The 42,584-nt window shown below is 61.5% G+C and carries 34 protein-coding genes; 25 read left to right on the top strand and 9 right to left on the bottom strand.

Annotated features, from left to right (window positions below; translation table 11 throughout):
- The first annotated feature begins 26 nt into the window (after window positions 1-26).
- From AB5Y91_RS13055 to AB5Y91_RS13010, 10 genes are all read left to right on the top strand, one after another.
- Window positions 27-2,651 carry a molybdopterin-dependent oxidoreductase gene (locus tag AB5Y91_RS13055; RefSeq protein ID WP_368169971.1) on the top strand — a complete coding sequence of 875 codons (2,625 nt, stop codon included), beginning with the start codon at window positions 27-29 and terminating at the stop codon, window positions 2,649-2,651.
- 29 nt (window positions 2,652-2,680) lie between these two features.
- Complete coding sequence (cobA, locus tag AB5Y91_RS13050; protein ID WP_081934461.1) at window positions 2,681-3,439, top strand: uroporphyrinogen-III C-methyltransferase; 759 nt, start codon at window positions 2,681-2,683, stop codon at window positions 3,437-3,439.
- A gap of 125 nt (window positions 3,440-3,564) precedes the next feature.
- The gene (locus tag AB5Y91_RS13045; RefSeq protein ID WP_226171693.1) at window positions 3,565-4,146 is read left to right on the top strand and encodes an ANTAR domain-containing response regulator; all 582 of its coding nucleotides are present in this window, start codon (window positions 3,565-3,567) and stop codon (window positions 4,144-4,146) included.
- Window positions 4,147-4,434: 288 nt separating this feature from the next.
- Complete coding sequence (locus AB5Y91_RS13040; protein ID WP_368169970.1) at window positions 4,435-5,793, top strand: CmpA/NrtA family ABC transporter substrate-binding protein; 1,359 nt, start codon at window positions 4,435-4,437, stop codon at window positions 5,791-5,793.
- 14 nt (window positions 5,794-5,807) lie between these two features.
- A complete protein-coding gene (locus AB5Y91_RS13035) occupies window positions 5,808-6,767 on the top strand; it encodes an ABC transporter permease (RefSeq protein ID WP_368169969.1) in 960 nt (319 codons plus the stop codon).
- Window positions 6,768-6,798: 31 nt separating this feature from the next.
- Complete coding sequence (locus AB5Y91_RS13030) at window positions 6,799-7,620, top strand: ABC transporter ATP-binding protein (protein WP_043129991.1); 822 nt, start codon at window positions 6,799-6,801, stop codon at window positions 7,618-7,620.
- A gap of 26 nt (window positions 7,621-7,646) precedes the next feature.
- Entirely contained in the window at window positions 7,647-10,220 is a 2,574-nt protein-coding gene (nirB, locus tag AB5Y91_RS13025; RefSeq protein ID WP_368169968.1) for a nitrite reductase large subunit NirB, read from the top strand.
- A gap of 47 nt (window positions 10,221-10,267) precedes the next feature.
- Window positions 10,268-10,627 (top strand): nitrite reductase small subunit NirD, encoded by a 360-nt coding sequence (nirD, locus tag AB5Y91_RS13020; RefSeq protein ID WP_171275575.1) that lies wholly within the window; start codon window positions 10,268-10,270, stop codon window positions 10,625-10,627.
- A gap of 143 nt (window positions 10,628-10,770) precedes the next feature.
- Entirely contained in the window at window positions 10,771-11,862 is a 1,092-nt protein-coding gene (locus AB5Y91_RS13015) for a PfkB family carbohydrate kinase (RefSeq protein WP_368169967.1), read from the top strand.
- On the top strand, window positions 11,856-12,764 hold the full coding sequence (locus tag AB5Y91_RS13010) for a pseudouridine-5'-phosphate glycosidase (RefSeq protein ID WP_368169966.1): 909 nt from the start codon (window positions 11,856-11,858) through the stop codon (window positions 12,762-12,764). The genes AB5Y91_RS13015 and AB5Y91_RS13010 overlap by 7 nt, the downstream gene beginning before the upstream one ends.
- Before the next feature lie 72 nt (window positions 12,765-12,836).
- Here AB5Y91_RS13010 and AB5Y91_RS13005 read toward each other — a convergent pair whose 3' ends face one another.
- The gene (locus tag AB5Y91_RS13005) at window positions 12,837-13,562 is read right to left on the bottom strand and encodes a carbonic anhydrase (RefSeq protein ID WP_368169965.1); all 726 of its coding nucleotides are present in this window, start codon (window positions 13,560-13,562) and stop codon (window positions 12,837-12,839) included.
- Between the two features lie 449 nt (window positions 13,563-14,011).
- Between AB5Y91_RS13005 and AB5Y91_RS13000 the strand changes: the two genes are divergently transcribed.
- The 3 genes from AB5Y91_RS13000 (at window position 14,012) to AB5Y91_RS12990 (ending at window position 16,576) form a co-directional block, all read left to right on the top strand.
- Window positions 14,012-14,989, top strand: a complete 978-nt coding sequence (locus tag AB5Y91_RS13000; protein WP_163137387.1) for a cytochrome-c peroxidase — start codon at window positions 14,012-14,014, stop codon at window positions 14,987-14,989.
- Between the two features lie 243 nt (window positions 14,990-15,232).
- Window positions 15,233-15,988: a DNA/RNA non-specific endonuclease gene (locus AB5Y91_RS12995; RefSeq protein WP_368169964.1), complete on the top strand. Its 756-nt coding sequence runs from the start codon at window positions 15,233-15,235 to the stop codon at window positions 15,986-15,988.
- A 240-nt stretch (window positions 15,989-16,228) separates the two neighbouring features.
- Window positions 16,229-16,576 carry a DUF2541 domain-containing protein gene (locus AB5Y91_RS12990; RefSeq protein ID WP_368169974.1) on the top strand — a complete coding sequence of 116 codons (348 nt, stop codon included), beginning with the start codon at window positions 16,229-16,231 and terminating at the stop codon, window positions 16,574-16,576.
- Window positions 16,577-16,613: 37 nt separating this feature from the next.
- Here the strand turns inward: AB5Y91_RS12990 and mog are convergent, their stop codons facing one another.
- Window positions 16,614-17,144 (bottom strand): molybdopterin adenylyltransferase, encoded by a 531-nt coding sequence (gene mog / locus AB5Y91_RS12985; protein ID WP_368169963.1) that lies wholly within the window; start codon window positions 17,142-17,144, stop codon window positions 16,614-16,616.
- A 403-nt stretch (window positions 17,145-17,547) separates the two neighbouring features.
- Between mog and AB5Y91_RS12980 the strand changes: the two genes are divergently transcribed.
- From AB5Y91_RS12980 to proX, 7 genes are all read left to right on the top strand, one after another.
- A complete protein-coding gene (locus AB5Y91_RS12980; protein ID WP_171275580.1) occupies window positions 17,548-17,886 on the top strand; it encodes a DUF3135 domain-containing protein in 339 nt (112 codons plus the stop codon).
- Window positions 17,887-18,107: 221 nt separating this feature from the next.
- Window positions 18,108-18,905, top strand: a complete 798-nt coding sequence (locus tag AB5Y91_RS12975; protein WP_262108469.1) for a threonine/serine exporter family protein — start codon at window positions 18,108-18,110, stop codon at window positions 18,903-18,905.
- Window positions 18,902-19,369 carry a threonine/serine exporter family protein gene (locus AB5Y91_RS12970; RefSeq protein ID WP_041205157.1) on the top strand — a complete coding sequence of 156 codons (468 nt, stop codon included), beginning with the start codon at window positions 18,902-18,904 and terminating at the stop codon, window positions 19,367-19,369. The genes AB5Y91_RS12975 and AB5Y91_RS12970 overlap by 4 nt, the downstream gene beginning before the upstream one ends.
- A gap of 24 nt (window positions 19,370-19,393) precedes the next feature.
- A complete protein-coding gene (gene folA, locus AB5Y91_RS12965; RefSeq protein ID WP_234690598.1) occupies window positions 19,394-19,888 on the top strand; it encodes a type 3 dihydrofolate reductase in 495 nt (164 codons plus the stop codon).
- A gap of 461 nt (window positions 19,889-20,349) precedes the next feature.
- Window positions 20,350-21,546 (top strand): glycine betaine/L-proline ABC transporter ATP-binding protein ProV, encoded by a 1,197-nt coding sequence (gene proV, locus AB5Y91_RS12960; RefSeq protein ID WP_368169962.1) that lies wholly within the window; start codon window positions 20,350-20,352, stop codon window positions 21,544-21,546.
- Complete coding sequence (proW, locus tag AB5Y91_RS12955) at window positions 21,543-22,691, top strand: glycine betaine/L-proline ABC transporter permease ProW (protein ID WP_368169961.1); 1,149 nt, start codon at window positions 21,543-21,545, stop codon at window positions 22,689-22,691. The genes proV and proW overlap by 4 nt, the downstream gene beginning before the upstream one ends.
- Complete coding sequence (proX, locus tag AB5Y91_RS12950; RefSeq protein WP_368169960.1) at window positions 22,688-23,689, top strand: glycine betaine/L-proline ABC transporter substrate-binding protein ProX; 1,002 nt, start codon at window positions 22,688-22,690, stop codon at window positions 23,687-23,689. Before proW ends, proX begins: the two co-directional genes overlap by 4 nt.
- Window positions 23,690-23,783: 94 nt before the next feature.
- Here the strand turns inward: proX and AB5Y91_RS12945 are convergent, their stop codons facing one another.
- Genes AB5Y91_RS12945 through AB5Y91_RS12935 form a run of 3 tightly spaced genes read right to left on the bottom strand, consistent with a single transcriptional unit; the run spans window position 23,784 to window position 28,094 of the window.
- Entirely contained in the window at window positions 23,784-24,590 is an 807-nt protein-coding gene (locus tag AB5Y91_RS12945; protein ID WP_368169959.1) for a phosphoadenylyl-sulfate reductase, read from the bottom strand.
- Entirely contained in the window at window positions 24,580-26,304 is a 1,725-nt protein-coding gene (gene cysI / locus AB5Y91_RS12940) for an assimilatory sulfite reductase (NADPH) hemoprotein subunit (RefSeq protein ID WP_368169958.1), read from the bottom strand. The genes AB5Y91_RS12945 and cysI overlap by 11 nt, the downstream gene beginning before the upstream one ends.
- Window positions 26,304-28,094: an assimilatory sulfite reductase (NADPH) flavoprotein subunit gene (locus tag AB5Y91_RS12935; protein ID WP_368169973.1), complete on the bottom strand. Its 1,791-nt coding sequence runs from the start codon at window positions 28,092-28,094 to the stop codon at window positions 26,304-26,306. The genes cysI and AB5Y91_RS12935 overlap by 1 nt, the downstream gene beginning before the upstream one ends.
- 179 nt (window positions 28,095-28,273) lie before the next feature.
- Here AB5Y91_RS12935 and AB5Y91_RS12930 point away from each other — a divergent pair, with 179 nt between their 5' ends.
- Window positions 28,274-29,080 carry a PhzF family phenazine biosynthesis protein gene (locus AB5Y91_RS12930; RefSeq protein WP_368169972.1) on the top strand — a complete coding sequence of 269 codons (807 nt, stop codon included), beginning with the start codon at window positions 28,274-28,276 and terminating at the stop codon, window positions 29,078-29,080.
- A gap of 114 nt (window positions 29,081-29,194) precedes the next feature.
- Here AB5Y91_RS12930 and lysS read toward each other — a convergent pair whose 3' ends face one another.
- Both lysS and prfB read right to left on the bottom strand, forming a co-directional pair.
- Window positions 29,195-30,733, bottom strand: a complete 1,539-nt coding sequence (gene lysS / locus AB5Y91_RS12925) for a lysine--tRNA ligase (RefSeq protein ID WP_163137376.1) — start codon at window positions 30,731-30,733, stop codon at window positions 29,195-29,197.
- A 20-nt stretch (window positions 30,734-30,753) separates the two neighbouring features.
- Window positions 30,754-31,852, bottom strand: a protein-coding gene (gene prfB, locus AB5Y91_RS12920) for a peptide chain release factor 2 (protein WP_106887661.1) whose coding sequence is annotated in 2 segments (ribosomal slippage) — window positions 30,754-31,776 and window positions 31,778-31,852 — 1,098 coding nt in all. Because the reading frame shifts where the segments join, the coding sequence is not laid out codon by codon here.
- 255 nt (window positions 31,853-32,107) lie between these two features.
- Between prfB and AB5Y91_RS12915 the strand changes: the two genes are divergently transcribed.
- Window positions 32,108-33,979 carry a methyl-accepting chemotaxis protein gene (locus tag AB5Y91_RS12915; RefSeq protein WP_289984987.1) on the top strand — a complete coding sequence of 624 codons (1,872 nt, stop codon included), beginning with the start codon at window positions 32,108-32,110 and terminating at the stop codon, window positions 33,977-33,979.
- 234 nt (window positions 33,980-34,213) lie between these two features.
- Here the strand turns inward: AB5Y91_RS12915 and gltS are convergent, their stop codons facing one another.
- Window positions 34,214-35,413 carry a sodium/glutamate symporter gene (gene gltS / locus AB5Y91_RS12910; protein WP_290069916.1) on the bottom strand — a complete coding sequence of 400 codons (1,200 nt, stop codon included), beginning with the start codon at window positions 35,411-35,413 and terminating at the stop codon, window positions 34,214-34,216.
- A 433-nt stretch (window positions 35,414-35,846) separates the two neighbouring features.
- On the opposite strand from gltS, the gene ansA reads away from it, so the two are divergent.
- The 3 genes from ansA (at window position 35,847) to AB5Y91_RS12895 (ending at window position 40,862) form a co-directional block, all read left to right on the top strand.
- Entirely contained in the window at window positions 35,847-36,854 is a 1,008-nt protein-coding gene (gene ansA, locus AB5Y91_RS12905; protein ID WP_042648756.1) for an asparaginase, read from the top strand.
- A gap of 265 nt (window positions 36,855-37,119) precedes the next feature.
- Window positions 37,120-39,195, top strand: a complete 2,076-nt coding sequence (locus AB5Y91_RS12900) for an AAA family ATPase (protein WP_368169957.1) — start codon at window positions 37,120-37,122, stop codon at window positions 39,193-39,195.
- A gap of 8 nt (window positions 39,196-39,203) precedes the next feature.
- Entirely contained in the window at window positions 39,204-40,862 is a 1,659-nt protein-coding gene (locus AB5Y91_RS12895) for a VWA domain-containing protein (RefSeq protein ID WP_368169956.1), read from the top strand.
- A 19-nt stretch (window positions 40,863-40,881) separates the two neighbouring features.
- Here AB5Y91_RS12895 and AB5Y91_RS12890 read toward each other — a convergent pair whose 3' ends face one another.
- Window positions 40,882-42,495, bottom strand: coding sequence for an IS1634-like element ISAs25 family transposase (locus AB5Y91_RS12890; RefSeq protein WP_010674210.1), 1,614 nt, complete (start codon window positions 42,493-42,495; stop codon window positions 40,882-40,884).
- Window positions 42,496-42,584: the final 89 nt, after the last annotated feature.

Genomic DNA, 42,584 nt, shown 5'->3' with positions numbered 1-42,584 from the left:
GGCCGCCGGCGACAAGGAGCGAGGGAATGAAGACCACCTGTGCCTATTGTGGAGTGGGGTGTGGCATCCGGTTGAGCCGGGAGGGCGACAACTGGCAGTTGCAGGGGGATGAACAGCATCCGGCCAATGGCGGCGCCCTGTGCGTCAAGGGGGCCAGCCTGCTGGAGAGCCTGGCGTTCCCCGATCGCCTGCTCTACCCGCGCTGGATGGGGCAGCGCATCGGCTGGGATGAGGCGCTGGACACCCTGGCGCAGCGCCTTGCCGCCATCCTGGCCGAGTCCGGGCCCGAGGCCATCGGCATCTATCTGTCGGGCCAGCTCACCACTGAGGACTACTACGTCGCCAACAAGCTGATGAAGGGGTATCTGGGCAGTGCCAACGTGGACACCAACTCCCGGCTCTGCATGTCGTCGGCGGTGGTGGCCCACCAGCGCGCCTTCGGGGAGGATCTGGTGCCCGCCTGCTACGAGGATCTGGAGCTCGCGGATCTGGTGGTGCTCACCGGTGCCAACACCGCCTGGACCCATCCCGTGCTGTTTCGCCGCCTGCAGCAGGCGCGGGCACGGCGCCCCGAGCTCAAGCTGGTGGTGCTGGATCCCCGTCGTACCATGACGGCGGAGCAGGGGGATCTGCACCTGGCCCTCAAGCCCGGCAGCGACGTGGCGCTGTGGAACGGCCTGTGCCGCTACCTGCTCGACAGCGACGGCTGGGACAAGGCCTATGTGGCGCAACACGTGAGCGGCTTCGAGGCGCTGGCGGCGGCGCTGGACGATCCCGCCTGGCAACTGGACGAAGTGGCCCGCTGCTGCGGCCTCTCCCGTAGCGATCTGCTCGGCTTCTACCAGTTGTTTGCCCGCACTCCCAAGACGGTCACCCTGTTCTGCCAGGGGATCAACCAGTCCAACCAGGGGGTGGACAAGGCCAACGCCATCATCAACGCCCACCTGATGTGCGGCCGCATCGGCAAGCCGGGGGCGGCCCCCTTCTCCATGACGGGGCAACCGAACGCCATGGGGGGGCGCGAAGTGGGGGGGCTCGCGACCCAGCTCGCCGCCCACATGAGCTTTGGCGAGGAAGAGTGCGATCGGGTGCGGCGCTTCTGGCAGAGTCCGACCATGGTGCGCGGGCCCGGGCGCAAGGCAGTCGAGCTGTTCGAGGCGGTGCACCGTGGGGAGATCCGCGCCCTCTGGGTGCTCGGCACCAACCCGGCGGTCTCCCTGCCGGACGGCAACCGGGTGCGCGAAGCCCTGAGCCGCTGTGAGCTGCTGGTGGTCTCGGAGGTGACGGCCAACACCGACACGGCGCGCCTCGCCCATCTGCTGCTGCCCGCCGCCGCCTGGGGGGAGAAGAGCGGCACCGTCACCAACTCCGAGCGCACCATCAGTCGACAACGCGCCTTTCTGCCCCTGCCGGGGGAGGCCAGGCCAGACTGGTGGGCGCTGACCCAGCTCGCCCGCCGGCTCGGTTTTGGCGAGGGGTTCGCCTATGAGCACGAGCACGAGATCTTCTGCGAGCACGCCGCCCTCTCCGGCTTCGAGAACCAGGGGCGCCGCCAGTTTGACATCTCGGGGCTGGCGGGTCTGAGCCGCGCCGAGTTCGAGGCGCTGGAACCCTTGAGCTGGCCCGTCAACGCTGACTGGCCCCAGGGGAGGGCCCGATTGTTCGAGGATGGGCGCTTTGCCACCCCGGATGGCCGGGCCCGCCTGCTGCCCCTGGCCCAGCACTTCCCCCCCCAGCATGATGCCGCCCCCCGAGGGGAGGATCTCCCCCTGCTCCTCAACAGCGGCCGGCTGCGTGATCAGTGGCACACCATGACCCGCACCGGTCACGTGCCCAGGTTGCAGGAGGCCGAGCCCTGGCCCAGGGTGCGGGTGGGGGCCGCCAGCCTGCTGGCGCTCGGTGCCAGGGAGGGGGACTTGGTGCGCCTTCACAACGAGCTAGGGGAGGCCCTGCTGCTGGTGGGGCTGGACGAGGGGCTCAGGGAAGGGGAAGCCTTCCTGCCCATGCACTGGACCGACAGCCAGTGCAGCCAGGGGGCGGTCAACCGCCTCATCGCCGCCGTGGTGGATCCCCTCTCCGGCCAGCCCATGTTCAAGCAGGGGCGGGTGCAGGCCAGGGCGCAAGCCACCCGTTGGCAGGGGCTCTGGTGCGGCCGCCGGGACTGGCGCGAGCCGGTGGACTGGTGGGCCAGACGCCCTCTGCCCGAGGGCAACTGCACCCTGCTGGCCTCCTGGTCAGAGGCCCCCGAACTCCTGTGGCAGCGGCTGGCAACCCAGGGGCGCTGGCTGCGGCTCCCCCTGAAGGAGGGCTGGCTCGCCCTGGCCCTGGCCGGGGAACGCATCGAGGGCCTGTTGCTGGTGGGGGAGCGGCGACCGGACATCAAGGTCGATCTGCTGGCCAGCCTGCTCGGCACGCCGCTGCAGACGGGGGCCCTGAGCCAGACCCTGGGCCAGGCCCTGGCCGGTGAGAGCCGACTGGTCTGCTCCTGCCTGCGGGTGTCGGAGCAGCGCATCGTCGATGCCATCACCCGGCAGGGGGTGAGCGAGCTGGCGGGGCTGCAGGCCCTGCTCGGCTGCGGCAGCAACTGTGGCACCTGCCTGCCAGAGATCGACAAGTTGTTGATCAAGCATGTCTATATCGCCCAGGCCTGAGGCCTGGGCAGCAACACAAGGAGTGTGCGATGAGCCAAATCAGTCTGGTAGGAGCGGGCCCCGGGCCCCTCGAATTGTTGACCCTGCGCGCCCTGCACCGCATCGAGGCGGCAGAAGTGGTGGTCTATGACCGCCTGGTGGGGAGCGAGATCCTGGCCCGGATCCCCCAGGGGGCGGCCCGCTTCGACGTGGGCAAGCGCTGCGGCGAGCCGAGCCCGACCCAGGAGGAGATCAATGCCCTGCTGCTGGCGCTGGCCCGCACCGGCAAGCGGGTGGTGCGGCTCAAGGGGGGGGATCCCCTGGTGTTCGGCCGGGGCGGGGAGGAGGCGCTGCACCTGGCCCGCCACGGCATCGAGGCCGAGCTGGTGCCTGGTATCACGGCGGCCCTGGGCTGCGCCGCCAGCACTCTTATTCCCTTGACCCACAGAGGGCTGGCCCGCTCCCTGACCCTGGTGACGGGTCATTTGATGGACGAGGGGGACTATCGGGGCTGGCAGGGGTTGACCCGGGCCGGCCATACCCTGGTGTTCTACATGGGGCTGGAGCGGGCGGCCCAGATCCGGCAGGGGTTGCTGGCGGCGGGGGCCTCGGGCGATCTGCCGGTGGCGCTGGTGGTGGCCGGGTGCAGTGCGCGCCAGCAGGTCCATCACGCCCGGCTGGAGGGACTGGAGCAGGCCGCCCGTGCCCTGCTCGGCCAGAGCCCCGTGCTGATGATCATGGGGGAGGTGGTGAACCTTGGCGCCGAGCTGCAGGCCCTGCTGAACCAGACCATGGAGCGGGTAGCCTGAGCCGGGTTTCCCCCTCTACCCCTACTACCTCCTGATGGATAAAAAGGAGGTAGATTCAAATAGTTGGCCTTCATGTTGCGGCATTGGCAGCAGACACGTTGCGATAGCCGTTGGCAAGGAGCGCCATGACTACTCTTCCCCGGGGCCAGGATGGCCCCTCCTCCCGCCTGCTGATCCACGCCGATGATCCGGGCCAGGCCAATCGCCTGGCCCTGCTGGTCAGCCACTACGGTCATCAGCCCAGGATCCTCGACACCCGCCAGTTGCTGACCCCGATGGAGCAGGGGGAGGCCCTGCTGGTCAGCTGCCGCCAGTTCGGCGCCGAGGTGCGCCTCGGCCTCTCCCTCTGGCCCGACATGCCGCGCCTCTTGTTCTGCGAGCGGCTCGGGGGCGATACCCAGCTCGCCCTGCTGCAGCAGGGGGTGTTGCTGGTGCCCCACCCCTGCGGCGAGCGGGAGCCGGTGGAGCAGTGGTTGCGGCTCGCCCGCAGCCAGCTCGCCATGGTGCAGACCCTGATGCAGACCGAGAGCGAGCTGCGCCAGAAGCTGGTGGAGCGGCGGCTCATCGAGCAGGCCAAGGGGCGCCTGATGCGTCATCAGGGGCTGGATGAGGAGCAGGCCTATCGCCTGATGCGCAGCACCGCCATGAGCCGCCACCTGAGCCTGGGGGAGCTGGCGCGGCAACTGCTGCAGGCATTGCCCGCCTGAGCGCCCCGCTGGCAAACCGTTTTGGTGCAATTGCGCCTAATTGAGGCAAACAGGGGGGAAAAGGAGGGAAGAAAAAGCCGGGAAAGGCCGTCCGATGCGGCTTGGCCAATCTGGCACGAAAAGTGAATTACCCAACATACAAGGAGTGATGGCGCCCAGGGCCCGTCACTCGCAACAGGGCAAAGAGGCCTCACCGATCCCGGATCGGTGGGGCTTTTTTTTGGTCGCCATCCTGCAACGAGGCAGGAGGGTGACAGCCCGGAACAAGGAACCGAGCGAGGGACTGGAATGAAAAGACGACAAGGATGTGCGGGGATGCTGCTGGCGGTGCTGTCGCTGCCGGTGCTGGCCGTGGTGGGTGCCCCCGAGCAGGAGGAGCTCAGACTCGGCTTCATCAAGCTGACCGACATGGCGCCGCTGGCGGTGGCCTACGAGCGGGGCTATTTCGAGGACGAGGGGCTCTACGTGACCCTGGAGGCCCAGGCGAACTGGAAGATCCTGCTGGATCGGGTGATCGACGGCGAGCTGGATGGCGCCCAGATGCTGGCGGGCCAACCCCTGGCCGCCCACATCGGCATCGGCACCCAGGCCGAGCTGGTGACGGCGTTCGCCATGGATCTCAACGGTAACGCCATCACGGTGGCCAACAGCGTCTGGGCGGCCATGGCCACCCAACTGCCCAAGCCGGTCGCAGGAGAGGTGCCACCGCCGGTGAGCGCCGCCGCCCTCAAGCCCGTGGTGGCGGAGTACCGCCAGGGGGGCAAGCCCTTCAACATGGGGATGGTGTTCCCCGTCTCCCCCCACAACTACGAGCTGAGGTACTGGCTGGCGGCGGGCGGCCTGCATCCCGGCTTCTACGCACCCAAGCTCGGCGACAACTCGGGCCAGCGCCAGGCGGACGTGCTGCTGTCGGTGACGCCGCCGCCACAGATGCCCGCCACCCTGGAGGCGGGCACCATCGCCGGCTACAGCGTGGGGGAGCCCTGGAACCAGCAGGCGGTCGCGAAGGGTATAGGGGTGCCCGTCATCACGGATCAGGAGATCTGGCGCAACAACCCGGAGAAGGTGTTCGGCGTCACCCGGCAATGGGCAGAGCGCCACCCCAACACCCATGTCCGGCTGGTGAAGGCGCTGCTGCGGGCGGCCTGGTGGCTGGATGCCGAACACAACGGCAACCGGCGCGAGGCGGCCAGGATGCTGGCCAAACCCGAGTACGTGGGTGCCGACGAGCAGGTGATCGCCAGCTCCATGACCGGCACCTTCGAGTATGCCAAGGGGGACAAGCGGCAGCTGCCTGACTTCAACGTCTTCTTCCGCCACCACGCCACCTATCCCTACTACTCCGACGCCATCTGGTATCTGACCCAGATGCGGCGCTGGGGCCAGATCCCCGAGGCCAGGCCGGACGCCTGGTTCGAGCAGGTGGCCAAGGCGGTGTATCAACCCGAGGTCTATCGCCAGGCCGCCGAGGCGCTGATCGCCGAGGGCAAGCTCAAGGCGCAAGACTTCCCCGACTTTGCCAGCGAGCAGGGTTATCGCGGCCCCCAGGATGGCTTCATCGACGGCCTCATCTATGACGGCCGCCACCCCAACGCCTATCTGCAGCAGTTCGCCATCGGCCTCAAGGGCGATGAGCGGGTGCAATGAGCGAGGAGAACGCAATGAAACGACACAAGTGGCCATTCATCAATTGGAAAGCCATCAATTTGAAAACCCTGGTGCAGCCCCTGCTCGGCGTGCTGCTGTTCCTCGGCCTCTGGCAGTGGGGGGCGAGTCAGGTGCAGACCAGCCTGGGCACCCTGCCGGGGCCGCTCGCCACCGCCAGCCAGTTCTGGTCCCTCGGCCAGGATCACCTGGCGGAGCGGGAGAAGGCGAGCGCCTTCCTCGAGCGCCAGCAGGTTCGCAACGCCGAGCGGCTGGCGGCGGATCCGGCGGCCGAGGTGAAGCTGCGCCCCTACACCGGGCGCCCCACCTTCTTCGATCAGATAGCCACCAGCCTGTTCACCGTGCTGTGCGGATTCGGGCTCGCGACCCTGATCGCCATCCCGTGCGGGGTGCTGCTTGGCATGAACCAGGGGCTCTATCGCGCCGCCAACCCGGTGATCCAGCTGCTCAAGCCGGTCTCCCCCCTGGCCTGGCTGCCGCTCATCACGCTGGTGGTGAGTGCCCTCTACGCAAACCCGAGTCCCTGGCTCGCCAAGTCCTTCCTCACCTCGGCGCTGACGGTGACCCTCTGCTCCCTCTGGCCGACCCTGATCAACACCGCAGTCGGGGTGGCGGGGTTGGACAGCGACCTGCACAACGTCAGCCGGGTGCTGCGCCTCTCCTTTGTGACCCACGTGCGCCGTATCGTGCTGCCCGGCGCCCTGCCCATGATCTTCACCGGGCTGCGGCTCTCCCTGGGGGTGGCCTGGATGGTGCTGATCGCGGCCGAGATGCTGGCACAGAACCCGGGGCTCGGCAAGTTCGTGTGGGACGAGTTCCAGAGCGGTGGCTCGGCCTCCCTGGCCCGCATCATGGTGGCGGTGATCACCATAGGCCTCATCGGCTGCGCCCTGGACAGGGGCATGCTGGCCCTGCAGCAGTGGTTGTCCTGGGACAAGCGCCAGGTGCTGCGTTAATCACATTTCTATTCAGGCAGGAGAAGAGCCAATGAAGAGTTATCTGGAGATAAGCGACGTCGGCATCTCGTTCGAGACGGAGCAGGGCAGCTTCGAGGCCCTCAGCCGGGTCAACCTGCGCATCGAGAAGGGGGAGTTCGTCTCCCTCATCGGTCACTCGGGTTGCGGCAAGAGCACGGTGCTCAACCTGGTGGCCGGGCTGCTGGAGCCGACCCTGGGCGGCATCATCCTCGATGGCCGCGAGGTGGCGGGGCCGGGGCCCGAGCGGGCCATGGTGTTCCAGAACCACGCCCTGCTGCCCTGGCTCAGCGTCCAGCAGAACGTGGCGCTGGCGGTGGGCCAGGTGGAGCCTGACAAGCGGGCGGTGGCGGAGCGGGTGGACTACTACCTCTCCCTGGTGCAGATGGATCACGCCAGCCGGAAGATGCCCCACGAGCTGTCGGGGGGCATGAAACAGCGGGTCGGCATCGCGCGGGCCCTGTCGCTCTCCCCCAAGGTACTGCTGATGGACGAGCCGTTCGGTGCCCTCGACGCCCTGACCCGGGCCCATTTGCAGGATGCGTTGATGGCGATCCAGGCGGAGCTTGGCAACACCGTCATCATGATCACCCACGACGTGGACGAGGCGGTGCTGCTCTCCGATCGCATCGTCATGATGACCAACGGCCCCAGTGCCACCGTCGGGGAGATCCTGACCGTGGATCTGCCGAGGCCCAGAGACAGGGTCGCCCTGGCGGATGACCCCCACTATCACAAGCTGCGCCAGCAGGTGCTGCGCTTCCTCTACGAGAAGCAGCGCAAGGTGACCCCCCTCAAGGCAGCCGGGCAAGTGCGCAGCAAGCTGCGCGCCTGAGCCCACCGGATTCAAGGAAGAGAGATATGACTGACAAAGAGCAACAGTGGGTGATCGGCGACGGCGTGGACCTGATCGATCGCCAGAGCGCCGGATCCGCCGAAAAGCAACGCCTGCTGGTGGTGGGCAACGGCATGGTGGGTCACCACTTCGTCGAACAGCTGGTGGCGGCCGGTGGTCTCGACCGGTTCGAGGTGACGGTGTTCGGGGCCGAGCCGGACTCCGCCTACGACAGGGTGCACCTCTCCGAGGTATTCGGCGGCAAGGCTCCGGAGGCGCTGCGCATGGCGGATCCTGCCTGGTATGAAGAGAGCGGCATTGCGCTGCGGCTGGGGGCCGAGGTGGAGGTGCTCGACCGGGCCGCCCGCACCCTGACGCTCGCCAACGGCGAGCAGTTCCCTTACGACCGTCTGGTGCTGGCGACCGGCTCTGTGCCCTTCGTGCCCCCCATCCCCGGCCATCAGCGGGAGGGCTGCTTCGTCTACCGCACCCTGGGGGATCTCGCCGCCATCCGCGATGCCTGCGCCCAGGCCCGCAGCGGCGTGGTCATCGGCGGCGGCCTGCTGGGGCTGGAGGCGGCCAACGCCCTGCGCCTGCTCGGGCTCAAGACCCAGGTGGTGGAGTTTGCCCCCAGGCTGATGCCGGTGCAGCTCGACGAGAGCGGCGGCGCCGTGCTGCGAGACAAGATTCAGGCGCTCGGGGTCGAGGTGCTGGTGGAGAAGGCCACCGAGTGCATCGAGCAGGGGGAGCAGGCTCGCCACCGCCTGCGCTTCAAGGACGGCTCTCATCTTGAGACCGATGTCCTGCTGTTCTCGGCAGGCATCCGCCCCGCCGACGCCCTGGCCCGCCAATCCGGGCTGAACGTCGGGGAGCGCGGCGGCATCTGCATCGACGACGGCTGCCACAGCTCGGATCCCGCCATCCTCGCCATCGGCGAGTGTGCGCTCTGGCAGGGGCGCATCTTCGGCCTGGTGGCACCCGGCTACCAGATGGCGCGGGCCGCCGTGGCCAGCCTGTGCGGTGGCGAGACCCGCTTCGTCGGGGCCGACATGTCCACCAAGCTCAAGCTGATGGGGGTGGACGTGGGCTCCATCGGCGACGCCCACGCCAGCACTGCCGGGGCCCAGGAGCTGCTGCTGCTGGACAGGGTCAACGGCATCTACAAGAAGCTGGTGACAGACGGCGAGGGCAATCGCCTGCTCGGCGCCATCCTGGTGGGGGACGGAGCCGATTATGAGCGGTTGCTGCAGTACTACCAGAACGGGGTGGCGCTGCCCCAGCCGCCGCTCTCCCTGCTGGTGGGAGAGGCGGGCACGGCCCCCGCACCCCTGGTGCTGCCGGACAGCGCCATCCTCTGCTCCTGCCACAACGTGAGCAAGGGGGACGTGGTGGCCGCCGTTCGGGCGGGCAATCACGAGCTGTCGGCGGTGAAGAGCTGCACCAAGGCAGGCACCGGCTGCGGCGGCTGCAGCAACCTGCTCAAGCAGGTGGTGGATCAAACCCTGGCGGATCTTGGGGTCGAGGCGGACAAGGGGTTGTGCGAGCACTTCGCCTACGGGCGCCAGGAGCTCTATCACCTGGCCCGTGTCGGCGAGCTGAAGAGCTTCGAGGCGCTGCGAGACAAGCATGGCCAGGGTCTGGGCTGTGACATCTGCCGGCCGACGGTCGCCTCCATTCTGGCGTCGCTCTGGAACGAGCACGTGCTGGAGAAGCCCCACCGCGCCCTGCAGGATACCAACGACGCCTTCCTCGCCAACCTGCAAAAGGACGGCACCTACTCTGTGGTGCCGCGCATCCCCGGTGGGGAGATCACCCCGGAGGGCCTCATCACCATCGGGGAGGTGGCGCGCAAGTACGGCCTCTACACCAAGATCACCGGCGGTCAGCGCATCGATCTGTTCGGCGCCAGGGTCGATCAGCTGCCCGCCATCTGGGGCGAGCTGGTGGCGGCGGGCTTCGAGACAGGTCAGGCCTACGGCAAGTCGGTGCGCACCGTGAAGTCTTGCGTGGGTTCGACCTGGTGCCGCTACGGGGTGCAGGACTCCATGACCCTGACCCAGACCCTGGAGAACCGCTACAAGGGACTGCGAGCTCCCCACAAGCTGAAGTTTGCGGTCTCAGGCTGTACCCGGGAGTGTGCCGAGGCTCAGAGCAAGGACATCGGCGTCATCGCCACCGAGCGGGGTTGGAACCTCTATGTGTGCGGCAACGGCGGCATGCGGCCGCGCCACGCCGACCTGTTCGCCACCGATCTGGACGAGCAGACCCTGATACGCTACATCGACCGGCTGCTGATGTTCTATGTACGCACCGGGGACAGGCTGCAGCGCACCTCGGTCTGGATGGAGAACATGGAAGGGGGGCTCGACTACCTCAAGTCGGTGATCATCGAAGACAGGCTCGGCATCGGGGACGAGCTGGAGGCCATGATGGGGGAGATAGTCGGCAGCTGGCAGTGCGAATGGAAGAGTACCCTGGCGGACCCGGACAAGCTGAAGCTGTTCGAGGCCTTCGTCAACCGGATCGAAGACGAGACACCGCCGCGCCGTGAGGAGCGGGGTCAGTGGGTGCCGGATATCTCTATCAAGGAGGTGGTATGAGCGGGGCCAGCGGGTTGCACGCCCGCCATCAGCATCAAGGAGGTGATATGAAGGATTTCAAGGAGGGCACAGTGCACCCTGAGCATGGGCAGTGGCATCGGGTATGCGAGCTGGCGGCGCTGCCGGAGCAAGCCGGGCGCAGCGCCTGGCTGGAGGGGCGGGTGCTGGCGTTGTTTCGCCTTGGGGAACGGGTCTATGCCCTGGACGGGGTGGATCCCCAGGCCGGGGTGGCGGTGCTCGGGCGCGGCCTGGTGGGGGATGCCGGGGGCGAACCCGTGGTCGCCTCACCGCTCTACAAGCAGCGCTACGCCCTGATGGACGGCCGCTGCCTGGATGATCCGGCCCTGAGTGTCGCCTGCTGGCCGGTGCGACTGGAAGGCGGCGCTGTCTGGGTGCAACTGGGCTGATGGGGCTGTGTAGATTGTCATCAAGGATCACCGGGCTTGCCCGGTGATTTTTTGTGCGCAAGTCGACAATTTTTGCACGAGACGATGGCGGGTAAACGTTTTTCGGAAATAATGGACAAACGTTTGTAACTGGATGTTTGTCTATGACGGAACGTGAGCAAGAGATCCTCGCCCTGCTGCGCCAGGATCCCATGATTGCCCAGCAGGAGCTGGCGGACAGGCTTGGCATCAGCCGCTCGGCGCTGGCGAGCCATATCTCCAGCCTGATGCGCCAGGGCTATGTGCAAGGCCGCGGCTATGTGCTGCGTGAAGGCCCCTACGCCGTGGTGATCGGCGGCGCCAACATGGATATCTGTGGCTGCAGCCACGACAACCTGCGCATCGGGGATTCCAACCCGGGCCGGGTGCGCACCTCCGCCGGCGGGGTGGGGCGCAACATCGCCGAGAACCTGGCGCGCCTCGGCACCGACACCCGGCTGCTGACCGCCGTGGGCAATGATCAGTACGGCCATCACCTGCTGGAGGTGAGCCAGCGCGCCGGCGTCGACGTGCGCCAGGTGCTGGTACTGGAGGGTCAGTCGACCTCCTGCTATCTCAGCCTGCACGATGGCAGCGGCGAGATGAGCTGCGCCGTCAACGACATGGGGATCATCGACCAGCTGACCCCAGCCCGGCTCGCCCCCTTGAGCGGTTTTCTCGGCGCGGCCAGGCTCTGGGTGCTCGACACCAACCTCGCCACCCACACCCTGGACTGGCTGTTCGAGCGCCAGGGGGAGCACATCATCTTCGTGGACACCGTGTCGGTGGCCAAGGTGGAGAAGATCCGCCCCTGGCTGCACCGCATCCACACCCTCAAACCCAATCGCACCGAGGCGGAGCAGCTGTGCGGCTTCACCATCGGGGGGCCCGACACCTGGCCCATGGCGGCGGCCTGGTTCCACCGCGCCGGGGTGCAGCGGCTGTTCCTGAGCCTCGGCGATCAGGGGATTTTCTACAGCGACGGGGAGTGCCAGGGCCATCTGCCCGTGCTCGGCAGCCCTGTCGTCAACGTGACCGGCGGCGGCGATGCCTTCATGGCAGGGCTGGCCCATGCCTGGTTGCAGGAGCAGGGCATCATGGAGACGACCCGTTTCGCCCTTGGCTGCGCCGCCCTCACCGTCAATTGTTCCGATACCGTCTTTTCCGGCCTATCCAAGGCCGCCGTTGAACGCATGCTGGAGGAGTACCCATGTTGAACGCTTATCTCGATATCCAACCAGAAGTCGCTGCTGCCCTGGCCGCCGGCAAACCCGTCGTTGCCCTGGAGTCCACCATCATCTCCCACGGCATGCCCTATCCGCAGAACGTGGAGACGGCGCGCCAGGTGGAGCAGGTGGTGCGCGACAACGGCGCCGTGCCGGCCACCATCGCCATTCTGGATGGCCGCCTCAAGGTGGGTCTGGATGCGGGGGCGCTGGAGGCGCTGGGCAAGGCCGGTCACGCCGCCACCAAGTGCAGCCGCCGCGACATCCCCTTCGTGCTGGCGAACAAGGGGCTGGGGGCAACCACGGTCGCCTCCACCATGATCATCGCCGCCATGGCAGGGATCCGGGTGTTCGCCACCGGCGGCATCGGCGGCGTGCACCGCGGCGCCCAGGAGACCTTCGACATCTCGGCGGATCTGCAGGAGTTCGCCCAGACCCCGGTGGCCGTGGTCTGCGCCGGTGCCAAGTCCATACTCGACATCGGCCTGACCCTGGAGTACCTGGAGACCCAGGGGGTGCCCGTCATCGGCTACCAGACCGATGAGCTGCCAGCCTTCTACACCCGCGAGAGTGGCTTCAAGGTGGATTACCGCCTCGACACCCCGGCGGCCATTGCCGAGGCGCTGCGCCTCAAGTGGGAGCTGGGGCTGGCCGGTGGCGCCGTGGTCACCAACCCGATCCCGACCCAGTTTGCCATGCCCAAGGCCGACATAGATGCGGCCATTGCCCAGGCGCTGCAGGAAGCGGACGAGCAGGACGTCAAGGGCAAGGCATCCACCCCCTTCCTGCTGGCGCGGGTGTGCGAGCTGACCGGCGGCAACTCCCTGGCGGCCAACATCCAGCTGGTACTCAACAACGCCGCCCTGGGGGCAAAGATTGCCGCCAGCCTGTAAACATCTTTGTGATAGATGCAAAAGAGGGCCAATAGGCCCTCTTTTTATTGCGAAAATCGCTTACATAAAACCCTATTGCAGCACCTGGCGTCCGTTGAGAGGCTGGACGGGTCTGTTGTTGGGGTGGTGCATCACCGCCTTGAAGGCGTCGATCTGGGCCTGACTCACCTGCACCGGCTGCTTCATCACCAGCCAGCGCACTCCTTCCGAGCAGGGCGGTGTGGTCAGCGAGCCGCTGAAGCGGTAGTAGTCGCGCTGGGTGGGCAGCAGTTGCTCTGCCGAGAGCGGCACCTCGAGGGCGCGAGTTTCCCCGGCCTTGGCTGGCAGCGCCTGCCAGGCCTGGCTCAGGGCCGGGTTGGCGCGGCCCGCCTCGAACATCACCGCTACCACCGCCAGCTCCCCCTTGTCGTTGGCGTGCACCAGGTGCCCCTCCAGGGGGTAGGACCTGCCCTCGATGAGGTTTTCGCTGGGGGCGTGGAAGTGGAACTGCCTGAGTTCGAACGCCATACCGTCGAGTTGCAAGGTGCTGCCGGGGGCATAGTTGACCTGTACCGTGTGGCCATTGTTGACCAGCGTCTTGCCGCCTGGCAGGTAGTGGAACTGCAGCGGCGCCAGCTCGGCCTCCACCAGAGCCGTGAGGTTGACCGGCGACTGGTTGCTGCCGGCGCACTGGCCAAACTCCGGGGTCAGCCTTGCCCATTTCGCCGGGCCGGCCTCACCACTGTATTCCCAGTGCACAGTAGCGGCGAAGGCCGTGGGGCAGAGCAGCAGGGCGCCGGCCAGCAGGGACTTTCTCATCATATATCCTTATCTTGATTGAAAAGCACAACCATTCGCCTCCTTGATTTAGTGAAGGAATAACAAATGGCATCGTCTGAAATAAGGGGAACAGCGGTTCAGACCGGCTTCTTTATTATTGGTGGCGACAACGGCTCATATTTATGATGCATATTAAATGGATCTAATTAACGGGCGGTCGCCACTGCATATTGAATAATCGCTTTATTCAATGACAGCAATCTAATTAATAGGCTGTCGTTGCTGATGAATTAGCTCATAATTCACGCATCGAAATTCAGCTTGTTTTTACCTCGCAAGTCCCCGCCGTTACTCCGCCTGAAATAAATCAATGCATTGTTTTTATTGTGGTTTTTTGTAACCTATATTGATCTTGGGCAAATAAAAGAGAACCTTTCCCGGGCAGGCTGAGGCTGCGATTGTTCGCAGACTCAAGGGAGAGAAAAAAGATGAATAAATATTGTCTGCTGCTGGCACTGGCCTTGCCCGGGATGGGGTGGGCGAGTGAGCCGATACAAGCGGTCGAGGCCGCCAAGGTGAAAGACCCGGCGAAAGTCGAGCTGGGCAAGATGCTGTTCTTCGAGCCCAGACTGTCAAAATCCAATGCCATCTCCTGCAACTCCTGCCACAACCTGGCAACCGGCGGGGTGGATAATCAGGTTAGCTCCCTCGGCCACAAGTGGAAGGAGGGGCCGATCAACTCCCCGACCGTGCTCAACTCCAGCCTCAACTTCGTGCAGTTCTGGGATGGTCGCGCCAAGGATCTGAAGGAGCAGGCGGCCGGGCCCATCGAGAACCCGCTTGAGATGGCCTTCACCCACAAGCTGGCGGTGGGCACCCTGCATACCCTGCCCGAGTACCGCGCCCGCTTCGATGCTGTCTATGGCAAGGCGGACTTCGGCATAGATGAAGTCACCGATGCCATCGCCGCCTTCGAGGAGACCCTGATCACCCCCAATGCCCCCTTCGATCGCTGGCTGAAGGGGGACGGCAAGGCGCTGACGGCGCAGCAACTGAAGGGCTATCAGCTGTTCAAGGAGAAGGGCTGCACCGCCTGCCACAACGGGGTCGCCATAGGTGGCAACACCTTCCAGAAGATGGGGCTGGTCAAGCACTACCAGACCGACAACCCGGCCCAGGGGCGCGGCGCCGTGACCGGCGAGCCGCAGCTCATCGGCTGGTTCAAGGTGCCCACCCTGCGCAACATAGAACTGACCTACCCCTACTTCCACGACGGTGCCGTCTGGGATCTCAAGGAGGCGGTGCAGATCATGGCGGACATCCAGCTCGGCCAGCGCCTGAGCGAGCAGGAGGCCGACGACATGACCGCCTACCTCGAGAGCCTGACCGGGGAGCAGCCGCAGATAGTGCTGCCCATACTGCCGCCGTCCCGGCCCGATACCCCCAGGCCTGAGGTGAAGAGCTGAGCGGAATGAGGAGAGTGGCGGAGCCGGTGGCTCCGCTTTTTGTCTGCCTATCTATCTGATAACCAAGTCAAAGTGTCGTTCCTGTCACAGCGAGAACGGGATGGCAATCCCCCAGCTGGCGACAGGGATTTCACCGATCTGCCGCCCCCCTCACATTTCCGCACTGCTCGCTATTTGTGCGATTGCCTTGCTCATCCGACCTGGTGTCAAATCACTCCGCCTAACACAAGGAGTGGCATAATAATGAATAATATCAATAAATTAGTTCTGGCTATCGGATTTACTCTCACCACTTTTCCGACCCTGGCGGTGGGCTTCCAGTGCAAGGATCACGTCACCCTGGGGGTGCCAGGTCAATCCAGTCAGCTGCTGTGCCGGGAGGGCTATGCCGCCGGTTACAACTACGACACCAAGGTCTCTGACTGGGTCTCTTACCGGATGACGGCGGCCAGCGCCCAGGGGCAGGTGCCGCGCAAGGATGCCTTCGCCGAAGACAAGGAGGTGCCGGTGCAGTACCGCGCCACCCTGGCGGACTACAAGGGCTCGGGCTTTGATCGCGGCCATCAGGCGCCCGCGGCGGACATGCGTACCAGCGCCACCACCATGAAGCAGAGCTTCCTGCTGACCAACATGACGCCGCAGTTGCCGGCCCTCAATCAGGGGGCCTGGCGTATTCTGGAGGAGAAGACCCGGCAGTGGGCCATCGCCTATGAGAATGTCCAGGTGATCACGGGCCCCATCTTCACCAACTCCGATGGCGCCATCGGCAATGGCGTGACTGTGCCCCATGCCTATTACAGGGTGGTGATGGACGTGGCCAACCAGGAAGCCATCGCCTTCATCCTGCCCCAGGAGAATGTGTCGGCCAGCCGGCTTGCGGACTACATAGTGACTGTGGATGCGGTGGAGGAGCAGACCGGGCTCGATTTCTTCGCCGCGCTGCCGGATGAGGCGGAAGAGGCCATGGAATCCCAGCTGATGACCATGTGGGGCAACTAGTCTCCCCAGAGGTGATGACGGGGGCCTGAGTCCCTGTCATCACAGGTCCCGGGTGTGAGGTGCCATCATCGGAATGAGCCTCGCCTGGCTATTTCCTTGCCCCCTGGTACAGCTCCAGTACAGCTTGGGTTTGGCTACGGGCCCTTATCATGCCCCCTTTTTTCAGGAGGCATAATGTCAGCTCTGTTTTCTCTTCATCTCTCATCCCCCTTCACTCGCGCCTTGCGCATCCTGGTGCCGATGGCGCTGCTCGGCGGGGTTGTGGCCCCGGCCATGGCCGATGATGAATTTCGGCTGGGCAAGACCATGCTGCTGGGGGTGGGCGACCATGCTGCCATCATTCCCGTCATCATCTGTCGTCCGGCCAAGTCCATCATGGTCAAGGCGGGGCGGGAGCTGACCCTCGACAGGGTCAAGGTGATCTACGGCAATGACCGCAGCAAGACACTGCATTTTGACAAGAACCTGAAAGAGGATCAGGAGTCCGGCTGGAAGTCCCTCGGCAGCCGGGTCTGCATCAAGCGGATCGAGGTTTATGGCAATTCGGAAGGGAGCAAGGCGGGGGTCAAGGTGTACGGCCGTAAATAAGAGAGGAGCGGGGGCTTAACATCCCCCGTCCATTTAGCTATTTCTTGGGGCGGAATGGCTTGATGACGGCGTCGTCGCACTCGAGATAGGGCCCGTCCATCAGATCGATGCAGTAGGGAATGGCAGGGAAGACCGCATCCAGGCACTCGCGGATGGACTTGGGCTTGCCCGGCAGGTTGACGATGAGGGAGCTGCCGCGCAGGCCGGCGGTCTGGCGTGACAAAATGGCGGTGGGCACGAACTTGAGTGACTCGGCCCGCATCAGCTCGCCAAAGCCCGGCATCATGCGATCGCACACGGCTTCGGTGGCTTCCGGCGTCACATCCCGCTTGGCCGGCCCTGTGCCGCCCGTGGTGACGATGAGGCAGCATGACTCCACATCCGCCAGCCGAACCAGGGTCGCCTCAATCTGATCCTGCTCATCCGGGATCACCTGATAGACGGGTTCCCACTCCGAGGTCAGATAAGCGTCAAGGGTGTCGATGATGGCCTTGCCGGAGAGATCTTCATAGATGCCCGCGCTGGCGCGATCGCTGACGGTGACTATACCGATTCTTGCCTTGCTCATGCTCAACCCTTGGTCATTGGAAAAAGTGGTAAATAAAATAACATAATCAGTGAGATATGTTAAACCATCGGCTTGGGTGCGACATGGCAAGGTCTAAATTGAGAGTCGAACGAAAAGCAGATCTATTCGCTATCGATGAATAGGGAATAAGAAGAGCCATAAAAGCCTTTAAAATTTATAAAAAAAGTGACGCATGGGGCATCACTATAATTTCATGAATCCTAAAGAATTAATCTTTCCTCTCGCCCAATATCCGCCCACTGGATGAAAAAGCGGACTCCTGTGACTCGGAGCCGGCAGACCCAAAATCCCCACCATCTTATATAACCTTCCTATGGACAGCGAAATGATGTGCCGGGCGTGGTCGCACTTGGATGTGGGAGGAGTCTGGCCAGGAGGGGATATGGAGCTGCCAGATTTTGATACGCTCAAACACTGGGCCCTGGCCGAGCCGGAGCGGCTCGATGCCTTGCTGCACCAGCAGATAGAGGCCCTGATAGCGCAGGTGGGGCCGGATCGGCAGCGGCGGTTGCGGGGCCTGCAGTTTCGCATCGATTGCCAGCGCCGTCTGGCCAGGAACAATCTCGACAGCTGCATCCGGATTGCCAACATGATGCACGACTCCGTGTATGCCATGCGCCGCCACATCATTCAGCTGCAGGAGGAGTCTCTGGTGCAAGCCGAAGAGAGGCTGCCGCCAGACAATGTGATAGTGCTGGCGGATCATCCGAGGAATAAATAATTTATTGGTCGCCACCCTGCTCCGTTATTTTCAATATTTTCTTCAGCGAAAACCACTCAATGTTAATAAACAGGGTGGTTTGTTTTTTATTTGCTGCAAATTCACATTGCACACTCATTTAATAACATGGCGGCCCGCTAAATCCGCAGATATGGATGAAGGAATATAACGCTTGAGGTAATATCTCGGCACATTTCATCTTGCTACGACTCTAAGGGATTATGAGAAGTATCACACCAAGAAGGGTGCTGTCGCGGGAGCAACAGACAGAGATCACCCGGATCATCGTCAAGGTGGGTCAGTTGCTGGCCCAGCATGGTGCCGAGGGGCGCATCATAGAGCAGACCACGGTCCGGCTCGGGTTGGCGCTGGGGCTGGAGAGTGTCGAGATGGCCATCTCCGCCAGCGCCATAGTGCTCACCAGCCTCTATCAGGGGAGTTGCGTCACCACCACCCGCCGGGTGCGGGATCAGGGGATCAACATGCAGGTGGTGTGCGAGGTCCAGCGCATCTGCATCCTGGCGGAGAAGGAGCTGATCGGTGTGCGGGAGGTGCGCCAGCGGCTCGACGGCATAGTGCCGTTCCATTATCACCCCTGGCTAGTAGTGCCCATGGTGGGGCTCTCCTGCGGCGCCTTCAGTCTGCTGTTCGGCGGCGACTGGCCCATCTTCCTGGTGACCTTCATCGCCGCTGCGGTGGCGATGCGAGTGCGCCAGCTGATGGCTCGCCATCACCACAGTCCGCTCATCAACTTCGCCGCGACCGGCTTCGTCGCCACCCTGATCGCCTCCTGCGCCACCTACTTCCAGTGGGGAGACCAACCCTATCTCGCCATGGCGGCCAGCGTCTTGCTGCTGGTGCCGGGTTTTCCGCTCATCAATGCGGTCTCCGACATGGTGAAGGGCTACTTCAACCTGGGGCTGGCCCGCTGGGGCATGGCGACCCTGCTCACCATCAGCGCGGCGATAGGCATTATTCTCGCCATGTCGGTCACCGGGATCTGGGGGTGGAGGGTATGATGGATTTGATCTGGCTGCTGGCCAAGGATGCCTTCTGGTCGGCCATTCCGGCAGTGGGCTTTGCCATGCTGTTCAACGTGCCGCCGAGGATGTTGAAGTATTGTGCCATGGGCGGCGCCCTGGCCCACAGCCTGCGCACCCTGCTCATCCACTATGGCATGCCTATCGAGTGGGCCACCCTGGCGGCGGCGACCACTGTCGGTTTTGTCTGCGTCTACTGGTCGCGCCGGTTGCTGGCGCCGCGTCCGGTGTTCAGCGTCGCCTCCATCATCCCCATGATCCCCGGCAGCTATGCCTTCAAGGCGATGATAGCCATAGTGGAGCTCAACATCTCCGGGGTGACCATGGAGCTTATCCAGAGCGCGGTGGAGAACGGTTTGAAGGCTATCTTTATAGTAGGCGCATTGAGCTTCGGGCTGGCGATACCCTCCCTGGTCGTGTACCGTAATCGGCCCATAATATGAATGGTTGTGTGAGAGGCTGACACCATGAAAATCTCCATGATTGCCGCCATGGCCCACGATCGGGTGATCGGCCTGGACAACCAGATGCCCTGGCACCTGCCGGCGGATCTGGCCCACTTCAAACGGGTGACCCTGGGCAAGCCGGTGTTGATGGGGCGCAAGACCTTCGAGTCCATAGGTCGCCCGCTGCCCGGGCGTCGAAACCTGGTCATTAGCCGTAATCCAGGGTTCAAAGCGCCAGGCGTAGAGGTTTTTTCATCCGTCGACGAAGTGTTGGCCACCTTATCTGAGGCCGAGGCGCCAGAGGAGCTGATGGTGATTGGCGGTGGTCATCTCTATGGCCAGCTGCTGCCCCGGGCCGACAGTCTCTATCTGACACGCATCGATCTGGCGGTGGCAGGGGATACCCGCTTCCCCGCCTTCGATGAGGGGGACTGGGTGCGCACCGAGAGCGATCCCCATCAGCCCGACGAGAAGAACCCTCATCCTTACTGCTTCGAAACCTGGCAGCGACGCTAATCCCTCCCGTCAGCAAGGCCCCTCCACTGCGAGGGGCTTTTTTTTGCGACTTTGCCGCCCTGCATAGGCTCCTTTCCTGCTCAATCCTCCCCTAAATCACCCCCCCTTCACAGGGATTAAATATGATTAATGTTGTAATAGTTTTATGGGTCTTGATGAAAGGGGGCCTCAGTCCGGGGGTTACCCTCATTTATGCCCCTCACCCCCTTGATTCTACTCATGATATGGATAATAAACGGACTATTTATGCAGCTGCCTCATGCTTTCCCGATCAATTTCGGTCATCTGTTGAATTTTTGTTGCCTTAAATAAGTTATAAAAATCAGTTGTTTATGTCGTGACTTATTTTTGTGGACTCTTATGGTTCTTTTGTTGCCTGGCTTAATTGTTTAGTGTTGAAAGTAATTGGTGCGCGTTCGGCAGCAGGAACAGCAATATGCCGACCATAGAAAAAGGACAGTATGACAGTCAAACTCGAAGTGAAATCGCTCTATAAAATCTTCGGAGAACATCCGGAAAAGGCGTTCAAATTGCTGGCGAAAGGGCACGACCGCGCCAGCATTCTGCAAAAGACCGGGCAGACCCTGGGGGTCCAGGATGTCAATCTGGCCATCAACGAGGGGGAGATCTTCGTGGTGATGGGTCTCTCCGGCTCGGGCAAATCTACCCTGGTGCGTCTCTTCAACCGGCTGATCGAGCCGACCCGTGGCCAGGTGCTGATCGATGGCGAGGACATAGCCGCCATCTCGGAGCGCGAACTGCGCCAGGTGCGCCGCAAGAAGATCAGCATGGTGTTCCAGTCCTTCGCCCTGATGCCCCACCTGAGCGTGCTGGAAAACACCGCCTTCGGCCTGGAGCTGGCCGGGGTGCCGCTGGCGGAGCGCCAGCAGAGTGCCCGTCAGGCGCTCCACCAGGTGGGGCTGGGGCAGTGGATCGACGCCTTCCCCGACGCCCTCTCCGGCGGCATGAAGCAGCGGGTCGGCCTGGCCCGGGCGCTGGCCAATGATCCCGACATACTGCTGATGGACGAGGCCTTCTCCGCGCTGGATCCCCTGATCCGTACCGAGATGCAGGACGAGCTGCTCAAGCTGCAGGCGAGTCAGCAGCGCACCATCATCTTCATCTCCCACGATCTGGACGAGGCGATGCGCATCGGCGATCGCATCGCCATCATGCAGGACGGCCAGCTGGTGCAGGTGGGCACCCCGGACGAGATCCTGAACCAGCCCGCCAACGACTATGTGCGCGCCTTCTTTCGCGGGGTGGATCTCGCCAACGTCTTCAGCGCCCGGGATGTGGCCAGCCGCAAGCAGATGCCGCTTATCAAGAAACACACCACGGACGGGCCGGGCAACGCCCTGCGCCAGCTCAAGGAGCTGGAGCGGGAATACGGCTACGTGGTGGATCGCAGCCGCCGCTTCCTCGGGGTCGTCTCGGTCGAGTCGCTCGGTCAGGCGGTCCGTGACAAGGGGAGCCTGGAGCAGGCGCTGCTGGCGGACATCCAGCCCATTCTGGCCGACACCTCCCTCAACGAACTCATCAGCCAGGTGGCCGCCGCACCCTGTCAGGTGCCCGTGGTCGAGGAGGATGGCACCTATCTGGGACTCATCTCCAAGGCCAATCTGCTCAATACCCTGGACAGGAGTACCCCGGTATGAATCTCAACCTCTTGAACCGTCTGTTGACCGGTTTGCTGGCGCTGTTGTTATTGACGAGCGCTCCCGCCTGGGCCGACGAGGCACAGGCCGATCCCTGGGGCGCTGCGACCACCACCACAGCCGAGGATCCCTGGGGCAGTACGGCCACAGAGGCGGCAGACTGGCAGAGCCAGATCGCAACGGTCGATAGCAGTGCCGCCGTCGACTGGCTGGATCCCTTCCAGCAGGCCCTGGTGCCGCTGGATACCTGGGTCGAGGGGGGCATCGGCTGGCTGGTGGAGAACCTGCGACCTGTGTTCCAGCTGATCCGCGCCCCTGTGGAGCTGGCCCTGGGGGCCATGACCCAGCTGCTGCAGACTGTGCCCTCCACCCTGATGATGGGGCTCTTGACCCTGATCGCCTGGCAGCTGGTGGGCGGCCGCATGGCGCTCGGCACGCTCGCGTCTCTTGTTGGGATCGGCCTTATCGGTGCCTGGTCCGATGCCATGGTGACCCTGTCCCTGGTGCTGACCTCCCTCTTCTTCTGCGTGCTGATAGGCTTGCCGGTCGGCATTTTGCTGGCTCGTAGCGAGCGGCTCTCCACCTGGACCCGGCCGCTGCTGGATGCCATGCAGACCACCCCGGCCTTCGTCTACCTCATCCCCATCGTCATGCTGTTTGGCATAGGCAACGTGCCCGGGGTGGTGGTGACCGTCATCTTCGCCCTGCCGCCGATGATCCGCCTCACCATGCTGGGCATCCGCCAGGTGCCCGCCGATCTGGTGGAGGCGGCCCACTCGTTCGGTGCCAGCCCCTCCCAGCTGCTGTTCAAGGTACAGCTGCCGCTCGCCATGCCCACCATCATGGCCGGGGTCAACCAGACCCTGATGCTGGCGCTCTCCATGGTGGTGATCGCCTCCATGATAGCGGTCGGCGGCCTGGGGCAGATGGTGCTGCGCGGCATAGGCCGCCTCGACATGGGGCTCGCCTCCATCGGCGGCCTCGGCATAGTGCTGCTGGCCATAGTCCTCGACCGCCTGACCCAGGCGATGGGGCAGCCGGATCGCAGCCGGGCCGGCCGCTGGTATCAGCGCGGCCCCGTCGCCCTGCTGCTGCGCCTGTGCGGCCGCGGTAAATCCCTCGATTACAAAGGAGTAAATGCATGAAACAGATCACCAAAGGATTGACCCTGAGCGCCCTGCTGCTGAGTTCCCTCGCCATGGCCAGCACAGCGTTGCCGGGGGAGGGGGTCAAGGTGCAGCCCCTGCAGAGCTCCTTGCCGGAGGAGGCCTTCCAGAGCCTGCTGGTCAGCAAGCTGATGGGTCGTCTCGGCTATGATGTCCAGCCCGCCCAGGAGGTGGACTACAACGTGGCCTACGCCTCGGTGGCGCAGGGGGATGGGACCTTCCTCGCCTTCAACTGGATACCGCTGCAGGACAACAAGTACGAGCAGGCAGGGGGAGACAAGGTGTTCTTCCGTCAGGGCACCTATGTGGCCGGCGCCGCCCAGGGCTACCTCATCGACAAGAAGACAGCTGCCCGGTACGGCATCACCAACCTGGGTCAGCTCAAGGATCCCAAGCTGGCGGCGCTGTTTGACGGCGATGGCGACGGCAAGGCCGATCTGGTGGGCTGCAACCCGGGCTGGGGCTGCGAAGGGGCCATCAACCATCATCTGGACGAGTTCGGCCTGACCCCGACAGTCACCCACAAGCAGGGCAACTACGCGGCCCTGATCGCCGATACCCTGGCCCGTTACCAGGCCGGCAAGCCGGTGCTCTACTACACCTGGACCCCTTACTGGCTCAGCAGCGAGCTGGTGCCGGGCAAGGACGTGGTGTGGCTGGAGGTGCCCGCCGATGCCCCTGATGGGGACAAGACCCGGCTGCCGAGCGGCAAGAACTACGGTTTTGCCGTCAACACCATGCACATAGTCGCCAACAAGGCCTTCACCGATGCCAACCCGGCGGCGGCCAAGCTGTTCAGCATCGTCAAGCTGCCGTTGAACGACATCAACATCCAGAACGGCCTGATGAACAAGGGACAGAACAAGCCGGCGGATGTGGAGCGCCACGCCGATGCCTGGCTCAAGGGGCATGAAGCCCTGGTCGATGACTGGCTGACTCAGGCGCGCGCTGCAGCGCAAGACAACTCTGCGGGCTAAACCCCCCTCGGCGCGGCCCAGTCCATGGATGTCAGCAAGCAAAACGCCCGGCCATTGCCGGGCGTTTTTTATGGTCAGCCGCTTGCACCCGGACTCAGATGCCGGATCCGTCGTGCTCACCGCTCTCTTCGTGCAGGCCGCACTCGCGCTTGAGGCCGAAGAAGCGGGTCTGCTCCTCGCTCATGCCCGGCTCCCACTTGGTGGTGGTGTGCACATCGCCCACCGAGAGGTAGCCTTGCTCCCACAGGGGGTGGTAGGGCAGATCGTGCTCCTTGAAGTAGTAGAAGACGTCCTTGTTGCTCCAGTCGATCACCGGCAGGAACTTGAAGCGGCCGCGCTGTATGGCCAGCACCGGCAGCTTGCCGCGGCTGCCCGCCTGCTCCCGGCGCAGGCCGGAGAACCAGGTGCGGGCGCCGAGCTCGCTCAGGGCGCGGTCCATGGGCTCCACCTTGTTGAGCTGGTTGTAGCTGGTGATCCCCTCCACCCCCTGCTCCCACAGGAGGCCGAAGCGGGCCTCCTGCCAGGCCGGGCTGAGCTCGGCCCGGTAGATCTTCAGGTTGAGGCTGAGGCGCTCGGTCAGCTGGTCGATGAAGTGGTAGGTCTCGGGAAAGAGATAGCCGGTATCGGTCAGCACCACGGGCACATCGGCCCGCTCGCGGCTCACCAGGTGCAGCATCAGTGCCGCCTGGATGCCGAAGCTCGACGACAGCACATGTTCCCCCGGCAGATTCGCCAGCGCCCAGCGCACCCGCTCGGAGGCGCTCATGGCGTCCAGCTCCCGGTTGAGGGGGGCCAGCGCCTCGCTCTGCTCCTCCCGGCCGAGGGAGAGCAGGGCGTCGAGGTCGAGCCTGCCATCGGCGGTCAGTGTCAGCCGCCCGCTATCCGTCAGTTCAGGCTGCATAGAAGTCCCTCGCGGAGTCGATGACGGGGGCCACCACCCCTGCGCGGATCACGAAGTCGCCGAAGCACTCGTTCCCGTCGCGTTCCTTGGCCCAGCGACCGATCAGGGCATCGAGCTCGGCCAGGATCTGCGGCTCCGTGATGTTCTCCTGATAGAGGCGCGGGATCCGGGTCCCCTCCAGGTTGCCGCCCAGGTGCAGGTTGTAGCGGCCGGGGGCCTTGCCCACCAGACCCACTTCCGCCAGCATGGCGCGGCCGCAGCCGTTGGGGCAGCCGGTGACCCGGAAGATGATGGCGTCATCCGCCAGGGCGTGCTTGGCCAGCAGACCTTCGATGTCTGTGACGAAGGCCGGCAGCATGCGCTCGGCCTCGGCCATCGCCAGCGGGCAGGTGGGCAGGGCCACGCAGGCCATGGACTGCTTGCGTTGCTCGCTCACGCCGTCGTCCAGCAGACCGTACTGGCGCGCCAGGGCTTCGATGCGCGCCTTCTCACCGGCGGGCACCCCGGCGATGATGAGGTTCTGGTTGGCGGTGAGACGGAAATCCCCCTGGTGGATCTTGGCGATCTCCAGCATGCCGGTCTTGAGGGGCTTGCCCGGGAAGTCCAGCAGGCGGCCGTTCTCGATGAAGAGGGTGAGGTGGTGCTTGCCATCTATCCCCTCCACCCAACCGAAGCGATCCCCACGGCTGGTGAACTCATAGGGGCGCACCTCGCCAAATTTGATGCCGGCGCGGCTCTCCACCTCGGCCTTGAAGGCCGGGACGCCGACCCGCTCGAGGGTGTACTTGGTCTTGGCGTTCTTGCGGTTGACCCTGTTGCCCCAGTCACGCTGGGTACTGACCACGGCGGCCGCCACTTCCAGCACGTGGGAGAGCGGGATGAAACCGAAATCGCTCGCCTTGCGCGGGTAGGTGCTGGTGTCGCCGTGGGTCATGGCCAGACCCCCGCCCACCAGTACATTGAAGCCCACCAGCTTGCCGCCATCTGCGATGGCCACGAAGTTGAGATCGTTGGCGTGGATGTCCACGTCGTTGTGGGGCGGGATCACCACGGTCGTCTTGAATTTGCGCGGCAGGTAGTTGGAGCCCAGGATCGGCTCCTCGTCACCCCCCAGCTTCTCGCCATCCAGCCAGATCTCCACGTAGGCGCGGGTCTTGGGCAGCAGGTGCTCGGAGATCTTCTTGGCCCACTCGTAGGCCTCCTGGTGCAGCTCGGACTCCACCGGGTTGCTGGTGCAGAGCACGTTGCGGTTCACGTCGCCGGCGGTGGCTATGCTGTCGATGCCGGTGCTGTTGAGGGTCTGGTGCATCAGCTTGATGTCGCGCTTGAGCACGCCGTGGAACTGGAAGGTCTGGCGGGTGGTCAGGCGGATGCTGCCGTAGAGGCTGTGCTCCTCGGCGAACTTGTCGATCACCTGCCACTGGGCCGGGGTGATGATGCCGCCCGGCAGGCGGGCGCGCAGCATGACGTTGTGCAGGGGCTCCAGCTTCTGGGCGGTGCGCTCGGGGCGGATGTCTCTGTCATCCTGCTGATACATGCCGTGGAAGCGGATCAGCTGGAAGTTGTCGCCGTTGAAGCCACCGGTGAGGGGATCCTGCAGATCCTGCTCTATGGTGCCGCGCAGGAAATTACTCTCGCGCTTGAGGCGCTCGTTGTCGGACAGTGGCCCTTCAACCGGTCCTGCTGCTTGTTTCGAGATTGGTTGCTTGCTCATCAGTAGACATCCCTTTGATAACGTTTGGCACGACGCAATTCGCTCAAATACTCTTCTGCTTCTTCACGGCTCTTGTGGCCATGATCGCTGATCACATCCAGCAGGGCCTCCTGCACATCCTTCGCCATGTGGTTGGCGTCGCCGCACACATAGAAGTGAGCACCTGCTTCCAGCCACTGGTAGAGCTCAAGGCCTGCCTCGCGCAGGCGGTCCTGCACATAGATCTTGTTGGCCTGATCCCGGCTGAAGGCCAGGGAAATCTTCGACAGCAGGCCGGATTTCACATAACGCTGCCACTCCACCTGATAGAGGAAGTCCTGGGTGAAGTGAGGGTTGCCGAAGATGAGCCAGTTCTTGCCCTCGGCCCCTTGTGCCTCACGCTCCTGCATAAAGGCGCGGAAGGGGGCTATGCCGGTGCCCGGACCCACCATGATGACGGGGGTATCGGGATTGGCCGGCAGGCGGAAGTTGTCGTTGTGCTCCACGAACACCCTGACCTCGGCGTCCTCGGCCAGGCGGTCCGCCAGATAGGAGGAGGCGCCGCCAGATCGCACTGTGCCATCTTCCTGGGGATAGCGCACCACGCCGACTGTCAGGTGTACCTCTTCCTCCACCTCGCTCTGGGCGGAGGCGATGGAGTAGAGGCGCGGGGTCAGCGGGCGCAGCAGTTTGACAAGCTGATCCGCGCTCAGGGAGGAGGGGAAGCGCTTGAGCACATCCACCACCTGGGCGCTGGCCACCAGGGCGTTGACCTGGGCCTTGTCGCCGGCCAGATCCTTGAGCGCCGCATTGCCCGATAGGTCAGCGAGTCCTGTGATAAAGCCGCCGTGCAAGCGGGTCAGCTCGAAGTGGCGGGTCAGGGCCGCGCGCAAGGGGCCCTGTGCGGTGGTTTCATCGCCGGAGAGGCCGGTCAGGGCCAGCACTTCGCCCACCAGATCGGCGTCATTGTCGAACCAGATGCCCAAGGCATCACCCGGCTGATAAGTGATGCCGGACTCTTCCAGGTTGATCTCGATGTGGCGGATGTCCTTGGTGGAGTCGCGGCCGGTGATCTTCTGATTGACCGAGAGCTTGGCCGGGAAGGGGTTCTCCTTGTGATACTGGCTGTGGCCGACGGCTTGCTGCACCGAACCCGCTACGCTGGCGGTCGCGGCCCCTGCGGACAGGGTGGCGGCGACGGCATTGACTGCCTGCTCGCCCCAGGCCTTGGCCGCGTCCTGATAGTCCACGTCCAGGCTCGCGAGTTCATGAATGCGCTCGGCACCCGCTTTTGACAGGAAGTCGTCGAAGTCCTTGCCGGTCTGGCAGAAGAATTCGTAGGAGCTGTCACCCAGCCCCAGCACGGCGAACTTGAGTCCTTCGAGTTTGCCAATCTTGCCCTTCTTGAGCTGCTCGAACAGATCCACCGCGCTCTCCGGCGGCTCCCCCTCCCCGTAAGTGCTAACGATCACCAGCAGATGGCTCTCTTTCTTGAGCTGCTTGGGTTTGTAGTCTGCCATCGAGGTGAGGGTCACCGGCAGGCCGCGGGCCTTCGCCTGAGCCTGGATGGCGCTGGCGACACCCTTGGCGTTGCCGGTCTGGGAGCCGTAGAGAATGGTCAGGCTGCCACCGGGGGCGGCCACGGCTGCGCTGGTGGCGACGCTCTGGACGCCTGACTGGGAGAGGCCGTAGAGATAACCGCTCACCCAGGCGAGTTGCTGGGTGTTGAGGGTCGACAAGACCTGATTCAGCTGGCGCTGCTGCTCGTCAGAGAGCGGGCTTATGGTGGGTATTGGGGCTGTCAATTGCATCACACACGTCTTCCATGGTCTGATTTTTGGTCAGGTTAAGGGGTGCAATGAATAACAACAAAGAATAAAAATATCTTCTTTATGCGATTTATGAATTTATAAAGCCGAAATCCGCCTCAGCGGCTCCCCGGCTGTGGTATAAAAATCGCAATATTGAGTCCTCTTCCGCCTCTCAGGATCTGCCGATGTCCAGACTGTTCCATGTCAATGCCTTCAGCCAGCACCCCTTCGGGGGCAACCCCGCCATCGTCGTATTGGGCCCCGAGCGCAGCGATGCCGAGCTGCAGGCCATGGCGGCGGAGTTCAACCTGTCGGAGACCGCCTTCCTCACTCCCCTGGGGGAGGCGCACTATCGGTTGCGCTGGTTTACCCCGACGGTCGAGGTGGATCTCTGCGGTCACGGCACCCTGGCGGCCGCCCATGTGCTGTGGCAGACCGGGGCTGTGGCCCGCTCCCAGGTGCTGCGCTTCGAGACCCGCAGCGGCCTGCTGGAGGCCAGCGCCGAGGGGGAGTGGATCCGGCTCGACTTTCCGTGCATCCCCCTTGCTCCGCTGACATTGGATCCCGCCTATGCCGAGGCCCTCGGCTGCACGCCGTTGCAGACCCTGGCCGCCGGCGCCAAGTTTCTGCTGGTGCTGGGCAGCGAGCAGGAGGTGCAGGGGCTCAGACCGGACTTCCACGCCCTGCGGGCCCTGCCCGGTCGCGGCCTGATGGTGACTGCGCCGTCGAGGGGTCCGGGCCATGACTTTGTCTCCCGCTATTTCGCCCCCTGGGTCGGGGTGGAGGAGGATCCGGTCACCGGCTCCAACCACTGCGCCCTGGTGCCCTTCTGGGCCGAGCGACTCGGCAAGACGCAGTTGCGGGCGCGCCAGATCTCCGCGCGGGGCGGGGAGCTGGTGCTGGAGTTGCAGGGGGATAGGGTGTGGATGTCGGGTCAGGCGCTGACCCTGTGGCAGGGGGAGTGGCTGCTGCCGCCCGCCCCATAAGCCGCCAGCCGGGTGTGCCGGTTCGCCAGCTTTGGTTTTCGCCATAAAAAACGCCCCGCAGTTGCGGGGCGTTTTCAGTGCCATCGGGCATCAGGCCAGGCCTGAGGCGATCGCTTATTTCTGTTGCGGACGCAGGGCCGGGAACAGGATGACGTCGCGGATGGTGTGGCTGTTGGTGAACAGCATCACCAGACGGTCGATGCCAATACCCTGACCGGCAGTGGGCGGCAGGCCGTGTTCCAGCGCGGTGACGAAGTCGGCGTCGTAGAACATGGCTTCGTCGTCGCCCGCTTCTTTCTGGTTCACCTGATCCTGGAAGCGCTTGGCCTGATCTTCCGCATCGTTCAGCTCGGAGAAGCCGTTGGCCAGCTCGCGGCCGCCGATGAAGAACTCGAAGCGATCGGTCACGTCCGGGTTCTTGTCGTTGCGGCGGGCCAGCGGGGAGACGGCAGCCGGGTACTCGGTGATGAAGGTCGGTTGCAGCAGCATGTGCTCAACTGTCTCTTCGAAGATGGCGGTGATCACGTGGCCCAGCTCCCAACCCTTCATCAGCTCGATGTGCAGACCCTTGGCGACGGCCTTGGCGCTCTCCAGGGTGGCCAGATCGTCCTGGGTCACATCCGGGTTGAACTTCAGGATGGACTCGACCATGGTGAGGCGCTGGAACGGCTGACCGAAGTCGATGGTCAGACCCTCTTCGCCCTCTTTGGCGTAACGGATCTTGGTGTCACCCAGGATGTCCTGGGCCAGGGTGCGCAGCAGCTCCTCGGTCAGGTCCATCAGATCGATGTAGTCGGCATAGGCCATGTAGAACTCGATCATGGTGAACTCGGGGTTGTGACGCACCGAGATCCCTTCGTTACGGAAGTTGCGGTTGATCTCGTAAACGCGCTCGAAACCACCGACCACCAGACGCTTCAGATAGAGCTCGGGGGCGATACGCAGGTACATGTCGATGTCCAGCGCATTGTGGTGGGTGACGAAGGGACGCGCGGAGGCACCGCCCGGGATGACCTGCATCATGGGGGTTTCCACTTCCATGAAGCGCTTCTCGTTGAAGAACTTGCGGATGCCGGCAACCACCTGGGTGCGGATCATGAAGGTCTTGCGGGACTCTTCGTTGGCGATCAGATCCAGGTAGCGCTGACGGCAGCGGGCTTCCTGGTCGGTCAGGCCTTTGTGCTTCTCGGGCAGCGGACGCAGTGCCTTGGTCAGCAGGCGGATTTCGCCCACATGGACGGAGAGCTCGCCGGTGTTGGTGCGGAACAGGGTCCCTTCCACGCCGACTATGTCCCCCAGATCCCACTTCTTGAACTGCTCGTTGTAGAAGCCTTCCGGCAGGTCGTCACGGGTCACGTAGATCTGGATCTTGCCAGCCATGTCCTGCAGGGTCGCGAAGGAAGCCTTGCCCATGATCCGGCGGGTCATGATACGACCGGCAATCTTCACCCGTTTATTCAAGGCCACCAGCTCGTCGGCGCTCTTGTCGCCAAACTCGGCGTGCAGATCGCCGGACAGGCTGTCACGACGGAAGTCGTTGGGGAAAGGGTTGCCCTGGGCGCGCAAGGCGGCCAGCTTGGAGCGACGCTCAGTCATCTCGTTGTTCAGTTCGAGAGTCTGGTCGACTTCCGGAGTAGTGGTTTGTTCAGACATGGTGATTCCTGCTGCTCTGTTTACAGGCCTGATTTCAGGCTGGCTTCGATAAACTTGTCCAAGTCGCCGTCGAGTACCGATTGGGTATTGCGGGTCTCGACGCCGGTGCGCAGATCCTTGATACGGGAGTCATCCAGTACGTAGGAGCGGATCTGGCTGCCCCAGCCGATGTCGGACTTGGTCTCTTCGAGGGCTTGCTTCTCAGCGTTCTGCTTCTGAATTTCCAGCTCGTAGAGCTTGGCCTTCAGCTGCTTCATACACTGATCTTTGTTCTTGTGCTGGGAACGGTCGTTCTGGCACTGCACCACCACCCCGGTGGGGACGTGGGTGATACGCACCGCGGACTCGGTCCGGTTGACGTGCTGACCACCGGCACCGGAGGCGCGGTAGACGTCGATGCGCAGATCCGCCGGGTTGATGTCGATCTCGATGTCGTCATCGATCTCGGGGTAGACGAACACCGAGCAGAACGAGGTATGACGACGGCCACCCGAGTCGAACGGTGACTTGCGGACCAGGCGGTGCACGCCGGTCTCGGTGCGCAGCCAGCCGAAGGCATACTCGCCGGTGAACTTGACGGTGGCGGACTTGATGCCGGCCACGTCGCCGTCAGACAGCTCGATCAGCTCCGGCTTGTAGCCGTGGGCATCGCCCCAGCGCAGGTACATGCGCAGCACCATGTTGGCCCAGTCCTGGGCCTCGGTGCCGCCGGAACCGGACTGGATGTCGATGTAGCAGTCGGAGCCGTCGTGCTGACCGGAGAACATGCGACGGAATTCGAGATCCACCAGCTTGGCTTCCAGCTGATCGGCTTCGGCCACGGCCTCGTTGAAGGTCTCCTCGTCTTCGCCTTCGACCGCCAGACTGACCAGCATCTCGACGTCCTCAGCACCTTGTGTCAAGACGTCTATGGTGTTGACCACGTTGTCCAGCGACACGCGCTCTTTACCCAGCGCCTGTGCGCGCTCCGGCTCATTCCAGACATCCGGCTGTTCCAGCTCGGCATTGACCTCTTCTAGACGCTCTTTCTTGGCGTCATAGTCAAAGGTACCCCCTAAGCAGCTCGGTCCTCTCAGACAGCTCCTTAAGCTTGTTTAATACAGGATTGACTTCAAACATCGTGAAAACTCTCGGGGTCGATGTGATTTAAAAACGGGATATTCTAGCCAATTGCGGAAGGAATAAACAGGGTTGGCTGGCCCTGGCCGCCTTCTGTCACCGATTTCGGAGGCTATTTTGTGCTTTCTTGCAGAAAATATCGCCAGCCTCACCATTCTCCGCTTCAGTTTTGTGCGCTTTGGCCGCTAACAACAACATGGAGTGCCGCGCACTTTTCGAGTAATCCTGTTCCTGACCCCACAAGAAGAAAGCACGATGAAAAACCTATCACTCAAGCAGAAGATACTGTTGTCTGTGGTGATCGCCCTCTCCCTGGTGATCCTGCTGCTCTCCTGGCAGAGCTACAGCAGCCAGAAGTCCCTGTTGCTGCAAGGCAGTCAGGAACAGGTGCAGCGCCTCGGCAGCCAGCAGGCCGCCAGCGTCAGTGACTGGCTCGCCGCCCGTCGCGATGTCATCCAGGCCCTTGGCAACAAGGCCGGCCCCGAACCCCTCAACGCCCTGCAACAGGCGCAAGTTTCCGGCCGTTTCCAGCTCACCTATTTCGGTGAGGGCAGTGGCAAGATGAACGACTCTGATCCTTCCATCAACCGTGACGGCTATGATCCCCGTTCCCGTGGCTGGTATCAGGAAGCCATGGCCAAGGGCGGCATGATAGTGACCAAACCCTACCTGGACGTGGCCTACAACGTCATGGTGGTGACCCTGGCCCAACCGGCCCAGGGCGGCGTGGTCGGCGGCGATCTCTCCATCGCCTCCCTGGTGGAGGATGTCACCAAGATGGCCCTGCCGGCGGACGGTGTCGCCATCCTGATGCACAAGGACGGCACCGTCATCGCCTATAAAGATGCGGCCAAGGCGATGAAGCCCGCGAGCGAGATCGACAACGATCTCTCCAATGCCCTGATCGAGCAGAGCAAGAGCAACAACAGCCTGCTCCCCGCCTATTTTGACAACGAAGGCCGCGACAAGCTGCTGTGGGCGACGGACATCCCGAACACCGACTGGGAGCTGGTGCTGGTGCTGGACAAGGCCACCCTGGAGGCGCCGCTCTCCTCCCTGCTGATGACCCAGCTCGGCCTGGCCCTGCTGGTGCTGGTGGGCAGCATCATCGCCATCTCCTGGCTGGTCAGCCTGCTGCTGGGCCCGCTTGGCAAGGTGTCCCAGGCCCTGGCCCGCATCGCCGACGGTAACGGCGATCTGACCCAGCGCATCAAGATCGATGCCAATGACGAGGTGGGCCAGCTGGCCAACAGCTTCAACCGTTTCGTCGGCAGCCAGCACCAGCTGATCGGCAATATCCGCCAGCTGGCCAACGAGCTGAATGCCGATGCGGAGCGCAGCCTGGTGACCAACCAGGCCGCGGTGGAAGAGCTGCAGCGTCAACAGCAGGAGGTGACCATGGTCGCCACCGCGGTCACCGAGATGGCGAGCGCCACCATGGAGATCGCCGGCAACGCCGAGAACACCGCCGCCGCCGCCCAGCAATCTGCCCAGAGCAGCGAGCAGGGCAAGATGCTGGTGAACCAGACTCGCCAGTCCATCAACAACCTGGCCGAGGAAGTGGGTCAGGCTACCGGCGTCATCGGCGAGCTGAGCCGCCACGCCCAGGCCATCTCCGGCATCCTCTCCACCATTCAGGGCATCGCCGAGCAGACCAACCTGCTGGCGCTGAACGCGGCCATCGAAGCGGCCCGTGCCGGTGAACAGGGTCGCGGTTTCGCCGTGGTGGCGGACGAGGTGCGGGTGCTGTCGCGCCGTACCCAGGACTCCACCCAGGAGATCCAGTCCACCATAGAGACCCTGCAGCAGACCACGGCCCGTGCGGTCAGCCTGATGCAGACCAGCCAGGGCTTGGCCGACAACAGCGTCAAGGACGCCGATGCCGCGGCCGCCGCGCTGGAAGAGATCACCCAGGCCGTCTCTCTCATCTCCGACATGGCGGGTCAGATCGCCACCGCCGCCGAGGAGCAGACCCAGGTGACCGGCGAGATCACCCAGAACACCACCGCCATCAAGGATGTGAGCGACGAGATCACCGCCGCCGCCATGAGGGATTTGGATCAGGCGCACCACCTCAAGGGACGCGCCACCAATCTGAACCAGCAGGTATCGACCTTTATCCTGTAAGAAAGGGTCTGGAAGCGGCGCCACTGCGGCGCCCGATGTAAAAAGCCCCGCACTGGAGTGCGGGGCTTTTTGTTGTCCGTCATCCGGCCAAGGCAGTGATGCGCCCTGGCTGGCTGTCGCAGCGGCTGAATCCCGGGATGCTCCTGGCCTTCCTGGGAACCAAGGGGGCGGGAGAGCGCCAGCAAAGAGCCCACCAAAAGGTGGGCTCTGTCATATGGGGTCTGGCGCCCGGGCTTACAGGAAGGGCAGGGCCAGGAACAGCTTGATCACTACGGCGTTGATGATGTCGATGAAGAAGGCGCCCACCATGGGCACCACCAGGAACGCCAGGTGGGACGGGCCGAAGCGCTGGGTGATGGCCTGCATGTTGGCGATGGCGGTGGGGGTGGCCCCGAGACCGAAGCCGCAGTGGCCCGCCGCCAGCACGGCCGCGTCATAGTTGCTGCCCATGACCCTGAAGGTGACGAAGATGGCGTAGAGCGCCATCGCCACCGTCTGGGCGGCCAGCAGGATGAAGATGGGCAGGGCCAGGCTGGCGAGATCCCACAGCTTCAGGCTCATCAGCGCCATGGCGAGGAAGAGCGACAGGCTGACGTTGCCGAGCAGGGAGACCTCGCGGTCGCTCACTTCATGCCAGTTGAGCAGGGTCAGCAGGTTGCGCAGCAGCACGCCGACGAAGAGCACGCAGACGAAGACCGGGAGCTCCAGGGCACTGCCCTTGAGGTAGAGGGAGAACATCTCGCCCCCCTTCAGGCTGATGGCGATCAGCGCCAGGGTCTCGATCAGGCTGAAGGTGGTGAGCGGCCGCTCCATGTCCGGCATCTCGAAGCCCTGGGGGGCGCCGTCACGGTTGTGCTCCTCGCCGGGCACCTGCACCTTCTTCACCAGGTAGCGGGCGACAGGCCCACCGATCAGCCCCCCCAGCACCAGGCCGAAGGTGGCGCAGGCGATGGCGAGCTCGGCGGCAGATTGCACGCCGTACTTCTCGGTGAAGATGGAGCCCCAGGCCGCGCCTGTGCCATGGCCGCCGGAGAGGGTGATGGAGCCGGCCAGCAGCCCCATGTGCGGGTCCAGACCCAGCAGGGTGGCCAAACCGACCCCCAGGCTGTTTTGCACCAGCAGCAGGCCGGTGACCACCAGCAGGAAGGTGATCACCGCCTTGCCGCCGCGCTTGAGGCTGCCCAGATCGGCGGAGAGGCCGATGGAGGCGAAGAAGGCCAGCATCAGCGGGGTTTGCAGTGTGGTGTCAAATTGCAGTTCAAGCTGCATGGTGGAGCGCAGCAGCAGCAGCACCAGGGCGACCACCAGGCCGCCTGCCACCGGTTTGGGAATGTTGAAGGTACGCAGGGGGCCAATCCGGTTGACCAGCAGACGGCCGAGCAGCAACACCAGGGTGGCGGCGACCAGGGTGGCGTAGGAATCAAGTTTTATCATGCGGTACTCCCATGTTGATCGGCTGTGTCTTTGGCGAGAAAGACTCACAGATTCAGCCGGGATAAAAACAGTGTGGCGCAGGCGCCAGTTCAAGAGGGGGCCACAGCCCCAGTCCCAGGCAAAAATGGGATCGATGCGAGCCCGATTTCATCAGGCATCCAGATGACATTCATGAAAAATCCGCCGGATAGTAGCAAAAATCACCGTTTATATCCATGTTCATCATATTAATGCTCAAAACAGTGCATTAACCTAGCATTTAAAACTATGTCCTGGGCGTGCTCCTGCCCGCAACAATGACTGCTGTCATTTGCAGCGGCAGTCTCTATAATTCGCCAGTTTCCTGCCCATGAGCGGAACCGGAATAGGAAGTGAAGGAACCGGTTGAACCTTGAATTGTCCGCCGGTTGTCAGTCCAGAGAGAGGAGAGGGTGTGAAGAAGTCTATCTATATCGCCTACACGGGCGGCACCATAGGGATGCAGCGTTCCGACCACGGTTATGTGCCGATGGCGGGTTTCATGGAAGATTGTCTGGCCCGGATGCCCGAGTTTCACCGGCCCGAGATGCCGGATTATCATATCCACGAATATGCCCCCCTCATCGACTCCTCCGACATGACCCCGGCGGACTGGCAGCGCATCGCCGAGGACATTCGTGACAACTACGAGCAGTACGACGGCTTCGTGATCCTGCACGGCACCGACACCATGTCGTTCACCGCCTCGGCCCTCTCCTTCATGCTCGAAGATCTGCACAAGCCGGTCATCATCACCGGCTCCCAGATCCCGCTCGCCGAGCTGCGCTCCGACGGCCAGCAAAACCTGCTCAATGCCCTCTATATCGCGGCCAACTACCCGATCCACGAGGTGACGCTGTTTTTCAACAATCAGCTCTATCGCGGCAACCGCAGCAAGAAGGTGCACGCGGACGGCTTCCACGCCTTCGATTCGCCGAACTACCCGCCGCTGCTCAATGCCGGCATCGCCATCTCCCTGGAAGCGGGGGAGCTGGGCGTGCCCTCCGAGCGTCCGCTGGTGCTGCACGACATCACCCCCCAGCCCATCGGCGTGGTGACCCTTTATCCCGGCATCTCGGCCGAGGTGATCGCCAACATCTTGCAGCAACCGGTGCGGGCGCTGATCCTGCTCTCCTTCGGGGTGGGCAATGCGCCCCAGAACCCGGCCATGCTGGCGTTGCTCTCCGAGGCCTCGGCCCGGGGCGTCATCATAGTCAACCTGAGCCAGTGCCTGCACGGCAAGGTCAACATGGGGGGCTATGCCACCGGCAACGCCCTCTCCCGGGCCGGTGTCATCTCGGGCTTCGACATGACAGCCGAGGCGGCGCTCACCAAGCTGCACTTCCTGCTGAGCCAGGATCTGCCTGCGCCTCGTATCCGCGAGCTGATGCAGCAGTCCCTGCGGGGCGAGCTGACTCCCTGATGGTCAGGTGAGGCGCAGATAAAAAGGAGGGGAGCCATATTGGCTCCCCTCTTTTTTTTCCACTCATCAATCAGTTGTTGGTTTAATCGTGGCTGACACAGTATCTAACTGAAAAAAATATGTTTTTCCATCCAACATAGAGCACATAACAATGACTGATGTCCTGCTCATTGGCGATGTTCATGATAGATTGTGTTTGTGGGTTCAATTTGAATCTATTTTTCGGCGTGATTAGCGCGTGACTGAGTGAAGGATGAAACGGCAGATGCTCGAGATCAAACACAAACTGGCAGCCTTGTTGGCACAACTTAACGAAGGATTGGTGGAGCGTGATGAGGCAATGAAGCTGGCATTGCTCTCCTTGCTGGCAGGGGAAAATATCCTGCTGGTGGGCCCACCGGGAACGGCAAAGAGCCTTATTTCTCGTCAGGTCGCCAAGGCGCTTAAGGATGATGATAAAGAGGGAGCCAGCCATTTTGAGTATCTGCTGACCAAATTTTCAACACCCGAGGAGATCTTTGGCCCCCTCTCCATCTCCAAGCTGAAAGAAGATCGTTTTGAGCGCAATACGGCTGGGTATCTGCCATCGGTGAAGATCGCGTTTCTCGATGAGATATTTAAGGCCAGCTCCTCCATTCTCAATGCTCTGCTGACCATTCTTAACGAACGTATCTATCACAATGGCGCATCAGTGCAGAAGGTGCCGCTACGCAGCCTGATCGCGGCTTCCAATGAACTGCCGACTGGTCAGGAGGAACTGGGGGCACTTTATGACCGCTTTTTGCTGCGTAGCTTCGTTGATTATGTGAGCGAAGATAATTTGCATAAGCTTTTTACCCTAGGAAATAGTGAACACCTAGAACACTTGACCCCATTGACATTGGGTGAATTAGCAGAGTTGGATAAACAAGCTACGAGTGTAAAACTTCCTGAGTTGATTCAAAAAACCATTTTAGATATATGGAAAAAACACAACGAGTTGTTTAAAGAAGATCGTAGAGAGGGATTATCTGATCGGCGCTTGGTAAAAGTTATTCACCTGCTGAAGCTATCTGCCTTGACCAACGATAGAGACGAGGTTGATCTATCAGATTTAATGCTATTGCGCTATTGCCTGTGGAATCACTTAGATAACATAGGAAAAATCAATACAGTCATCAATCAAGCTTTAAATAAAGTCAGTCATTCTTATTCTATGAATGAAATCGTTTATTTTAGTGCTGATGACACTAACCATCGAAATAGTAAAAACATTATTTCAGGTCTGTCAGGTGCAGGAACTGAAAATGATCCAATAATCATCAGCACAGCTGAAGATTTGTTTATGCTCACTGCGCCAGAGGTCGGCAAACAGGGCTATAATTTTAAGCAAAATGCTAATATTGATATTTCTGATGCATGGTTTACGGTTGAATTTAAAGGGCATTATGACGGGCATGGATATATGCTGAAAGGTCAAAATGAAAATGAGGCTTTTTTTGAGAAAATTTTAGATGGCTCAACAGTAAAATATCTTAAACTGAGTGGATGCTCCCTAGCTAAAAAAGTACATGATTCTACGATACAAGGATGTGAAACAGATCAACACATGATTTTTGGCAGTGCTTTAAGGGGCCGGTTTTTGGATTGCATCGTGACGGGTAGTCTTGTTACAAACGAATTGATAGAGTGTGACGTTTTACGGTGCAAAATTTTAGCGCCATCACTCGGTGATGATTATCCAAAACTTGGTGAAATTGTTAAAAATAGTAATATAGAAGATTGTGATGTTATATTTAACTATTGCGAGCCTAAGTCTTTGTTATGTATGGGCTATATGGCAAATAAAATGCTAGATAGCTCTATATCAAGGTCTTTTATTGAAGGGGGGGTTGATATTGTTGTAAATCCAATATTTATGTTTATCAATAGTAGTTATAAGAGTGATTATGATGTTGGTTTTTCAAATACATACGCTACTAGCAAAATATCCTGTTGCGCTCTAGGTAAAATAGAGCATTTACAGGGCGGAAAAATTTATGGATTTTCAAAGGACGATACTAAAAAAATAGAATTAAAAAACAACGTATCTATTGAACAGACTAACATATACAATCGTATTGACGACGCCAATAGTAAAGATGGTAAAAAAATACCACTTCAATTTTTTAATAAAATGTATTTTGAAAAACGTCTTGGATGGAATTTTGATAATGTATGGGTATGGGATGAGCAGACCAATCGTCCAACATTGCAATCAGTTGGATTGAAGGCTGCTAACAATCCGATAGGCGAGCAGACACCCGCGTCAGGCAAAATTGATCTGTTAGTGCAGCAGATGAATGCCAATCTCTGGGTATAAGGGGCTCTATGTTCGGTCTATTAACTGACATAGCCAGCTCATTATGGCGAGGCATCAGCGGTGCTGCGGCTGTAATACCGCTTGGGATAAAGGGCATCAAATACTTTATTGACAGCAATTTTCGTGATCAGGTAACCCCACAACCAGGTAGCGTGCTCTATTGCGATCTCTGGTTAGGTGCAGAACATTCCGGTATTTATGCCGGTGAGGGAGAGATCGTCAATATCGAAGTCACAGATGTTGCTGAAGGTACTGTCAATCGATGCGGCCCAGCCAGTTTTACCTCAAAAAGCAAGCTGGGCCGCAAGATCTATGTCTCCTGTGACAGTGATGGGGCTGTCGGTTGTGAGGTGGTGGCTGACAAGGCCGTGAGTCATATTGGCGACCGAGGTTTTTATGGGCTGGTATTTGCGAATTGCCATGTTTTTTCTGCCCGATGTGTCAAACATTCGCCCCAAAGTAGAGGTTCTTCTTGGTTTAATAGCCTGTTATCAACAATGAATATCATTGACGAGAGCTGGGAACCGACCATCAAAGCGCTAAAAGAGTCTGCCAGATACAAGTTGGGTGCAACCAAATGGCGATTATGGGACTGGGACGGCTCGCTGGCGGATAATCCGGCCCCGGAACCGGATTGGCAGGCGCAGGAAGAACATCTTAAAAACCAGCCTCTCAGTGAGGAGGTGATGGCCGTGCTTCGGGCCGAGCTGGCAGAGTGTAAAGCCTATGAGGCAGAGCTAGTCGACGAGAAACTGCCTGCTGAAATCCGTACAAAGCTGGCAGGTTACGGTCAGTTATTAGGTGATATAGATACTACCTATGAAAAGGCCAAGCCCTTGTTGACGGCCTGTTCCGGTGCCAACTTCTCTTATCACGATCTCAAATTATGTAGTGATGATATTGAACCATTAGCCAGGCAGTTACAGCAAAATCATGCCATAAAAGAGTTAGTTCATAAGATGGGCCGCGCCTATATCTCGGAGGAGAAGAAAAAACAGGCCCGGCTCCCTCAGGCAAGCAAGAGTGAGGTACACGGTACTCACCGTAGTGATGATCTAGCTCGTTTGCTTCCTACGGAGTTGGTCAATCTGGAAGATGAGGCGCTGGAAACTCTGTTCTACGCCCGTTTTTTGGAGCAAAACCTGATGACTTACGAGTTGCAGGGAGTCACATTGACTCAGGGTGAGCTGCTGGAGTTGGAGCAAAAGCGCACAGGGCCTGTGGTCGCCTGCCTGGATACATCCGGTAGCATGAGTGGGGCCCCACTACTGAAAGCCAGGGCGTTATTGCTGGCTGTGTCGGCAATCCTGCAGCAAGAGGCACGTTCTCTGCATGTCGTGCTCTTTGGTGACAATGGGGAGTTGAGAGAATATGCCATGCATGAAGAAAACAGTGCTGCTGGGTTACTCCATTTCTTGCGACAGGGATTTGGTGGCGGTACGGACTTCGAAGCACCGCTGAACCGCGCCTGTGAGATCATCAGGGATGCCAAGGCATACGAGAAGGCCGATATTCTGATGATCTCTGATGGGGATTGTGTTCTTTCGGATGACTACATCGAACACCTGCAAACTAGAAAGAAGATGCTGGATTGTTCAATTTATTCGGTGCTTTGCCATGGCCAACGAGTTGCTGACCGATTCAGTGACGAAGTCGTAGTCTTATAGCCGACATTCCGCACCTGATTTAGGAATAAATTTGCCGATAGCGCTCACCCAATACCTCCAAAATGATCTGCTGGTCTCCTGTTAGCTCCGTTACTTGTGGCGGAGCTTCTCCCAGTCGATATTCATGGATGCCACCAAAGCGCAAAAAGATCCAACGGGCCGTCGGCTGCTGGGTCGGTTTCTTTTTCATATCCGCCACACTGCGATTCTGCTCCACTAATCCCTGCCGGATCCGGTGCTCCAACGCTGCGTAAATCATCAGGCTACAGGTCATCACCATGAGCAACGCTTCAATCCGCTCCGGCTTTTTCAGGTACAGTGAGGAGGTTAAAAACTCCGGGCTCTTGAGAAAACGAAAGCCCCGTTCGACATTCTGCTGCGCTTTATAGGTGGCCAAAAGTTCGGCCATGGTCAGCGTATCGCTGTGGTCATTGGTCGCCAGGATGAACACCCCGGTCTGGTTGCGGGCCTCTTCAACGCAGGCCAGGCTAGTTGCCGCCAACCCAGTGATTTGAAACTGATGGCCAATTGGCTCTTCGCCACGCTTGGGTCTGCCACGTCCTGTATAAACGGGTTCACCTACCACTTCGGCATCCAGTTGCAGCAGCATCAAGCTGGCGGTAAAACAGCTCAACTCAGCTTGGGCATCCGCCTCACAAGCAAAGCGTCGGGCACACAATTTGGCGAAGGCTTTGAGCTCGCGGGTACTGTCTTTGAGCAGGTTTTTGGCCAATGTCTGCTGCTCGCGGTGGCTGGCTTGTTCGCTGCGCACCAGCAACCAACGTTGCGCGACCCCGGCATAATTCGCGTGTTGCCAACGGCCATGATAGCCATTGCCCAGAGCGGTCAGCGGTTGTGCACCTATGGTTGCCACGGCCTGCTTTGCCTCATTGAGAGTGACGGGCACCCGGGTCACAAATAGTTGCTGCTGTTGCGCCAGTAATTGCAAGGTATCGGCGCAGTACAGTGCGGCATCGCCGACCAGATAACGGCACTCCTGCGCGGCCTTGAGACTGCTCAAATGGCGACGAACGGTCTGGGCAAAGGCTTTGGTGTCATTACTATTGCCGCTCAGGGCCTGCATATAGACAGGTAGGCCAGCCTGATTTTCACAGATGAGCTCAAGGATCACTTGATTCAGCTCTGGCCGGTGATCACGACTATAACCACGCACCAGTTGCAGCTTACCGACCAGATCCCCATCGGCACAGTCATAGGCGCCATCGACGTGGAAGCTGGTAATATCGAGGTGCACTGCGGTGCTTTTGAGCCCCAGCCGCTCGACAACTTGCGCCGCCATCACCTGATACAAGGCGCTGACATCGGCCTCAAAGAGGGCATCGAGACAGCGACCGAGCACATCATCATTGAGGTCATCAGCACAGATCCCGGGGCCAATCAGGCGCTCAACCGGCTTGTTAGCAAAGAATTGCGGGAACATGTGCAGGGTGCTGCTGTGAAAGCCGAGGCCGTTCACTATCATGGCGACCAAGGCTTCACCATGTGAGACCTTGAAAGGCGGGGTTTTGGGGAGCAAGGCATCGATCATGCGGGCAATGCCCAGTTCCTGGCAGAGTGCGGCGACCAAACCAAGGTGATCGAGGTTACGGATCGAGATAGCGGGTGCGGCCATGATGATCTACCTGCAAAAGAGAGTAATAGATCAGAACGGCCGATCGCCGTCAAGCACTGAAAATAGCAAAATCAGGTGCGGAATGACGG

This window comes from Aeromonas sp. R4-3, from assembly GCF_040908275.1.
Classification (GTDB): Bacteria; Pseudomonadota; Gammaproteobacteria; order Enterobacterales; family Aeromonadaceae; genus Aeromonas; species Aeromonas rivipollensis.
The sequence above is the reverse complement of the archived record's forward strand: the minus strand, read 5'-3'. Positions and strand labels throughout refer to the sequence as shown.

What these genes read in the sequence shown, in the direction of transcription:
- AB5Y91_RS13055 (WP_368169971.1), top strand. Translation starts at nt 27, where the DNA reads ATGAAGACCACCTGTGCCTATTGTGGAGTGGGGTGTGGCATCCGGTTG.
- cobA (WP_081934461.1), top strand. Translation starts at nt 2,681, where the DNA reads ATGAGCCAAATCAGTCTGGTAGGAGCGGGCCCCGGGCCCCTCGAATTG.
- AB5Y91_RS13045 (WP_226171693.1), top strand. Translation starts at nt 3,565, where the DNA reads ATGACTACTCTTCCCCGGGGCCAGGATGGCCCCTCCTCCCGCCTGCTG.
- AB5Y91_RS13040 (WP_368169970.1), top strand. Translation starts at nt 4,435, where the DNA reads ATGAAAAGACGACAAGGATGTGCGGGGATGCTGCTGGCGGTGCTGTCG.
- AB5Y91_RS13035 (WP_368169969.1), top strand. Translation starts at nt 5,808, where the DNA reads ATGAAACGACACAAGTGGCCATTCATCAATTGGAAAGCCATCAATTTG.
- AB5Y91_RS13030 (WP_043129991.1), top strand. Translation starts at nt 6,799, where the DNA reads ATGAAGAGTTATCTGGAGATAAGCGACGTCGGCATCTCGTTCGAGACG.
- nirB (WP_368169968.1), top strand. Translation starts at nt 7,647, where the DNA reads ATGACTGACAAAGAGCAACAGTGGGTGATCGGCGACGGCGTGGACCTG.
- nirD (WP_171275575.1), top strand. Translation starts at nt 10,268, where the DNA reads ATGAAGGATTTCAAGGAGGGCACAGTGCACCCTGAGCATGGGCAGTGG.
- AB5Y91_RS13015 (WP_368169967.1), top strand. Translation starts at nt 10,771, where the DNA reads ATGACGGAACGTGAGCAAGAGATCCTCGCCCTGCTGCGCCAGGATCCC.
- AB5Y91_RS13010 (WP_368169966.1), top strand. Translation starts at nt 11,856, where the DNA reads ATGTTGAACGCTTATCTCGATATCCAACCAGAAGTCGCTGCTGCCCTG.
- AB5Y91_RS13005 (WP_368169965.1), bottom strand. Translation starts at nt 13,562, where the DNA reads ATGAGAAAGTCCCTGCTGGCCGGCGCCCTGCTGCTCTGCCCCACGGCC.
- AB5Y91_RS13000 (WP_163137387.1), top strand. Translation starts at nt 14,012, where the DNA reads ATGAATAAATATTGTCTGCTGCTGGCACTGGCCTTGCCCGGGATGGGG.
- AB5Y91_RS12995 (WP_368169964.1), top strand. Translation starts at nt 15,233, where the DNA reads ATGAATAATATCAATAAATTAGTTCTGGCTATCGGATTTACTCTCACC.
- AB5Y91_RS12990 (WP_368169974.1), top strand. Translation starts at nt 16,229, where the DNA reads ATGGCGCTGCTCGGCGGGGTTGTGGCCCCGGCCATGGCCGATGATGAA.
- mog (WP_368169963.1), bottom strand. Translation starts at nt 17,144, where the DNA reads ATGAGCAAGGCAAGAATCGGTATAGTCACCGTCAGCGATCGCGCCAGC.
- AB5Y91_RS12980 (WP_171275580.1), top strand. Translation starts at nt 17,548, where the DNA reads ATGGAGCTGCCAGATTTTGATACGCTCAAACACTGGGCCCTGGCCGAG.
- AB5Y91_RS12975 (WP_262108469.1), top strand. Translation starts at nt 18,108, where the DNA reads ATGAGAAGTATCACACCAAGAAGGGTGCTGTCGCGGGAGCAACAGACA.
- AB5Y91_RS12970 (WP_041205157.1), top strand. Translation starts at nt 18,902, where the DNA reads ATGATGGATTTGATCTGGCTGCTGGCCAAGGATGCCTTCTGGTCGGCC.
- folA (WP_234690598.1), top strand. Translation starts at nt 19,394, where the DNA reads ATGAAAATCTCCATGATTGCCGCCATGGCCCACGATCGGGTGATCGGC.
- proV (WP_368169962.1), top strand. Translation starts at nt 20,350, where the DNA reads ATGACAGTCAAACTCGAAGTGAAATCGCTCTATAAAATCTTCGGAGAA.
- proW (WP_368169961.1), top strand. Translation starts at nt 21,543, where the DNA reads ATGAATCTCAACCTCTTGAACCGTCTGTTGACCGGTTTGCTGGCGCTG.
- proX (WP_368169960.1), top strand. Translation starts at nt 22,688, where the DNA reads ATGAAACAGATCACCAAAGGATTGACCCTGAGCGCCCTGCTGCTGAGT.
- AB5Y91_RS12945 (WP_368169959.1), bottom strand. Translation starts at nt 24,590, where the DNA reads ATGCAGCCTGAACTGACGGATAGCGGGCGGCTGACACTGACCGCCGAT.
- cysI (WP_368169958.1), bottom strand. Translation starts at nt 26,304, where the DNA reads ATGAGCAAGCAACCAATCTCGAAACAAGCAGCAGGACCGGTTGAAGGG.
- AB5Y91_RS12935 (WP_368169973.1), bottom strand. Translation starts at nt 28,094, where the DNA reads ATGCAATTGACAGCCCCAATACCCACCATAAGCCCGCTCTCTGACGAG.
- lysS (WP_163137376.1), bottom strand. Translation starts at nt 30,733, where the DNA reads ATGTCTGAACAAACCACTACTCCGGAAGTCGACCAGACTCTCGAACTG.
- AB5Y91_RS12915 (WP_289984987.1), top strand. Translation starts at nt 32,108, where the DNA reads ATGAAAAACCTATCACTCAAGCAGAAGATACTGTTGTCTGTGGTGATC.
- gltS (WP_290069916.1), bottom strand. Translation starts at nt 35,413, where the DNA reads ATGATAAAACTTGATTCCTACGCCACCCTGGTCGCCGCCACCCTGGTG.
- AB5Y91_RS12900 (WP_368169957.1), top strand. Translation starts at nt 37,120, where the DNA reads ATGCTCGAGATCAAACACAAACTGGCAGCCTTGTTGGCACAACTTAAC.
- AB5Y91_RS12895 (WP_368169956.1), top strand. Translation starts at nt 39,204, where the DNA reads ATGTTCGGTCTATTAACTGACATAGCCAGCTCATTATGGCGAGGCATC.
- AB5Y91_RS12890 (WP_010674210.1), bottom strand. Translation starts at nt 42,495, where the DNA reads ATGGCCGCACCCGCTATCTCGATCCGTAACCTCGATCACCTTGGTTTG.